The sequence below is a fragment of the Halomonas sp. KM-1 genome (genome assembly GCF_000246875.1).
In the GTDB taxonomy this organism is placed as follows: Bacteria; Pseudomonadota; Gammaproteobacteria; order Pseudomonadales; family Halomonadaceae; genus Halomonas; species Halomonas aerodenitrificans.
The window spans coordinates 1-51,842 of sequence record NZ_BAEU01000048.1; the positions used below are offsets into that span (position 1 = coordinate 1).

The window sequence follows — 51,842 nt, forward strand, 5'->3', positions numbered from 1 at the left end:
ATGGCGCGCTCTTCCGGGGTCAGGCCCTCGTCGCGACCGAGGGTGAGCACCGAGTCGCGGGTTACGCCCTCGAGAATGGTGTCGGTCAGGCGCGGGGTGACCAGGCGGCCGTCCTTGTAGACGAAGAACAGGTTCATGCCGCCCAGCTCCTCGATCCACTTGTTCTCGGCGGCGTCGAGGAAGGCGACCTGGCTGCAGCCGTACTTCTCGGCTTCCTTCTGGGCCGCCAGCGAGGCCGCGTAGTTGCCGCCGCACTTGGCGAAGCCGGTGCCCCCGGGGGCGGCGCGCTTGTAGTGCGAGGAGAGCCAGATCGACACCGGGGCGATGCCGCCCTTGAAGTAGGCGCCGGCGGGGGAGGCGATCACGTAGTAGTCGACTTCCTTGGCCGGGCGTACGCCGAGGAATTTCTCGCTGGCGATCATGAACGGGCGCAGGTAGAGGCTCGATTCGTCGCCCGCATTCTTGGGCGTGGGCACCCAGCCCTGGTCGAGCTGCATCAGTGCACGCAGCGACTCGACGAAGGTTTCGTCGTCGAGTTCCGGCAGCGCCAGGCGGCGCGCGCTGCGGCGAAAGCGCTCGGCGTTCTTCTCCGGGCGGAACGACCATACCGAGCCGTCCGGGTGGCGGTAGGCCTTGATGCCCTCGAAGATCTCCTGGCCGTAGTGCAGTACGGCGGCCGCCGGGTCGAGTGTCAGCGGACCGTAGGGGCGCACTTCGTGACCGTGCCAGCCGGCATCGGCAGTCCAGCGAACATGGGCCATGTGGTCGCTGAAGTGCAGGCCGAAACCGGGGTTGGCGAGAATGTCGTCGCGAATGTTGGCTGCCGTGGGCGTGGCGGTGGGCAGCATGTCGAAAGTGGCGTTGGGCACGGCAAATGGGTCTCCGCTATGCCGGGATTCCGGCGATTTATTGAGCTTTTCGGCGCTCCGGCGGTATGCGTCCGGAGCGCCTGATGCGACAGATGTAACGGTTGACGCCCGGGATGGCAACCTTGACGGCGTCAGCTCTCGTTCTCGACCTGGCGCGCCTCTTCCTCACGGTCGAGCAGGTACTGGGTCAGCAGCCCCACCGGGCGGCCGCTGGCACCTTTCTGCTTGCCCGAGGTCCAGGCGGTGCCGGCAATGTCCAGGTGCGCCCAGGGGAACTTGTCGGCGAAGCGCGAGAGGAAGCAGGCCGCGGTGATGGTACCGGCCGGGCGACCGCCGATGTTGGCCATGTCGGCGAAGTTGGAGTCGAGCTGCTCCTTGTACTCGTCCCACAACGGCAGGTGCCAGGCGCGGTCCCAGGCCGCTTCGCCAGCGTCGAGCAGGTCCAGTGCCAGGTCGTCGTCGTTGGAGAGCAGGCCGGTGGCGTGGTGGCCCAGGGCGATGATCGCTGCGCCGGTGAGGGTGGCGATGTCGACCACACTGGCAGGCTCGAAGCGCTCGGCGTAGGTCAGGGCGTCGCACAGCACCAGGCGCCCCTCGGCGTCGGTGTTGAGCACTTCCACGGTGAGCCCTTTTAGCGTCTTGATGATGTCGCCGGGCTTGGTGGCGCGGCCGTCAGGCATGTTCTCGGCGGCGGCGACGATGAACACCAGGTTGAGCTTGGGGCGGATGCCGAGTACCGCCTTGGCGGTGCCGAACACGCTGGCCGCACCGCACATGTCGAACTTCATCTCGTCCATGGCCTCGCCGGGCTTGAGCGAGATGCCGCCGGTATCGAAGGTGATGCCCTTGCCGACCAGTACGTGAGGGGCCTCGTCGGCGCTGTCGGCGCCCTGGTACTTCATCACGATCAGCCGCGAGGGCTGTTCGCTGCCGCGGCCCACCGATAGCAGGCTGTGGGCGCCGAGTTCCTCCAGTGCCGCCTCGTCGAGGATCTCGATCGCGAGGGTGCCGCCCGATTCACGGCCGAGCTGCTCGGCCTGGTCGGCCAGGTAGCTCGGCGTGCAGACGTTGCCCGGCAGGTTGCCCAGGGTGCGGGTGTAGGCCACGCCCTGGCCCACGGCATTGCCGATGCGCGCGCCTTCGCGGGCTTCGCCGGCGGCCTCGCTGTCGCTGAGCAGCAGGGCGACCTTGTCGAGCCGCGGGCGCGGGGCCTTCTCCGATTTGAACTCGTCGAAGCGGTAGACCGCACGCTGCGCCGCTTCGGCGGTCATGCGCGCCTTCCAGGCAATGCTACGCTCAGGCACGGGGACGTCGGTGAAGGCTACGGCGACGTCTTCCACCGGCAGGCCGGCAACGGCGGTGAAGGCGGCATCCAGTGCCTTGATGAAGGCCCGCTCCTGGCACTTGCCGCGCTCGCCCAGCCCCACCAGCATCAGGCGGTCGGCGCTGAGGCCAGGGGCGAAGGGGAGCAGTTGCATGTTGCCCAGCTTGGCATCGAAGTCGCCGCGCTCGATCAACTGGCCGATCAGCCGCTCGCTGGCGTCGTCGAGCTTGGCGGCGGCAGGCAGCAGATCGCCATCCTTGAAAACCGGGACCACGAGGCAGGCCGATTCGGCCTTGGCGGGATTGGCCGTCTGAACTGGGAATTCCATGGTGACTCCACAAGACAAGCGATGGGGGATTCTGGATAATGCCGGCACGGCTCCGGGGCCTGCCGAATCACCCCAGTGTACTCAAGGCATGGCGCCATTGCATGGAAGACCGCTGCATGATCATTTTTCGATACCTGACCCGCGAGATCCTGCTCACCATGGCCGCCGTTGCCGGCGTGCTGTTGCTGGTCATCATGGGCAGCCGGTTCATCCGCTACTTCACCGATGCGGCGGAGGGCGACATTCCTGCCACCATCCTTGGCAACTTGATGCTGTTCCACCTGCCCGGCTTTCTCGAGCTGATTCTACCGCTGGCCTTCTTTCTCGGCATTCTGTTGGCCTATGGGCAGCTCTATCTCAACAGCGAGATCACCGTGCTGGTGGCCTGCGGTACCAGCCCCATTCGACTGTTCCAGATCAGCCTGGTGCCGGCCTCCCTGGTGGCGGTATTGGTCGGGCTGTGCAGCCTGTGGCTGACCCCTGCCGGGGCGCTGCACAACGCCGTGATGCTGGAGGAGCAGCGCAGCCGGCTCGACTTCACGGCGTTGGCACCGGGGCGCTTTCAGGACTTCGGCGGCGGCCGCACGGCCTATACCGAGTCGTTCAGCGATGACGGCAGCCGCATGCTAGAGGTGTTCATCAGCGAGCGGCAGCGCCGCCGCGACGGCTCGCCGGAAACCGCGGTGACCCGCGCCGGCAGCGGCTACCAGACCGTCGACCCCGACACCGGCAGCCGCTTCCTGGTGCTGGCCGACGGCGAGCGCTACAGCGTCGACCCGGGGCGCTTCGAGGCCGAGCGGCTGGAGTTCGAGACCTATGCCGTACGCCTCTCGCTCGGCGGTGAGCGACGCGAGCTGGAGTCGTCGGAGTACGCCACCACGGCTGAGCTGCTAGGCGACGACTCCAGCCGCGCGCAGGCCCAGTTGCAGTGGCGCCTGTCGTTGCCGCTGATGGTTTTCATCCTGACGCTGATGGCGATGCCGCTCTCAAAGGTCAACCCGCGTCAGGGACGCTTCGCCAAGCTGCTGCCGGCGATTTTTCTGCACGTCTGTTATCTCAGCCTACTGCTGGCGGCGCTGGATGCCATCGGCCGCGGCACTCTGCCGGCGGTGATCGGCATGTGGCCGATTCATCTCGTGTTCCTGGCGCTCGGCCTGGGCCTGATGATGCACCACCAGCGCAGGGGGATGCGTTGATGCTGACGGATCGTCTCGATCGCTATATCGCCCGCAACGTGCTGGGGGCGATCATCGTCGTCCAGGTCGTGCTGCTTGGCCTCGACCTGGTGATCTCCTACATCAACGACCTGGACGACGTAGAGGGCAACTACGGTGCCTTCCAGGTGCTGCTCTATCTGTTGATGCGGGTGCCATGGCGCTTCTATCAATACGCCCCAGTGGCGGTGTTGATCGGCGCGCTGATCGGCCTTGGCAGCATGGCGTCGAGCAACGAGCTGACGGTGATGCGGGCCGCAGGACGCTCTCTGGCGCGCATCCTGTGGGGGGTGATGAAGCCCATCATCCTGGTGGTGGTCGTGGTACTGCTGACCGCCGAGTATGTCAGCCCGCGTACCGAGCAGTTCGCCAGCGCCTGGCGCCTGGAGCAGATGCAGGGCGAAGGAGCGGTGCTGGTCCAGCGCGGCGGCTGGCAGCGTGAGGGCGACAGCGTCTACCGCTTCGGTGCCATACGCGCCGACGACACCGTGCTCGACCTGACCCGCTATCGCTTCGAGGGGCGCGAACTGCGCGAGGCTATCGTGGCCGAGCGTGCGGTATGGCGCGACGGCAGCTGGCAGCTCGAGGAGGTGGGCATCACGCGCTTCTTCGACGACCGTACCGAGGCGGAGCATCACGCCCAGCATCCCTGGCAGACCAACCTCACGCCGGCACAACTCAATCGGCTGCTGCTGCCGATCAACAGCCAGGCGCCCAGCGAGCTGTGGGCCTACTCACGCTTCCTGCGGGATCAGGGCCTGCAGGCGACCCAGCCGCTGCTCTACTTCTGGCAGAAGATGCTGATGCCGCTGATGATGGGCTCGCTGGTGCTGGTGGCGGCCTCGTTCGTGTTCGGCCCGCTGCGCACCGTGGCGGCCGGTACGCGGGTGTTCTATGGGGTCATCGTCGGCTTGACGTTCAAGTACCTGCAGGACCTGCTGGCACCGGCCTCGACGGTGTTCGGCTTTTCCCCGGTATGGGCGGTGCTAACCCCGATTCTGGTCAGTGCCGGGCTAGGGCTGTACCTGCTGCGCCGTACCGGCTGAGGGGCGCTGGCCGCGACTGCCTGGGCGACCGAGCCCACGTACACGTTAGGAAGAGACCGCAATGCAACGACGTTTCGATCAGCTCGACGATGTGTGGCCGGCCGGCCTCGGACGGCGCCTGGGCGCCATGCTCTACGACGCCTTTCTGGTGGCAGCGATCTGGATCGCCATCGCCGTGCTGCACGTGGCATTCGTGCGCTACGTGCTGGGCCTGGGCCCGGAGGATGTCGGAGCGGGAGAGCCCCAGCGTCTGACGCTGCAACTGCTGCTGCTGATCGGCGCCTTCGTCTTCTTCGCCTTCTCCTGGACGCGCGGCGGCATGACGCTCGGCATGCAGGCCTGGCGCCTGCGCGTGCAGACCCCCGATGGCCGCTCGATCACATTGGTGCAAAGCCTGGTGCGCTACGTGGTGGCCTGGCTCTCCCTGGCGGCTCTCGGCCTGGGCTATCTCTGGGTGCTGTTCGACCACCAGCGACGCAGCTGGCCGGATATCGTCTCCGGCACCCAAGTGGTGGTGCTGCCCAAGGCGACGCGGCGGTGATGTGACGCCGATCAAAAAATGTCCGATTTGCTCTTGCGATAGTCTATGCGAATCATTTACATTAATCCTCGTGAGCACAGCGAGGTGATGTCGATGTACGTATGTCTCTGCAAGGGCGTATCAGACCGCAAGATCCGTGAGACCGTGGCGGACGGCGCGCGCAGCTGGCGCGAGGTTCAGCGCGAAACGGGCTGCGGTACCCAGTGCGGCAAGTGCGCCTGTGTGGGCAAGACCATTACCCGCGATGCCATCACCGCTGAAGTCATGGCTTCCGCCAACGACCTGGCTTACGCCGTATAGCTCTCTTCTTCCCCGCAGGCAGCCGTCCTGCGGGTGACGCCAATCTTTCTCATTCTTGTTGTCATTGATCCAACCTGCTGCTCCGGTTGGATTTTTTGCATGTTTGGTCGGATACTGCCTATCATGAGGATCAGGATGATAGGGCACGAGCAAGATCCGAGACCGAGAAGAGTAAAGAGAAGGGAGAGAGGCAATGAAAGGCGACGCCAAGGTCATCGAGTACCTCAACAAGGCTCTCGGCAACGAGCTGGTGGCGATCAACCAGTACTTCCTGCATGCCAAGATGTACAAGGACTGGGGCCTCAAGGCGCTGGCCAAGTGGGAGTACGACGAGTCCATCGACGAAATGAAGCATGCCGACAAGCTGATCGAGCGCATCCTGTTCCTCGAAGGGGTACCCAACCTGCAGGACCTCGGTAAGCTGCACATCGGCGAGAACGTGCGCGAGATGCTCGAGAGCGATCTAAAGATCGAGCATGAAGGACGTAACGACTACATCGAGGCCATCGCTTACTGCGAGCAGGTCAAGGACTACGTTTCCCGCGATCTGTTCCGTCACATCCTGGCCGATGAAGAAGAGCACATCGACCATATCGAGACCGAGCTCAGTCTGATCGACAAGGTCGGCATCGAGAACTACCTGCTGAAGCAGATGCAGGAAGCCGGCGACGAGTAACGACGGCTCCGCAAGGCTCCCACGGCACCGACACGTATCGGTGCCGTTTTTCTTTGTGTGCACGCTGATGCGCCGTTCCCACCCCTGCGTTTACGTTGCGTTGCCCCAGGCATCATCTGTCACTCGCTGATGAACTAAGCTGGTGCAAGCGGCCCGATTTGGCGCTGATCGTGCACATCCCAGGTGCCAAGCGCAGTGCGCCATGCCCCGTCATGGCTCACTGGCCCCCAAGCCTAAGGGAACTGCACCCTTTTGGCAGGCCGATTGCATAGAACAAACACAACCAGAACGCATCGCGAGGGTGGCATTCATGAGTCGTCAACTTACCGCTGGCCTGCTGGCCGGAGCGCTGAGCCTTTCCCTGCTTGGCGCCGCCGTGGCCCAGGCGGATGAAACCCGCATTCGCTTTCAGCTCGACTGGCGCTTCGAGGGGCCTTCGGCACCCTTTTTGATGGCCGTGGAGCGCGGCTATTTCGCCGAAGAGGGGCTCAACGTGCAGATCGACTCCGGCAGTGGCTCTGCCGGCGCCATCAACCGGGTCGCCTCGGGGGCCTACGAGATGGGCTTCGGTGATCTCAATGCCTTGGTGGAGTTTCTCGCCGAGAACCCCGATGGTCCCGGGATCCAGGGGGTCTATGTCGTGTATGACGGCAGCCCGGCCTCGGTCTTTGCGCGCAAGGATCGCGACATCGAGTCGCCTGCGGACCTCGCCGGCAAGTCCATCGCCGCGCCCGCCTTCGATACCGGCTACCGGGCCTGGGGCATCTTCGCCGCCGCCAACGACCTCGAGGCCGGCGCCGTCGAGTGGCAGAACGTCGATCCCGCCCTGCGCGAGACGCTGCTGGTGCGCGGTGACGTGGATGCCATCACCGGCTTCTACTTCACCAGCCTGCTCAACCTGGAAGGCCGCGGCATGGACGAGGAGCAGCTCACCATCATGCCGTTCCCGGACTACGGCGTGCCGCTCTACGGCAATGCCATCATCGCCAGCGAAGCGTTCTCCGAAGCCAACCCTGAAGCGGTGGAGGGCTTCCTGCGCGCCTTCAACCGCGCTTTGGCAGAGACCCTGGCCGACCCCGAAGGAGCGATCGAGTATGTGCGCAACCGTGATGCGCTGATCGACGTCGAGATGGAGACCCGCCGGCTCAAGCTGGCCATCGCCAGCGTCATCGACACCGATGAGGCGCGCGCCAACGGAGCCGGTGGTGTGGATGAGCAGCGTCTGCGCGAAGCGATCCAACTGGTGGCGGACGCCTACGACCTGCCCTCGGTGCCCGAGCCCGAACGGGTGTTCACTTCAAGCTTCCTGCCGCCCCAGGAGGAGCGCATGATCTTCCCCGAGCGCGCGGAGTGACGGCTTTGGCAGACTCCACGTCCTTCGTCGACTTCGACCGGGTCAGCCTGGCCTACGATGACTCCGGCAATGCCATCGAGGACATCTCGCTCTCCATCCGGGAGGGTGAGTTCGTCGCCTTCGTCGGCCCCTCCGGCTGCGGCAAGTCTACCTTCATGAAGCTGTGCACCGGGCTGCATGCGCCCACCGCCGGCAGCGTGCAGGTGGACGGCACCGCGGTAGGCGGGCCGCTGAAGATCTGCGGCATGGCGTTCCAGAGCGCCAACCTGCTGCCCTGGCGCACCACCCTGGACAACGTGCTGCTGCCTCTGGAGATCGTCAAACCCTACCGCTCGCAGTTTCGCAAGCGACGCGCGGAGTTCATTGGCTGGGCCCGCGATCTGCTGCGCACGGTAGGGCTCGAGGGCTACGAGGACCAATACCCGTGGCAGCTCTCCGGGGGCATGCAGCAGCGCGCCTCGATCTGCCGCGCGCTGATTCACCGTCCGCGCTTGCTGATGCTCGACGAGCCTTTCGGCGCGCTGGATGCCTTCACCCGCGAGGAGCTGTGGTGCGTGCTGCGCGATCTGTGGGAGGCCCAGCGCTTCACCGTGGTGCTGGTGACCCACGACCTGCGCGAAGCGGCGTTCCTGGCCGATACCGTCTACGTCATGAGTCGCCGGCCGGGTCGTATCATCGAGCGTCGCGAGATCGACCTGCCGCGGCCGCGCGAGTTGGCGGTGACCTACGAGAAGCCTTTCATCGATCTGGTGCAGGAGTTGCGCAACCTGATCGGTGACATCCGCAGCGCCTGAGGAGCGAGCATGACCAAGAATGAAAAGCTGATCGAGCGGCTGGCGCCCTGGGTCGCGGTGCTGGCGCTGGTAGCGATCTGGGAAATCAGCGTGCGCCTGCTGCAGGTGCCGGAGTTCATCTTCCCCAGTGCCTCGGCCACCGCGCAAGCCTTGGTGACCTTTGCCGGCCCCATCGGCATGCACTCCTGGCAGACCCTTTGGACCACCATGGCGGGCTTCGCCCTGGGCGTGGCGGTGGGGCTGGCGCTGGGTTTCATCATCGGCTCCTCGCGCTTCCTCTACCACGCCTGCTACCCGCTGCTGGTTGGCTTCAACGCCATCCCCAAGGTGGCCTTCGTGCCGATCCTGGTGGTGTGGTTCGGCATCGGCTCGGTGCCGGCTATCCTGACTGCCTTCCTGATCTGCTTCTTTCCCATCGTGGTCAACGTGGCCACCGGCCTGGCCACGCTGGAGCCGGAAATGGAGGACGTGCTGCGGGTGCTCGGCGCCCGGCGCATCGACGTGCTGCTCAAGGTGGGGCTGCCGCGCTCGCTGCCCTACTTCTTCGCCTCGCTGAAGATCGCCATCACCCTGGCCTTCGTCGGTACCGTGGTCTCCGAGACGGTGGCCTCGAACCAGGGCATCGGCTACCTGATGATGAGCGCCGGCTCGCAGATGCGCATGGCGCTGGTGTTCGCCGGGCTGATCGTGATCAGCGCCATGGCCATGGTGATGTACGAGCTGTTTGCGATTCTGGAGAAGCGGATGACCGGATGGGCGCACCGCGGCCAGCGGTGAGGGGCCTTGCGCGAGCAGGCATCGTCACGCAAGAGGACGGCGGCTCGCCCCATGGCGGCAGGTTGAAGAACATGTCTCTGTCACTTTGCTGTAAGCCAACGGCAGTACTTTCGATGAGACTCATTCATCGGAGGTTTTCACATGCCGAAGCACCCCCTGCCAACCGCACTCACCGCCTCTGTGTTATTCGCCTTGCTGGCAATGCCTTCGCTTGCCAGCGAGAAGCTGGTGCTCTATACCAGCCAGCCCAACAGCGACGCCCAGCAGACCGTCGATGCCTTCCGTGCCGCCCATCCCGATGTCGAAGTGGAGTGGGTGCGCGACGGTACCACGCAGTTGATGACCCGGTTGCGCTCCGAACTCTCCGCCGGGGTCAGCAACCCCGACGTGCTGCTGATCGCCGACAGCATGACCATGGAGTCGCTCAAGCGGGAGGGGCACCTGCAGGCCTATCTGAGCCCCGAGCGCGAGGTCTACGCGGACGAGCTGTACGATCCCGAGGGCTACTACTACGGCACCAAGCTGATTACCACCGGCATCGTCTACAACACCGGGGCCGAGCGTCAGCCGCAGAGCTGGCAAGAGCTCACCCAGCCCGAATACGCCGGCCAGGTGACCATGCCGAGCCCGCTCTACTCCGGTGCCGCGCTGATCCACATGGCGTCGATCGAGGCCCATCCCGAACTGGGCGAGGGTTACTTTGATGCGCTGCAGGCCAACCGCACCGAGGCCCAGGGCGGCAACGGCGGCGTATTCAACGCGGTGGCGGCGGGCAGCAAGCCCTATGGCATCGTGGTCGATTTCCTGCCGATTCGCGAGGCCGCCAAGGGCTCGCCGGTGGCGTTCGTGTTCCCCGAGGAGGGGGTCAGTGCCGTGACCGAGCCGGTCGCCATCATGCAGAGCGCCAGGAACCTGGAAGCGGCGCAGAAGTTCGTCGACTTCGTGCTCTCGCGAGAGGGTCAGGAGCTGGTGAGCGAGCAGGGCTACCTGCCCGCGCATCCCGAGGTTACACCGCCCGAGGGCTTCCCCGCCCGTGACGACATCGTCTTGATGCCGCTGGATACCCAGAATGCCCTGGCCAGGGAAGCCGAGCTCAAGCAGCGCTTCGGCGACCTGTTCGGCAGCTGATCATGGCACCGAGTCTGATGGCAGGCAGCCAGCAACGCTGGCTGCTTACTCTGTTGACCGTCACGATCGTGCTGCTCAGCCTGGTGCCCAGCCTGCGCCTGTTGCTCGAAGCGTTGGGTGACCTGGCTCAGGGCAGCGAGGCGCCGCTGTGGCGCGTGCTGCAGGCAGAGAGTACCTGGCGGGCGCTGTGGCGCAGCCTCTATACCTCGGGGCTTGGCATGTTGATCGCTCTGGCGCTGGGCAGCCTGTTCGCCTTCGTGATCACCCTGACCGATATCCGCGGCAAGGCGTGGCTGGTGTTCTGTTTCATGCTGCCGATGATGATTCCGCCCCAGGTCACCGCTCTGAGCTGGCTGCAGCTGTTCGGCCCGGCGAGCCCGTTGCTGAAGAGTATCGGCATGGCACCGCCGCTGGGCAGTCCACAGCCGCTCTATTCCGCCGAGGGTATTGCCCTGCTGCTGGGGATCCAGAGCGCACCGCTGGTGTTCCTGGCATTACGTACCTCACTGCTTTCCCTGCCCCGTGAACTGGTCGAGGCCGCCCGTATCAGCGGAGCCCGCCAGGCTCAGGTGTGGGGCCATGTCATCCTGCCGGTGACCCGTGGTGGCCTGATCGCCGGCGGTGCCATGGCATTCATTTCCAGCCTGGGCAATTTCGGCATCCCGGCCATGCTGGGCATCCCCGCTGGTTACTACGTGCTGCCGACTCTGATCTACCAGCGCATGGCCAGCTTCGGCACCGGTGTGCTGGCCGAAATGGCCTCGCTGTCGCTGCTGATCGGCGTGCTGGCGCTGGCTGGCGTAGCGCTGCAGCAGGCGTGGATGAAGCGCAGCCGCTTCGGCCTGGTGGGCCACTCGGGACGCGCTCACGATTTCTCTCTGGGGCGCTGGCGCGGCGCGGTGACCGCGCTGCTCATCGCTGTGCTGCTGGCGATCCTCATCGCGCCTCTGGCGGCGCTGGTGGTGAGCTCGCTGGTGCCCGCCGTGGGCGTGCCGCTCACCTGGGAGAGCGCCACCCTGAACGCCTATCACGAGGTGATCGGCCGCCAGGGGGCGACCTGGCGCGCGGTGCGTAACAGCCTGTGGCTGGCGGGCGGCGCCGCACTGGTGCTGATGCTTTGCAGCCTGCCGCTGGCCTATCGTCTGCAGCGTCTCCCGCAGCGCTGGCAGAGTCTGGCCCTCGGCGCCATCGAGCTGCCCTATGCGCTGCCCGGCGTGGTGCTGGCGGTGGCCTGCATCCTGCTCTTCGTGCGTCCCATCCCTCTGGTGAACGTAGCGCTCTACGGCACCCTGGGGCTGATCTTCGTGGCCTATCTGATGCGTTTTCTGGTGGTGTGCCTCAAGCCCGTGGCGGCCGGTCTGGCCCAGCTCGACCCTGCGCTGGAGGAAGCCGCCCAACTGGCGGGAGCCGGCCCCTGGCGTCGCCTGGGCGGCATCGTGCTGCCGCTGGTGGCACCGGCGCTATTCGCCGGTGGGCTGTTGGTGTTCCTGCTGGCGGTGAACGAGCTGACGGTCTCGGCGCTGCTGTGGAGCGCCGGTAACGAGACGCTGGGCGTGCTGATCTTCAATCTGGCCGAGGGCGGCGAGAGCGTGCTGGCCGCCGCCGTATCGGTGCTGGTAGTGGCGATGATTGCCGCACTGATGCTCTGTCTCAGCTGGCTGGCACCGCATCTGCCCAAGGGGGTCGTGCCATGGCAGGGTTGATGATTGATCGGGTCTCCAAGTGCTTCGGTGAACAGCAGGCCGTCGATTCGCTCTCGCTGGACATCGAGCCGGGAGAGTTCGTGGCTTTGCTCGGCCCCAGCGGCTGCGGCAAGACTACCATGCTGCGTATGCTGGCCGGCTTCGAGGCGCTCAGCGAGGGCGAGATACGCCTGGGAGAGCGTACCCTGGCCAGCCGCGAGCTTCATGTGCCGCCGGAGCAACGCAACATGGCCATGGTGTTCCAGTCCTACGCCTTGTGGCCGCACATGAGCGTGGCCGACAACGTCGGCTACCCGCTCAAGCTGCGGCGCCTGGAGGGCGACGCTTACCGGCGCCGGGTGGCTCAGGCGCTGAGCCTGGTGGATCTGGCGTCACATGCTGGCCGTTCGCCACAGGAGTTGAGCGGTGGGCAGCGGCAGCGCGTGGCACTGGCACGCTGCCTGGTCACCGACCCGGATGTGGTGCTGCTCGACGAGCCCTTGGCCAACCTGGATCGCCACCTCCGTGCGGCCATGGAACAGAGCTTTCGTGAGTTTCATCGCCGCACTCGCGCCACCATGATCTACGTGACCCACGATCAGAGCGAGGCGATGTCGCTGGCGGATCGCATTGCGGTGATGCGTGGCGGCCGGCTGGAGCAGTGGGCCACGCCGGAGGCGCTCTACCGCCGGCCGCGCAGTGCCTGGGTAGCCAGCTTCATTGGCCAGGGGAGCCTGCTCCAGGTGGCGGCAGGACGGCCGGGGCAGCGGCTCGACGAGCACACTTTGATGCATGGGCTCGCGGCGGTCGCCAGCGAGCGCGTCCAGCCGGTGTTGGTGCGGCCCGAGCATGTCACGGTGTTGCCTGACGCTTCGGCCCAGCGGGGCCTGAGGGCGAGGGTGGAAAGCGTGACCTTTCGCGGCGAGCGCCATGAGTTGCACCTGCGCCTGGCAAGCGGTGAGTCGCTGGTGGCCTATCATCACGCCGCTCTGGTCGAAGGAGAGAGCGTGGAGCTGACCCTGCACCAGGGTTGGTGCCTGGAGCCCGAAGCATGAGCGTGCGCATTGAGGTGCTAAGCGGGCTCGGGGAGAAGGCGCCAGCTGCCATCCTGGTGGAGGCCGCAGGCAAGCGGCTGCTGCTAGACGCCGGCGGCGCCCTGCATCCGGGCCAGTCGAGCGAATGGGCGAAGGGGCTCGATGTCGATGCGGTGCTGATCACTCACGACCATGTCGATCACATCGGCGGCGTCGCGGCGCTACCTGCCGAGCTGCCGCTCTACTGCACGCCGCCGGTGGCGGCTGCACTGCCGCATGGGCGTGACTGGCGCCCCCTGCCCGAGCGTGGCCAATGTCGGGTGACGGGCATCCCGGTGACCACCGGCCAGGCGGGGCATTCGCTGGGTGGGGTCTGGTTGCATCTTGGTATCGCGGATGGTGTGTTCTACAGCGGCGATGCCTGCCTCGAGTCGCTGCTCTTTCCCTTTGACGAGCCGCCACCGGCGCGAGTGGCGTTGCTTGATGCTTCCTATGGGGTCTACGACACGCCTCAGGTGCAGTGTCGCGAGGCGATCCTGCAACGTCTGACCGAGCCGCGGGTGCTGCCGGTTCCGGTCTCGGGCCGGGCGCTGGAAATGGCGCTGTGGCTCGATGCCCAGGCCGCGAGGCTAGGCATGACCTGGAACCTGGACGACGCCTGTCGCGAGGCACTTGAGGCGCTAGTACGCCTGTCGCCTGAGCTGCGCCGGGAAGGGCACGACGCAGCCATACGGCGGTTGCTCGACGCTTCCCGCACGGCTTCGCCCATGCTATGGCTGGTGGCGGACCGCGACGACGATCCGGTGGACTGGCCGGGGCACCGCCTCCTGCATACCGGCTATCTCACGCCACGGCGGCAGCGCCAGCGGGTGGACGGCGAGACCGACTGGCAGCGCTGGAACGTTCACCTGCGGTTGTCGCATCTACGTAGTTTGATGGGCCGGCTCGGGGCCAGAGAGGTAACGCCTCTATTTACCTCGGTGGTCGATGAAATGATCGAGAGTCTTGTCCCGTCGTCATCGACGGCACTCTGATGGCCTTTGAGGGTGAGCGATCCTCGGCCCGATTTTAGAACGCCTTCTCCAGGTCGAAGCGCGGCACCGGTTCGCCGCGCACTTCGACGGTCTCGGTGAACATGGCGAGCGGTCGCACCCATAGGCCGTAGTCGCCGTACAGCGCACGGTAGACCACCAGTGGCTCCTCGGTTTCGCTGTGATGAGCGACGCCGAGCACCTCGTAGCGGTTGCCCTTGTAGTGGCAGTAGATGCCGGGAACGGGGAGGGGGTGAGTCATCGCGCAGGGCTCCAGTTCAGAGTCGTTGTCGTTATTGTCTGCTGCTTGCGGCAGCGCGCTTTGCCAGGCGGGCTAGCACCCGTGAGGCGGCCACGAAGCCGAAACTGCCGGTGAGGAAGGTGGCTGCACCCACGCCGGAGGCGCAGTCGAGGCGGGTCGATTCTCCGGCGCTGGGCTTCTGCAGGCAGACCTCGCCATCGGCGCCGGGGTAGACCAGCTGTTCGTCAGAATAGACGCACTCTACCGAGAAGCGCCGCTTGGGGTTGCGCGAGAAGCCGTAATCCCGGCGCAGCCGGGCGCGCACCTTGGCCAGCAGCGGGTCGTGCTCGGTGCGCGCGAGATCCGCCACCTTGATCCGCGTGGGGTCGCTCTGCCCGCCGGCGGCGCCGGCCACGACGATGGGCAGCTTGCGCCGCTTGCACCAGGCGATCAGCGCGGCCTTGGCCACCACGCTGTCGATGGCATCGACCACGTAGTCGGCGTCTTCGGGAATGCGCTGTGCCAGGTTGCCCGGCGTGACGAAGGCCGTGTCGGCGACGACCTGAATGCTGGGCTGGATCGCCCGGCAGCGCTCGGCCAGCACATCGACCTTGGGCCGGCCGATGTTGCCATCCAGGGCGGGAAGTTGGCGGTTGACGTTGGACACGCAGACGTCGTCGAGATCGATCAGGGTGAGGCGGCCGATTCCCGAGCGCGCCAGTGCTTCTACCGTCCAACTGCCGACACCACCCACGCCGACCACGACGACGTGGGCCTGACGAAAGTAGTCGAGCGCACGGGCGCCGTAGAGTCGCCGAATTCCACCGAAGCGGAAATCGTAGTCGTCCTGGGCCGGGGCGGCTTCCTGCGGTGGCAATGGGGCGGTCATGTCGGCGTCTTGAAACTCCGGTTGGTGGCGGTGGTGTCAGGCTAGGGAGAGCGGCGCTTCGGAGCAACCTGCCTGGTCGGTAGGCAGGTGGCCAGCCCAGCCGAAATGCTGGAACAGGGCCGTCATGGGGGCGTCCAGGCTACAGCTCAAGGTCAGGCAGCGCCCCGTGACGGGATGTTCAAAGCTCAAGCCGACGGCCGCCAGCAGCAGCCGCGGGCAGCCCAGGCGCTCGGCGAAGAAGCGGTTGTGGTTGCCCTTGCCGTGCTTGGCGTCGCCGATGATTGGGTAGCCGCGCCGTGACAGGTGGCGCCGGATCTGGTGGCGGCGGCCGGTCAGCGGGCGCACCTCCATCAGGGAGTAGCGGCTGCTGGGATAGCGGTCCACCTGCACCGGCAGCTCGACGCTGTCCAGCCGCTTCACTTCGGTGAGGGCTTCGAGCGCCGGCATCTCCGCCTTGGGCCGGCTGCCATCCTCCTCGCGCAGGGCGTAATCGAGCCACTCTTGTGCGGGGCCGACGCCGCGCACCACCGCCAGATAGCGCTTGGCGGCCCGGCGTTCGGTGAAGATCTCGCCCAGGCGTGCAGCGATGTCCGAATTCAGAGCGAACACCATGACACCCGAGGTGGGGCGATCCAGTCGATGTACCGGATAGACGCGCTGGCCGAGCTGATCGCGCAGGCGTTGCAGCAGGAACTCGCGCTCGCCGCCCGCCAGCTTGGAGCGGTGCACCAGCAGGCCCGCCGGCTTGTGCACCGCGACCAGGTGCTCGTCCCGGTAGAGAAGGCTCAGAGGGTTCGTCATGACGGCCCGGTTCGGCAACGAAAGGCCGCTATTGTCGCCTTGGCCAATGCCCTTGTCACCCCGAGTTGCGGCTGGCTGCCTCGCTCACTCGCTGTCCTGACAGTTGCCGCGCAGCTCGATGGCGTGGGCGATGCGCTCGATGCCTTGGCGATACGCCGCCCGGCGATAGGAGATCTCCTCCTGTTCGGCGCGCTCGAAGACCAGTTCGCTCTGGCGTTCGAGGTGCTCGGCCAGCCGCCGATTGATCTCCTCCTCCGGCCAGCGCTCGCCGCTACGATTCTGCACCCACTCGTAGTAGCTGACGATGACGCCGCCAGTGTTGGCCAGCACGTCGGGCAGTACCGGCACGCCGCGCTCCTCGAGCCGTTCGTCGGCACGGCTACTGACCGGCCCGTTGGCGATCTCGAGCAGCGCGCCGGCCTTGACCTGATCGACGTTGTCTTCATGCACCTGATTCTCCAGTGCCGCCAGCGCCAGGACGTCTACCTCCAGGGTGAGCAGCTCGTCGCGATCGAGCTTCTCAACGTCCTCGGCAATGCACACAGAATCGTCGCAGTAAACCATCTCGTGCAGCCGCATATTACGCTGCTTCTGCTCCATGATGGCGTCAGGATCGAGGCCTTCCTCGCTGTAGATAGCGCCCTTTGAGTCGGACACCGCAACGATGCGATAGCCCTGATCGTGGGCTAGCCGGGCAAAGTGATAGGCAGCATTACCGAAGCCCTGGATAGCCACTGTTATCTCCTCTGGCTTGCGCTTCTCGCGCGCTGCCCACAGGTCGAGCACGTGCAGGGCGCCGCGTCCGGTGGCGGCCACACGACCCAGCGACCCGCCCAGCTCGGGAGGCTTGCCGGTAATCGCGGAGGGTACCTTGCCACGGGCCAGGTGGTCGAACTCGTCGGCCATCCAGCCCATCACCGTGGCGTTGGTGTTTACGTCCGGTGCGGGAATGTCGCGGTCGGGTCCCATGATGTCGGCGATGGCGCGAACGTAGCCCCGGGCCAGTCGTTCCAGCTCCAGCTTCGACAGCTGCTTGGGGTCCACCTTCACGCCGCCCTTGCCGCCGCCGTAGGGCAGGTCGACCACGGCGCACTTCACCGCCATCCAGAAGCTGAGGGTGGTCACTTCCTCCTGATTGACGTCGGGATGAAAGCGAATGCCGCCCTTGGCCGGCCCCAGCGTCGTGTTGTACTGCACCCGCCAGCCGGGAAAGACCTTGAGGCGGCCATCGTCCATGCGCACCGGCACGCTGACCTGCAGCGAGAGGCTGGGCTGCATCAGTCGCTCCCTGGCATCGCCCTGGATGTCGATGGCTTGGCACACTTCCTCGAGGCGCGAGCGTGCGTCGTCGAACAGGTTGGCATGATCCGTTTGCCCAGACATCGGTTTCCTCCTGATGATGTGGCCTGTCGTTGCTTGATTCAGCGTAGCAGCATCGGGTGATATGTGAGCCAAAGGCGCAAGAACATAAAGCTTCAAACGGTTACATGCCGAAGCACTATCTTGAGCAGGAGACTTGGACAAGGAGGTCGTTGTGAGTCGATTGGCCCGAAGCGCACTGCTTTGGTGTGGTGGCTATCTGTTGTTGGCTCTGTTGCCCCTCGGCATCGCCGTTATCCGCCAGCCTGACGAAACGCGGGAGTTCGGTGCCGAACTCGGTGCCCTGCTGGGGCTGCTGGCGCTTGGCGTTCTTGCCTGTCAGGCGGTGATCTCGGGGCGGCATCGCTGGTTCGCCGAATCGGTCGGTCACGACAACATTCTGCAGTTCCATCGCCAGACCGGCATCTTCGCGCTGCTGCTGGTGCTGGCTCATCCGCTGGTGATGATCGCCACCCGCCCCGGCTGGATCGAGTATCTCGATCCCCGCGAGGATACCCTGCGCGCGATTACCCTCATACTGCTGGTGCTGGCCACGCTGATGCTGGTGGCAAGCTCGCTGTGGCGTACGCGCTTCGGGCTCTCCTACGAGTGGTGGCGGGCTCTGCACGGCGGGCTGTCGCTTTTCGTCGTCGCCGGTGGCCTGGGCCATGCGGTCATGGTGCAGCACTACACGGAAGGCATCTTCACGACGCTGCTGCTGGGCGCGGTGGTGGGGCTTGCGCTGCTGCTGGTGGTCGAATCGCGCCTGCTGAGGCCGTGGCGTCTACGCAAGTGTCCCTGGAGGGTGGTGGACAACCAACAGGAGCGTGGCGATGCGGCAACCCTGACCCTTGAAGCCGAAGGTGATCATCGTCTCGACTTCGCACCCGGACAGTTTTTCTGGATCACCCTGGGCGAGACACCGTTCTCGCTGCAGCAGCATCCATTCTCGGTGGCCTCGTCCAGTGAAGATGGCAAGCGCTTCGCGTTCACGGCCAAGCGCCTGGGTGACTTCACCAATACCCTCCCTGCGGTGCCGTCAGGCACACGCGCCTTCGTCGAAGGGCCCTACGGCGCCTTCATACCCGAACCGGACAATGCCTCCGGTGCGGTACTCATCGCCGGCGGTATCGGCGTCACGCCGATCATGAGCATCCTGCGCTCGCTGCGTGACCAGGGCGATACCCGGCCGCTGTGGCTGCTCTATGCCAACAAGACTTGGGAGGACGCCACCTTTCGCGATGAGCTGGCCGAGCTGGAGCAGACCCTCGATCTCGACGTGATCCACGTCATCAGCGACCCCGAGCCGGAATGGAAGGGGGAGAGCGGCAAGATCGACGAAGCGCTGGTGAAGCGTCGGCTCCCGCCGGACGACGGCCGCCGCGAATATTTCATCTGCGGCCCCGAGCCGCTGATGAATGCCGCCGAGAAAGCCCTGCTTGCCCAGGGGGCGGCGACCACGCGGATCTATTCCGATCGTTTCGACATCGTTTAGGAGAGGAGCATGCTGCACGTCATCGCCAAGTGGGCCGGCAGCGTGGCCAGCGGACTGTTGTTGCTGATCGTGGTGCTGCTGGCGCTATGGTTGGCAGGCCGGATCTGATGGGCTGAGCTGATGAGATGTGCCTGGCGCCCGGCGATGGGGGCTGGTCATGAGGCGTTGCACTCGGGCATGATCGAATTTTCGCCCTGACCGTGAGGCTCCCATGTCCCCCGAGAGCGCCTTGCTCTACTTCCTCGCCATCTTCGTCTTCGCCATTACCCCCGGCCCCGGAATCTTCGCCATCCTGGCCCGCGGCATGTCCTCCGGGGCGCGTGCCTGCTGGCCACTGGCGCTGGGCATGACGGTCAGCGACCTGCTGTACCTCATGCTGGCCTTTCACGGGCTGGCGGTGCTGGCCGAGCACTGGGGCGAGGCGTTCACCATGATTCGCTATGTCGGTGCCGCCTATCTCTTCTACCTGGCCTGGAAACTGTGGACCTCGCCCGTCGGTGAGGCCGACCTGTCGGCAGGTTCCCGGCGCGTCGACCTCGTGAAGGGGTTTCTGCAGGGCTTTCTCATCTCCGCTTCCAACCCTAAGGTGATCCTGTTCTACATCGCCTTCTTGCCGACCTTCGTCGACCTGGTGGCGCTGGCCTCCGGCGACATGCTGTTGACTGTGTCGCTGACGTTCGTCGGGCTCATGCTGGGACTGATGCTGGTCGCCGTGGGGGCCGCCAGCGCGCGCCGGTGGCTGCAGAGCGAGCGTGCCATGAAGGGGGCTAACCGCTCCGCGGGGGCGCTGATGGTGGCGGCAGGCGCTTTCCTGGTGGCCAAGGGCTAAGCGTCTCGAGGGCTGCGTCGCGGCGTACCGACGACCTCAGGCCAACCAGTCGCTGCGTTCGAGACGGTAGATACAGCAGAGGTCGTTGCCCAGGCGGCGCTGTTCGACGAAGCGAAAGCCCAGCCGCTCGTAGAAGCGATGGGCCCGACGATTGTCGGCGAGCGGATCGATCAGCACGGCGGAAACCCGGGGGTCGGCGAAGCAGTGCGCCAGGGCCAACTGCATCATGGTGGTGCCGTAGCCCTTGCCCAGCTCCTCGGGCTCGCCAATCCAGATATCGATGGCACGCAAGCCGTCGCCCACCTCGCCCCAGTAGCCGCTCTCGTCACGGGCGGGATCGAGTATCTGGATGAAGCCGATGGCGCGTCCTTCGCGCTCGGCGATGAACTGTTGGCAGCCTTCGGCCGGATGGGCCAGCTCGGTCTGCCACTCCCATTTGTCGTTGGGGTTGGCCGCAACGACATGGGGCTCGGTGTCCCAGCGCTCGAGCAAGGGACGATCCTCGGGTGTCGCGGGGCGCAGTCGCAGCCGCCGCTTGGCATTCACTTCCGTGTTGATTGGGTCAGTTTCCACCAGCGTCTCATTCCATCGAAAGAGCCTAGCCAAAGCATAGCAGCTGTCACACTCCGGTAAGCGTTTTGGCGTCGTCCACGAGTATGCTAGTGGGTTGAAGAAAGGCTGACCTTGTCGGCAAGAGAAGGGAGTTCACGAAGGGCTCGGCGAATCATGTCCTTGCGCTCCACCAGTTGGCTAGCCCTGTCTCGCATCGCATCACGCGTTTCTTCTGTGAGAGGTCGCTCTTGCCTCGCATTGACGAAAGAATCGAGCCAATCGAGCTGTGTGCAGAGATCCTGAAACTCACCCAGTCGCTCCTGGCGCTCTTCGAGCTGCTCGAGCAGATATTGGTAGGCATCCGGGGCCAACTCGGCAAGATAGCGGATGCGTTTTACCTGCTTGCGCAGTCGATGTATTGCAGCATCCGGAGTGGCGTCGTCGAGAGAGGTCAGCAGCGCATCATGGCGAGCCAATCGTTCGTGCAAGGCTCGATCGATCTGGGGCGTGCGTAGCCGTGCCAGCGCCTTGGTAAATTGCGGGGATGCGATGAGCTCCTGCCACGCCTGCATGTCTTGTGCGTAGCGTCGCCGTTGCAGATTTTCCCTGACTTTCCGGCGCACCTCCCGGGCTTGAGCCTGTAGCCAGACAACCATGGGTTCCAGCGATTCGCGGACTTCTCCAGCGGGCTGTCGGATCAGGTTCTCCAACATCACGTCCAGATCGCGCAATTCGCTGGTGACCCGTGCATGCCGACGCAGCCCTTTCAGTGCCCGGCGGAGCCCCGCTGTATCGAGCATGCTCAGCAGCGCCTCGCCTATCGCTCTGCTACGGCGTAGGTTGACTCTATATTGATGCAGGAACTCAGGGTCGTGCCCGGCGCTGACACCGGCCTCCAGGGATCGAATCATGCGGTACTGATACATTAGCCGCTGCTGGATGCGCGTGGGGGCCTTTAGCCTGCCGAGCTGTGGCGGCGCAGGCGCTTTACGCTGAAACAGGGTGTGGCTCACTTCTACAGGCGAGAGCGTGGAGCGGGTCTCTCCGGTGTGGTGGCCCAGGTCCCGCCAGGTATCGGTGGGCAGGGTGAGGTATATCAGCCCGCCGGTTGGCAGCCGTTTGGGAGCCTTGAGGCTCAAACGTTGGGCAAGTGCCAGCAGGGCAGGGTTGTGGCCTATCAAGGCGAGACGGTCATTACCCTCATCGAGGGCCTGTAGCCATTGGAGCAGCGCTTTCTCCTCGAAGGTGTAAAGCGCTTCATGGCCTTGGGCCCGCTTTGCCAGACCAAGTTCGGGTAGGGTGGTATCCAGGGCTTGCAACGTCTGCTGAGCGCGGAGGGCCGAACTGACGTGTAGCTCGCCGTCGAGGGCACCAAGGCGTTGCAGTGCCGGCGCCATGGCCACCGCCTGGCATTGGCCACGGGGGCTCAGCGGGCGCTGACGATCCTCGATATCGTCAGGCCGCATAGCCCGGGCATGTCGAATCAGAAAGAGATGCTTCATGGACGGATAGTCCCTGCTCTCAGCAGGTTGAGCGATCATTGTTTTTTGAAGTGTATCCTGCCGTGCCATCTGTCATCACGACAGTTCCATGACAATTGCCGTCCCTACTGTGACACATCACGTTACTCGCGCTTTTCGGGCCGGGGTGATTGTGACGAGCGCCGCCGCTCGCGCTCACGGCGGCGGTGGTGGGCCAGGGCATTGCCATTTGCCAGTTGGACCAGGAAATCGATCTCCTCGTCACTGAGCGGTTCGCGCTGGCGCCGTGGCATAGGGCTTCTCCTGTCGAAGCGCTAGGTCTCTCCGACGCTAACGACGGATGGTGACAGAGTGGTGACGATCCGAGCCGGGCGAACACGAAGCTGGTCAGCCTGCTTGCCGCAAGGCGTCTAGCAGCTCATCGTGCCGCTCGGCACGGGCTACCAGCAGGCTGTGCCATTCGGCAGGGTTGGTGTTGCCCTCGAGGTCAGTCACGACAAGACCCGCCTCCCGGGCGAAGACGATGCCGGCGGCCACGTCCCACAGGTCGAGCCTGGCGCCTTGAGACCAGAAGGCATCGAAGCGGCCAAGGCCGGTGTAGGCGATCTCCAGTGCTGCCGAGCCGGGGGTCCGAATCCCGGCCACGGCCGGCATCATTGCCGTGAGCTGGCGCAGGCTGGTAGGGCAGTCGCCCTTGGCATGATAGGGCAGGCAGGTGGCGAGGAGCATTTCCGGCATGGGGCGGGCCGGAGAGGCGACGACACGGCGGCTGCCCAGGTAAGCGCCTTGCCCATGAACCGCCCACAGCATCTCGTCGAGCAGCGGTTGGTAGACCACCCCGTGGGTCAGTTGGTCGCCCTGGCGCACGGCGATGGATACCGAGAAGTGGGGCACTCGGTGCAGGAAGTTGTTGGTGCCGTCCAGCGGGTCGATGACCACCACGACGTTACTGTCTTGAGCCGGTGTTGCGCCCGTTTCCTCACCTAGGAAACCGACCTCAGGATGAACGTTTCGCACGCTGTCGATGATGGCGTGTTCTGCCGCCCGGTCGTAGTCGGTCACGAAGTCCGAGGCGCCCTTGCACTGGAAGTCGATCGTGCCGGCGGCGCGGTAGCCCTCGCGCAGGATCTCGCCCGCTGCCTGAGCGGCTTGCTTGAGCGTATCGATCAGAGTGGGTGAAGTAACGTTTGTCATGCCGAGCCTCTTGGATCATGGCCAAAACCACTATGTTACTGCCTGCAGATGTCGGGAAATTGACACCTGCCGGTGTCTCACATGACTGGCGTCTGCTCCTTTTCATTGGCTTCGGGGGGTAATACCTCTGTCGCAGACGATACCGTCTGTTGGGTACTGGAGGCCGTCAGCGTGGTGAGTGGCACCGCTCTGGCGTTACCGCTCCCTGCTATTTGCATCCCTGCTATTCGAGCATAAAGCCCGGCCAGTTCGGCGGCCTTGGCGTCCTCGTGCCAGCCTGCCGCATGGGTCATGGCACGCTGCGCCAGTTCGCCGCGCAGCGCGTCATCGTCGAGCAGTCGGTTCACCTTGGCGGCGAAGTCGTCGAGATCCTCGTCGGCAATCAGGCAACCCGCACCGTCCACCAGCACGTCGCGGGTGCCCATCATGGCGGTGGAGACGACTGGGGTACCCAGCGCCATGGCCTCCAGCAGCACCAACCCCTGGGTTTCGGTGCGTGAGGCGAAGATGAAGGCATCGGCCGCACGGTAGGCGGTCTGCAGCGGGCCGTTGCGCCCCAGGTAGCCAAGAAAGTGCACGGCGTACTCCATGCCGATCTGCCGAGCCCGGCGTGCCAAGGCCGCTCGGGCCGGTCCTTCGCCAGTAATGATCAGGCGCGTATCGGGATGCTCGGCCAGCACCCGGGGCAGCAGGTCGATCAGAAAGGCGATGTTTTTCTCGAAGGCGAGGCGTCCGACGAACAACAGCAGCCGGGCGTTTTTCGGCAGATGGTAGCGGTCGCGGAAGTCATCGTCCTCGACGGGATGACGGAAGCGCTCCAGCGCCAACCCGGTGGGGATGACCGCCACGGGCGTTTTGACGCCATAGCGCAGGAGTGTGTCGTGCATGGCATGCGACGGTGCCACCAGCGCTGCCAGCCGGCGGCACTGCCACACCGAGAGGCGCCGAGCGAGGAAGCGCAGCCAACGGCTGGGTACGCCGCGAACATAGAGGGGGAGATACTCCTCGAACAGCGTGTGGTAGGTGGCCAGGGCCGGAATGCCCAGCCGCCTTGCCAGCGCCACGCCGGCATAGTGGGCGACGAAGGGTGTGTGAATGTGTACCAGATCGAAGTGCTCTGCGGCGAGCCGCGGCGCCAGCTTCATCACCTCGCGATAGTGCATCATGCGATCTTCGGGGGAGCCAGGAACGCCGCGCGAGGAGATCCTCAGTACGTCCGGTTCATCCACTTGCCCCACGGGATAGCCGGGGCAGACCAGGGTGACGGAATGGCCGAGCCTTTGTAGCGCATCGCGGAAGCTGGCAATCGAGGTGGCGACACCGTTGATGCGGGGAAAGTAGACGTCGGAAAGCATCAATATGTTCATGGTTCGGCTCTGCATGGCAGGATGCCTCACCATCCTGCGTCGTCCGAGTGACGCCATGGTGACAGTGTGATTCTCTTCCTGTCACGGTGAGAGCGGGCGCTTTTGCTCTCCCGCTCGGCTACCCCTTGGGGTATCGGCGTGTTATCCCCTTGTCACTTCGATGAGCCAAACTGGCACACTTCATTTTCATGTATCCACAAGGCTGCGAAGTGTCATGAGGGAAATGGAACAGTACGTCTATCAAAGTCTGAATGAAGCACGGGCGGCACTGGATGCCTTGCTAGATGATGGAGAGACCCTACGCACACTTGCAGCAGCTGGGCGGCAGCTCAGTAATACGTTTCGTCATGGTGGACGTGTATTCAGTTGCGGCAACGGCGGATCCATGTGCGATGCCATGCACTTCTCCGAAGAGCTGTCGGGCCGTTACCGGTTGCATCGCAAGGGGTTGCCAGCGGCTTCCATCAGTGACCCGAGTCACCTGAGTTGTGTCGGTAATGATTATGGCTATGATCGGGTGTTCGCTCGCTACTTGGAGGCTCATGGCCGTGAGGGCGATTGCCTGTTGGCCATCAGCACCAGCGGTACGAGTACCAATGTGCTCGCCGCGGCGGATTACGCAAGCCGCCATGGGATCCATATCATCGCGTTGACCGGTCGCCCCGGCTCTACGCTTAGCGAGCTGTCGGACACTGAGATTTGTACTCCAGCAGGGCAATATGCCGATCGAGTTCAGGAGTTGCATATCAAGGTCATTCACATTCTGATCGAGCTGGTGGAGCGGGAGCTGTTTCCTGAAAACTACTGACTGCTCGCCTGTTCACTTCTATGGCCATTTATCGGGTCCATCGAGATGGGCACAGCCGCTCTTGGTAACGCAACCGGTGTCATGCCCTTGTCACTGGACTGACGCAGGCTATGGGGCGTCTTGAAACCCAGGCTTGTGGAGGATGCCATGCACCTTGCCCTGTTCGACCTTGACGATACCCTGCTGGATGGCGACTGCAGCGCGCTCTGGAATGGCTGGATGGTAGAGCGTGGCTGGGTTGATGCCCCGGGCGAGTTTCTGGCCCATGCACAGGCCATGGATGCGGCCTACCATACTGGCCGGCTGCGTCTGGAGAAGTATCTGTCTTTGACCTTGGCTCCCTTGGCCGGGCGCCATGTGAATGAGGTTGACGCCGAGGTGGCGGACTTCGTCGCGGCGCGCATCCTGCCGCGGCTGTTTGCTCAAGGGCGGGCGCGCATCGCCGAGCACTGCGCTCGGGGTGAGACGCCGATGATCATTTCCGCTTCGTCGCGGCATCTCGTGGCACCGATTGCTGCCGAGCTGGGTATCGAGGCGGTGATCGCCGTGGAGCCGGCGCTGGAGAGTGGGTACTTCACCGGTGGCACTACCGGGATACTCTCCTACCGGGATGGCAAGATCGCTCGCCTCGAGCAGTGGCTGGCGGAAAAGGGCGCTGTCAGCCATCTGACGTTCTATTCCGATTCTCAGAACGACTTGCCGCTACTTGGCCGGGTGGACCGCCCGGTGGCGGTGAACCCCGATGCGGTACTTGCCGAAGTGGCTCGGGTAGAGGGCTGGGAGCGGCTGGACTGGCGACCGTGTGCGGCGCTGGTCGGCTGACTCTGCGTCTCGCTCAGGCTCGAACATTCCGCAGAGCCAACCAATGTTGCACTCTTGATCTCGTACTCCCTGGGCACGTTCTCTATAGTCGATCATTGTTGCCTGCTGGCTGACAGGGAGTGTTACATGAGTGATGCCTACTATCTGCGCCTCACCGATCATCTGCGTGAGCTGCTCAGCAACCCGGAGGCCTTCGAGGCGGGCCGCCTGCCCGCCGAGCGGACCCTGGCGGAACGCTTTCGAACCACTCGGGTTACTTTGCGCCAGGCTTTGGCTCACCAGCCGTCTCCCCCTACACCGTACGTTTGCCGCTCTTGCGGTTGAAGGGATGCAGCGCTTCGCGGCGTACGTAAAAGCGCAGGGTCTCGCCTTCCGCCACCGGAGGCTGGCCGGCGGTGCGAATCACGCTGGGCTGGTCGCTGCCGGCCAGGCGTACGTAGAGGTGGCTCTCGGCGCCGGCGGCCTCGAACAGCTCCAAGGTGGAGTCCACCACCAGGTGTGGGCCACTCGGGGCTTGCATGTGTAGGTCGTCGGGGCGAATGCCGACGATATCGGTACTCTTGGGCAGGTCCCCGAGTAAGCCATTGCCCCTCTCTCGCAGGTAGTCTAGCGGAATCAGGTTCATGGCCGGTGAGCCGATGAAGGTCGCCACGAAGATCGAGGCTGGGCGCGCATAGATCTCCATGGGGGTGCCGACCTGCTCGATGCGCCCGCCGTTGAGCACCACCAGGCGGTCGCCCAGGGTCATGGCTTCGAGCTGATCGTGGGTGACATAAAGGCTGGTGGTCTTCAGACGACGCTGGAGCTGCTTGATCTCCACGCGCATCTGCACCCGCAGCTTGGCATCGAGGTTGGAGAGCGGCTCGTCGAACAGAAAGGCGGCAGGCTCGCGCACCAAAGCCCGGCCCATGGCCACCCGCTGACGCTGGCCGCCCGAGAGCTGGCGCGGCTTGCGCGGCAGGAAGTCCTCGATTTCCAGCATGCGTGCCGCTTCCTGTACTCGTCGTTCGATCTCGCTGCGCTTGAAACCGCGATTCTTGAGGCCATAGGCCAGGTTGTCGAACACCGTCATATGGGGGTAGAGCGCGTAGTTCTGGAACACCATGGCGATGTCACGCTGAGCGGGCTCCAGGTCGTTGACTACACTGTCGCCGATCTCCAGGCGTCCCTCGCTGATCGTCTCCAGCCCCGCCACCATGCGCAGCAGGGTCGACTTGCCGCAGCCCGATGGGCCTACAAGGACCACGAATTCACCATCCGCCACTTCCAGGTCGATGCCCTTTACCGCCTGGACGCCGCCAGCATAGGTCTTCTTCAGGCCTTCCAATTTGATGCGTGCCATCTCACTTCTCCGTCTCGGTCAGGCCTTTCACGAACAGTCGCTGCATGAACAGGATCACCAGCACCGGGGGCAGCGCGGCCATGACCACCGCGGCCATCACCAGGTGCCATTGTGGGTCGCCGTCGGCAGCGGTGGTCATGCGCTGCAGGCCCATGACGATGGTGTAGTAGTCGGGGTCGGTGGTGATCAGAAGGGGCCAGAGGTACTGGTTCCAGCCGTAGATGAACATGATCACGAACAGCGCGGCGATGTTGGTCACCGACAGCGGCAGCAGGATGTCCTTGAAGAACTTCAGCGGCCCGGCGCCATCGACGCGGGCGGCTTCCAGCAGCTCTTCCGGCACCGTCATGAAGAACTGGCGGAACAGGAAAGTGGCGGTCGCCGAGGCGATCAACGGGATGGAGAGGCCGGCGAAGCTGTTGAGCATCCCGAGATCCGCCACCACGCGGAAGGTCGGGATGATGCGTACCTCCACCGGCAGCATCAGCGTGATGAAGATGATCCAGAAGAAGAACAGCCGGAACGGAAAGCGAAAATAGACGATGGCAAAAGCCGACAGCAGCGAGATGGACAGCTTGCCAAAGGTGATGGCCAGCGCCATCACCAGGCTGTTCCACAGCATCTGGCCTGCCGGGGGCGCCCCGGCGCGAGAGAGTCCGGTCTCCCACATGGCACGGTAATTGTCGAGGGCATGACTGCCCGGCACCAACGGCAGGGTGCCGCGCAGGAACTCGCCAGGCCCCTGGGTGGAGGCGACGATGGCAATGTAGACCGGGAACAGTACCAGGGCCACGCCAAGGATCAGAATGGAGTGGGCGAAAAGATTCCCCCAGGGTCGATGTTCGACCATGACGTTGTGTGCCTCTTGGGATCAGTAGTTGACGCGCCGCTCGATGAAGCGGAACTGGATGACGGTCAGCGCGATGACGATGGCCATCAGGATCACCGACTGTGCAGCTGAACTGCCGATGTTCATGCCCACGAAACCATCGGCGTAGACCTTGTAGACCAAGATGTTGGTCGCCTGGGCCGGACCCCCTTGGGTGGTGGCGTGAATGACGCCGAAAGTGTCGAACATGGCATAGACCACGTTGACCACCAGCAGGAAGAACGTAGTGGGCGTCAGCAATGGGAATACGATAGTCCAGAAGCGCTTGACCGGTCCGGCTCCGTCGATGGCGGCGGCTTCGATCAGTGATTGCGGGATCGACTGCAGTCCAGCCAGGAAGAACAGGAAGTTGTAGGCGATCTGCTTCCATGCTGCAGCAATGATCACCAGCAGCATCGCATCCGTTCCAGAGGTGCGGTGGTTCCAGCGGTAGCCCAGCATGTCGAGTACGTAGGGCACGATGCCGATGGATGGGTTGAAAATGAACCACCACAGCACGCCAGCAATGGCAGGGGCGATGGCATAGGGCCATACCAGCAACGTGGTATAAGCGTCGCGAGAGCGAAGCAGTCGGTTGACGGTTGCCGCCAGCAGCAGTGCCGCGCTCATCGAAAGCAGAGTCGTGCCGATGGCGAACACGGCGGTAACCGACAGGGAATTGAGGTAGTAGGCGTCGTCGAAGAGTCGGGAAAAGTTGGCAAGACCCACGAAACTGGAGCTCAGGCCAAAGGCGTCCTCACGCAGCAGCGACTGATAGAGCGCCTGACTCGCCGGCCAGATGAAAAAGACCAATGTGACGATGACCTGAGGGGCCAGTAGCGCGTAGGGCAGCCAGCGCCCGGGGAACGTCATGCGTTTGGTTTGCATGGTATTGCTCGGCAAGGCGAAGGAAAAAGGCGCCCCCACCACTGGGGCGGAGGCGCCATGGCTGTTTCTTATTGATTGGCCTGTTCGAAGTCGCGAAGGAGAGCGTTGCCGCGGCGAGCCGCATCGGCACTGGCCTGTTCCCCGCTCTTGCTGCTTGTCATTACCGCTTCCATCTCCTCGGAGATGATGTCGCGGATCTGCACGAAGTTGCCGAAGCGCAGCCCCTTGGAATTTTCGGTGGGCTCGTTGAGGGTCATTTGTTCGATGGAGATTTCGGTGCCCGGGTTTTCGGTATAGAAACCCTGTGACTCGCTCAACTCCCAGGCGGCATGAGTGATCGGCAGGTAGCCGGTTTTCTGATGCCAGTCGGCTTGCACTTCAGGCTGGGAGAGGTAATCGAAGAAGGCTGCTACGGCTGCGTACTCTTCTTCGCTGTGACCTTGAAGCGTCCACAGGGTGGCGCCACCGATGATCGAGTTCTGCGGGGCACCATCGACATCTTCGTAGTAGGGCAGCATGCCGTAGCCGATCGAGAAATCGGCGTTGGCCAGCACGCCGGCACGGGCTGCCGAGGAGCCGAAGAACATGGCGCATTCACCGGAATAGAACATCGGTGCTGCGTCGTTGCCCGGCCCCGGTCCACCCCAGCGGAATACGCCCTCGTCCTGCCACGCCTTCAGGTTGTCCCAGTGGCGGGCGACCAAGTCATTGTCGAAGACGAATTCGGTTTCAAGACCACCGAAGCCGTTCTCCAACGTTCCCAGCGGAGAGTCATGCATGGCGGAAAAATTCTCCAGCATGACCCAACTTGGCCAGGAGGTCGTGAAACCGCAGTTGGCGGCATCCTGTTCGCGCAACTGGCGCGAATAAGCTTCGATCTCTTCCCAAGTCTGCGGTGCGCCCTCGAGACCCGCCGCCTCGAAGGCGTCGCGGTTGTAATAGAGAATCGGAGTGGAAGAGTTGAAGGGGAAGGAGAGCATGTTGCCGCGGGTATCGGTGTAATAACCCACCACCGCCGGCAGGAAGGCCTCCCGATCGAAGGTGCGGCCATGGTCTTCCATCAACTGGTAGATAGGATAGACCGCGCCTTCCGCTGCCATCATGGTGCCGGTACCCACCTCGAATACCTGCAGGATATGCGGATGCTGGCCCGCGCGGAAGGCAGCAATGGCGCCAGTCATGGTCTCGGTGTAGTTGCCACGATAGCTGGGACGAACTCGATAGTCGTCCTGAGAGGCATTGAACTCTTCTGTAACGGCTTCGAGCATCTCTCCCAGCTCGCCGCCCATGGCGTGCCACCATTGAACTTCGGTAGCGGCATGAACGGAAAAGGACAGTGACGCTACGAGTGCACCTGACATGAAAGCGGTAGAGCGAGGCGACATGAGACTCTCCTTGGGTGATGTCGCCGATAACGCTAGGCTCGTAGCGTGTCAATCAGGTTTCACGAATATGAATAAGCATTGCATAGCGCTGTCATGGTGCTGTCATCTAAACGTTGCAATCTCGCCCTGACACCATTTCAGGGCTGACCATGACGACCTCCGACATCGAGGAGAGCGAGCTCAGAGCGATCATAGAAGGCGAGCGGCTCACGCCATGCTTCCAACCCATCGTCGATGTCGCCAGGCAGTGCGTGCATGGCTACGAGGCGCTGATTCGTGGCCCCGAAGGCTCCAGGCTGCACTCTCCGTTGGCCCTGTTCGAGATGGCCATTCAGTCGGGCCTGCTGGTAGAGCTCGATCTGCTGTGCCGCCGCCTGGCGATTGCCGCCTTCGTGCGGCTAGGCTTGCCCGGTAGGCTGTTCCTCAACGTGATGCCGTTGACCATCGTCGAGCGGGACTTCAGCGAGGGGTTGACCCTGGGCTATCTGCGCGACCATGGGCTGGCTCCCAATCGTGTCGTCATCGAACTCACCGAACATCTGCCGATCACCGATTACGTGCTGATGCGCCAAGCGGTGGAGCACTATCGCGACATGGGTTTTCAGGTTGCGCTGGACGACCTAGGGGCCGGCCATTCGAGTCTGCGCCACTGGGCCGAGCTGCGCCCCGACTTCGTCAAGCTCGACCGCCACTTCATCTCCGGCATCGATCAGGACCCCGACAAGCGGCAGTTCCTGCGCTCGATTCTCGATGTATCGCGCAGCCTCGGCTGCCAGCTGATAGCGGAAGGCGTGGAAACCGCCGAGGAGTACCGCTCGCTGTGGGAGCTGGATCGCAGCCTGTCGCTGCTGCAAGGCTACTACTTTGCCCGTCCCAGCCAGACCCCGTCGCGAGATATCGGCCGCTCACTGCCGGTCGGAGCCTCGGCCCGTCACGGACTGGTACGCAGCGCTCACACCATCATGAAGTCGCTGGCACCGATCGAACCGCAGATGCCTGTACTGGAGTTGAGCGGACGGTTTCGTGGCGAGCCGGGCCTGCGCTGTGTGGCGGTGGTGGAAAACGACAGGCCGGTCGGTGTGGTGCGGCGCAGCGAGTTTCTTACCCTGTTCACCAACCCCTACAGTCATGCCCTGTTCGCCAAGCGTCTGGTGCGGGACATGTGCGATTCACGCTTCGCCGTGGCCGTCGATGAAACGCCGCTGACCCTGCTCAGCCAGCAGCTCACCGACAGTGCGGATGTGCCCCAGGAGGATTTCGTCATCGTCGACGGCGAGGGCCGCTATCGCGGCATGGGTAATATCGTTGACCTGTTGCGCGAGATCACTGCCATTCAGGTGCGTCAGGCGCGCCATGCCAATCCGCTCACCGGTCTACCCGGGAACCTGATGATCAACGAGACGCTGAGCGAATGGCTGGAGCATGGCAAGGTCTTCACTGCCGTCTACTGCGATCTCGACAACTTCAAGGCCTATAACGACGCCTACGGCTATGCGCGGGGCGACCGGGTGATTCTGGCGCTGGCTCAGCTGCTCGATGAGCAGGTCGGCAAGACGGGGTTCATCGGTCACATCGGCGGTGATGACTTCATGCTGCTACTGGACGATGCCGGTTGGGAGGCGCGCTGTCACCGTATTCTGACAGCATTCGGCGCCATGGCGCCGGACTTCTACGATGCGGAGGATCGCCGAGCCGGCGGGGTACGGGTCGAGAGTCGGCAGGGCCGCGTGACGTTCTATCCCTTCGTCAGTCTGTCGCTGGCGGCAAGGCCGGTAAGTGATGGTCGCGGCTGTGACGTCCTGGCAATATCCGAAGATCTTTCGGAACTCAAGCAACAAGCCAAGCGACAAGCTGGCAACAGTCTGTTCATCGAGCGGCGCTGCCGGCACTGACGGCGGGCGTGTACCGGCCTCGCGGAGCGAGCGAGGCCGGTCGGCCGGCTGTTGCGTTATTCGGCGCTGAGCGAGAGCGTGAAGCTTCCGCTCTCGCTGTTGCCGTAGGCCCGGGCAGTGGCGCGGTAGGTGCCCGCCTCCAGGTGAGTGGCGATGCGCGAGTTCATCCCATCGCCACCGTCATCGTCGCTCAGAAAGAGCCCTTCGCCCTCGAGTTCGAGATAGGCGTCGAAATCGTCGGAATGCAGATCCAGACGATAGTCGCCGGCCTCCTCGATCACGATCTCATAGACGTTGCGTGCACCCGGCTCCAGCCACGCCTGCAGCGCGCGTCCGCTCTCCAGTTGCCCTTCACTGGCGAGTTCGTCGAGGGCGATGGCGGCCGCACGCAGCTCGAACAGGCCGCTGCCCTGGCCGCTGTGGCTGCGAGCCAGCACGGTGTACTCGCCGGCTTCCAGCGAGCGGATCAGCCGCGCGTTCAGCCCTTCGCCACCATCGTCATCGCTGGCAAAGACGCCATCGCCATGCAGCTCCAGAAAAGCATCGAAGTCGGCCGAGAGCATATCCAGCGTCACCATCGCCGGCGCCTCGAGAGTGAGCTGATACTCCAGGCCATTGCCGCTGAACCAGCCGAACAGCGGCTCGTCGATTGCCAGCTCACCGCTGTTGCGCAGCGTCTCATCGCTGGCCAGCTCATGGGGAGCCAGCTCCAGAGTATAGAGGCCGCTGTCCTGGCCGTAGGCGCTGCGCGCGGTGAGACGATACTCCCCGGGTTCGAGGAAATCGGCGATGCGGGCGTCCAGGTTTCCGGCGCTGTCGTCGTCCTCACGGCGATAGCCATTGGGGCCTTCGAGCACCAGGTAGGCGTCTACGTCGCTGGAGCGCATCTCGAACTGATAGAGGCCGCTCTCCTCGATGGTCACGCTAAAGGTGTCGCCACCGTCCTGCAGCCAGCCGTCGGCGCTGGAGGGCATGGCCAGCGTATCGCTGGTCGTCAGCTCCATCTCCCGGGTGGTGAGGGTGAAGGGGCCGTAGCTGTGCATGTCCTGACCGCTGACTACCACCACGTAGTCGCCGCCCTCGTCGATCCGGCGACGCAGAGAGGTTGCCGCCGAGACGTCGTAATACATGGGGCTCGCGCTGGTGGCGAGCAGCTGCAGCTCGGGATCGTAGAGCGAAAGCGTGCCGTGCAGAGGGCCGCCGAGCTCGATCTCGATCAGGGTTCCCTCTTCGACCGGTAGATGGAAACGCTCGAAGCGGCTGCCATCCTTGCCGTTGAGCTCGCTGGACGAGGTGAGTTCGCTGCGCAGTCGTTCGCCAAGTTGCAAGGCCGGTGTTGAGACGGTGTCGTCCGCTACGGCCTGATCGACAGTCGGGACGGGAGCGGTCGAGTTGCTCGGTACTTGCCAGCCAACGATCAAACCGATGGCGGCGCCGCCTAGGGCGGCAAGGGTAGTGGTGGAGGCGCGATTGGCCATGAAAGCGTCCTTGTTCGATGGCAAGCATCGGTAAGAGGGCCCGCGAGGGGTTACATTGCGTAACCATTATATGCCGGGTCTGCGTTGAGGGATATGTGCTGAATCGGCGCTTGCACTTCGCCAGGCGGCGACCACACTGGTGGCGTCATCACAACACGCAACGAAGGGGAGTCGGGATGTCTTCCACGGTTCTGATTACCGGTGCCAATCGCGGCATCGGCCTGGCGCTGGCGCGCCATTACAAGAAGGCGGGCTGGCGCGTGTACGGTGTCTGCCGCAGCACCTCGCAGGAGCTCGACGAGCTGGCCGATCAGGTCATCGATGGGGTCGACGTGACCCGCACCGAGGACGTCGCACGGCTGGCCGAGGCGCTGGCGGGGCAGCGTCTGGACTTGCTGATCAACAACGCCGGCCTGCTGCGCGATGAGTCGCTGGGCTCGCTCGATTTCGACACCATTCGCGAACAGATGGAGGTCAACGCCTACGCTCCGCTGCGGGTGACCGAGGCGCTGCTCGACAATCTCGGGGCGGGCAGCAAGGTAGCCAACATCACCAGTCGCATGGGGTCGATCGCCGATAACGACTCCGGCGGCCGCTACGGCTACCGGGCTTCCAAGGCGGCGCTCAACGCCTTCGGCAAGTCGTTGGCCATGGATCTCAAGCCCCGCGGCATTGCGGTGGCCCAGCTGCATCCGGGGTACGTGCAGACCCGCATGGTCAATTTCGGCGGGCTGATAACCCCCGAGGAAGCGGCAGCCGGTATCGCCGCGCGCATCGAGGCGTTGACCCTGGAGAACAGCGGGGGGTTCTGGCACAGCAACGGCGAGGCGCTGCCCTGGTAGTCGGGCGTCGAGCGGTTGGCACGACGAAGGCAGTCTTCGTCAATAACGTTGGCTAAAGTCGAAAATTTGTGTGTAGGCTAACGGTTTTGCCTGTCATCACCGGAGCCTGCCATGCCTGCCTTATCTTCCGCCGCTACATCGCCACCCGGCCCCAGGGAAGGTTGGTGGGTATTGGCGGCGACGACCTGGGTGCAGGTGTTATGCAGTGGCGGCATGCTGCTGGTGCCTACCTTGGCACCCCAGATCGCGGCGGCCTTTGGGGTAGCCACTAATCTGGTCGGCCTTCAGGTCAGCCTGCTGTATGGCGTGGCGATGCTGGCCTCGCTGCAGTCGGCGGTGGTGGCGCGGCGCCTGGGCGGCTGCCGGGCCAGCCAACTGGCGATGGCGCTGGTGATGGCGGGCTGCCTGATGGCGCTGCTCGGCACGCCGTTAGCGCTGCTGGCCACGACGCTGCTGCTGGGCCTGGCCTATGGCCTGACCAGTCCCGCGGCGGCGGAGCTGTTGACCCGCTTTACCCCCGCCGAGCGGCGAAATCTGGTCTACTCCATCAAGCAGACCGGCGTGCCCTTGGGCGGTGTGCTGGCCGGCCTGATGGCACCGCCGCTGGCAGCCATCTGGAACTGGCAGGCGGCCTTCCTGGCGGTCGGCACCGCCTGCCTTTTCACCTTGCTGCTGCTTCAGCTGCGACGCGCTTTCTGGGATGCGACGCGGGATGCCAGCGTGCGCATGCAGGGCGGCGGAAGCCTGACCGTGCTTCACCGCTCCCGGGCCATGCTATGGCTGGGTGCCGCCGGCTTCTGCCTGTCGGCGGCACAGCTTTCGCTGCTCAGCTTTGCGGTGGCTTACATGGTGGAGGAGCTGTTGCTGACTCTGGTGGCAGCAGGTGCCGTCATATCGATGGTGCACGTGGCGGGGGTAACCGGGCGCCTGCTCTGGGGCGCCCTGGCGGATCGCTTGAGGGCCAGTCTGCCGGTGCTTTTCGGCCTGGCAGCCGGCATCACCCTGGTGTTCCTGCTGCTGGCGCTACTGAGCGGCTCGCTTCCCATCTGGCTGACCATCGCTCTTATGGTGGTCGCCGGCGCCACGGCCGTGGGCTGGAACGGCGTCTACCTGGCCGAGGTGGCGCGGCGCTGCGAGCCGGGGGAAGTAGGCGAGGCTACCGCCGCCGTGCTAGTGCTGACCTATATGGGGGTGCTGGTGGGGCCGGCACTGTTCAGCCTGATCGTGTGGCAGAGCGATAGCTACGCCGTCGGGTTCCTGCTGCCGACGGCGACAGGCGCGCTGGCGGTGTTCTGCCTGCTGCGCTGTGCGCGCAGCAGCAGGGCGGTGGACGTCGATGGCTGAAGGGCGTTACCGCCCGATCCACTCCACCAGGCTGGTCTCGCCCAGCGCATGGCGCTCATGGCGAATACGGCAGCTAGCGGCATAGGGTAGGTCGAAGGCCAGGATGCGCGAGAGCGGCTGCTCGAGTACCTGGCGCAGTACGGCATTGGTCACGAACAGATGGCATACCACCAGCAAGTGGCTGCCAGTTGGCGTTTCCAGCAGCCCCTGCCAGGCCGCGCCCACTCGCTTGTCGAAAGCCTCGACGCTTTCTCCACCAGGTGGCGACGTCTGGCTGGGGTCGGCCCACAGGGCGGCCTGGCGATCCGTCTCCTTTTCAAGGGCACGCACTTCGGCGTGGGTCTTGCCCTCCCAGTCTCCAAGGTCCATCTCGGCGAGTGCTGGCTCTATCGTCACCGGCAGGTCGTATTGCTCACCCAGCCATAGGGAGAACTCACGACAGCGGGAGAGCGGCGAGGTAACGATGGCGTCCCACGGCGGATTTCCATCGATCAGCAGGTCGTTGATGGCAGTCTGCATCTGCTGCCAGCCCCGTTCGCTCAAGGGATGGTCGGTGGTGCCGCGCAGCATGCGGCCGCCCACCGGCTCACCGTGACGAATTAGGTCGAGAGTGATCACCTCGGCATTGGTAAAGCGCATGGTCGGTTTCCTGTCGCGGCGGTCAGATGATGGCGTGGCGCACCCGGGCGGAGATCCACTCCGAGGCGAGTACGGTGACGAAGATCATCACGAAGATGACGCTGACCTGATTCCAGGCCAGGCTGTTGATGGCGGCGTTGAGCTGTAGCCCGATGCCGCCGGCGCCCACCAGGCCCAGCACCGTGGATTCCCGGATGTTGATGTCCCAACGATAGACGCTGATGCCGGCAAAGGCAGGCATGACCTGAGGCAGCACGCCGTAGCTCATCACCTGCATGCGTCCGGCGCCGGTGGCGCTGATCGCCTCGACCGGGGTGGGGTGGATCTCCTCGATGGCCTCGTAAAGCAGCTTGCCGATGAAACCGATGGAGCGCAGGGCGATGGCGATGATGCCGGCCAGCACCCCAGGACCGAGAATGGTCACCAGCAGCATGGCCCAGATCAGCGAGTTGATGGAGCGCGACGAGACGATGATCAGCAAGGCGGCGCTGCGCACCAGCGGGTGCGGTGAGGTGTTACGGGCCGCCAGGAAGGCCACCGGGAAGGCCATGGCGATGCCCAGCAGCGTACCCAGAGTGGCGATGTTTAGGGTATCCCACATCGGCTTCCACAGCCGGTGGGCGTAGCTCCACTGTGGCGGCAGCATGCGGCTGATGAGATCGCTGCCCTGGCGGCCGGCGTCCTCGACGAAGACCCACATGGTATTGTCGGAGATCACCTTCCAGCACAGCAAGAATAGGCAGGCGCCGGCCAGCCAGCCAAGATAGCCCAGCCACTGGGCGCGGGTGGTGCGCAGGTGCCAGATGGGCGTGCCCTGCGGAGTCGTCGAGACGGGCATGTGTCAATCCTTTCAGACAAAGACAATGGGCGGCGCGCACACCGCCATCGCATCATTGGGTCCAGCGGCGGATGTAGCTCGAGCTGTACTCACACAACAGCACGATGGCGATGATGATCAAGAGTATTGCCGCCGAGGTGTCGTACTCGTAGCGGCTGATCGAGGTATTGAGGGTGGCGCCGATGCCGCCCGCCCCGACGATGCCGATCACCGCCGATTCGCGAAAGTTGATGTCCAGGCGGTACATCGAGAGCCCGATCAGGCGCGGCATCACCTGGGGTTGTACGGCGTGGTTCATGGTCTGCCACCAGTTGGCCCCGGTGGCGCGAACCGCCTCGACCTGACGCCAGTCCAGATCCTCGATATCCTCGGCCAGCAGCTTGGCCATGAAACCGATGGTGGCGAAGGCCAGCGTGATCATGCCGGCCAGGGGGCCGAAGCCGAACATCACCACGAACAGAATGGCGATGATGATCTCCTGGAAGGTACGCGACACGGTGATGATGCCGCGGCACAGGTAGTAGATGGGCCAGGGTGCGATGTTGCGCGCAGCGCCAAGTCCCACCGGGATCGATAGGGCCACGCCGATCACCGTCGAGGTGACGGTCATGGTCAGGCTTTCGAGAATGCCATTGATGATGTCGCCGCGGCGGCTGACGAAATCAGGCTGGGTGAAAGCGGCCAGGAAGTTCAGCCCGCGACCGGCGCCCTCGGCGACCCGAGTCCAGTTGACCTCCACCGAGGCCAGTGCCAGTACCAGATAGACGGCAAGGCCCACGACCAATCCCCAACGCAACTTGGGGTTCTCGATCAGCGGCAGCCGTCGCCACTGGCCTGCCTGGGCCTTTGCCTGGCGGCTCATGAGGCGCCACCACTGGCCAGCGTGAGTCGGGAAGCCGGTACCTCACGCGGCGGTGTGCTCTCGCCGATGTCGTCCTGAACTCGGGTATCCCACTCCTCCTCGCCATAGATGGTCGTGAGGGTCTCCGCGTCCAGCTCATTGGGCTTACCGTCGAAGACGATCTCGCCGGCACGCAGGCCAACGATGCGATCGGCGAACTGCTGGGCGAGAGCCACATCGTGAATGTTGATGATGGCGGCCAGATTGCGCTCGGCACACAGCTCGCGGATCAGGCGCATGATCTGACGCGAGGTCTTGGGGTCGAGGCTCGCAGTGGGCTCGTCCACCAGCAGCAGGCGCGGGCTCTGGATCAGGGCCCGGGCGATACCCACCCGCTGGCGCTGGCCACCGGAGAGTGCGTCGGCACGCTTGTCCATGGCGTGCGGCAGGCCGACCCGGTCGAGCAGGCGGAAGGCTTCGGCAATGTCTTCCTGTGGGTAGCGACGCGTGAAGCTGCGCCAGAAGCCGACGTAGCCGAGCCGTCCCGAGAGTACGTTCTCCATCACCGTGAGGCGATCCACCAGAGCGTACTCCTGGAAGATCATGGCCATGGAGCGGCGTGCCCGGCGCAGCGCCGCGCCGGAGAGTCGGGTCAGCTCGGTGTCCTCCAGGCGGATGCTGCCGCTGGTGGGTTCCACCAGACGATTGACGCAGCGAATCAGCGTGCTCTTGCCGGCTCCGGAGGGGCCGATCAGCGCCATGACCTGGCCGCGTGGCAGGGTCAGGTCGATGTCGGTCAGAGCGCGGTCCCCTGTGGGGTAGCGCTTGGTGACCTGGGATAGAGTCAGCATGGTGCAGCTCCCTTCTTTCATGCACGGAGCAGCCGGGGCGTTTCCCCGGCCGCTCTTGTGGTGTCAGGCTGCGGTGCGCAGCCGCTCCCGCATCAGTCGCAGTCGTAGGTGACGCCATTGGCGTCGGCGATGGTGCGGATCACCGACCAGTGCTCTTCATAGGTGATGGGAATGAACTGAGCTTCCCCGGAGTTGGCGAACTCGGCTTCCAGCGGCGTGCCGGACCAGTCGTAGCTGAAGAAGGCCTCCTGGATCTGCTCCTGGAGTTCCGGCTTCAGGTTGTGGGCAATGCCGTAGGCGGTGGTGGGGAAGGTCTCGGAGGTGTAGATGACCTCGTAGTCGCCTTCGTTGATCACACCGCGGGCCAGCATGCGGTGGGCGACCGAGTTGGCAATGGCGGCGGCGTCGTAGTCACGGTTGATCACGCCGAGGATGGAGTTGTCATGCGAGCCGGAGAAGGCGGTTTCGAAGTCTTCGTCGGCCTCCATGCCGTACTCGCTGCGCAGCAGTGCCGAGGGGGCGCGGAAACCAGAGTTTGAGGTGGGCGAGGTGAACGCCAACTGACGACCGGCCAGGTCCTGCATGCTTTCGATGCCGCTGTCCGGGTGGGTGATGATCTCCATCTCGTAGCCGTAGCTACCGTCCTCGGCGGCCATGATGGCGAAGGGACGGAAGCCGCCGCAGTTCACCGCCACCGGCACGCCGCCGGTGTTAAAGCCGGCCACGTGTAGACGGCCGGCACGCAGTGCCTCCTGCTGGGCGGCGTTGGACTGCACCGGGAAGAACTGCACCCGCTTGCCGGTCGCTTCGCCCAGGTGGTCGAGGAAGTCGGCCCAGACGTCGGCATAGACGGCCGGGTCTTCCACCGGGGTGTAGGCGAACACCAGCGTGCTGGGATCGACCCAGCGGGACTCATCGCTGGGGATATCGGCGACCATGTCGCCATCGGCATCGGTGTAGCGCGAGGAGAGGTCGGCGCTGGCCTGAAACGCCATGGTGGTCAGGACGCCGGCAACGGCGGTACGCAGCAGCAGAGGGGAGAAACGTTGGGACAGCATTGTCGATCACCTGTTTTGCGGAAAGGTAGCGAACTGTTACGGCTGCCATCCTGCTGTCTTGGCATTACGACTTGCGGTCCATCGCGTTACGGTTGGGTGACGTCCTCATGAATGCGACTCAACCCGCCAGATAGAGACTCGTCAGGCCGAAGGCATAGCCAATGGCAGCGCCGGCGGCGACATCGCTGAAGTAGTGCAGGCCCAGGCCGACCCGCGAGAGGGCGATCAGTGCCGCCAGCGGTACCAGCAATGGCAGCAGCCAGGGCGCATGGGCCGCCGTCATCACGCAGAACATCACCGCGTGCATGGTGTGCCCGCTGGGAAAGCTGTAGCGGTCGCGGGCCGGTTCGCCGCACTGGATCAGGTTGACGAAGGTGATGAAGGGGCGCTCCCGGCAGAGGCGCGTCTTGATCAGGCGATAGATCAGGATGGCGACGAGCCCTGTCACGGCGTACTGCAGGAAGAAGGCGAGCCCCGCCTCGGGCTGGAGCCACGGCTGGGCGGCGATCAATGCCACCCACAGTGGCCAGTCGCCCAGGCGGCTGGCCAGGCGCAGGGTGGCCAGCCAAGGCGTGTACAGGCTGAGGTTGGCGAAGCGCTGGCACAGCCGCCACTCCAACAGGTCGAGGCGATCAAATACGGCAGGGGCGCGTGGTCTCATGGTCTATCTCCCGGGCCTGTTGTAAGACGGACAAGAACTTGTCGGCAATGGCGGGCCAGCGGCAGGTCTGGCTGCGCAATTGCGCAGCACGGCCCATCTGAGCGTAGCGGGCGGGTTGCTGGCACAGCGCCACGGCGGCATCGCGAAACGCCTCGGCGTCGCCGGCGGTCACCGTCACGCCATTAACGCCGCTGTCGATCAGCTCGGCGGCGGCAGCGTGGCGATAGGCCACCACTGCCAGGCCGCTGGCCATGGCTTCCGGCACCACGTTGCCCCAGGTCTCGGAGAGCGAGGGGAACAGGAATATATCGGCGCTGGCGTAGTGACGGGCCAGGTCTTCGGGTGAGATGAAGCCGGTGAAATGCACCTCCGGCAACGCCTTCTCCAGGGAGCGCCGTGCCGGGCCGTCGCCGACGATCACCTGCGCCATGTCGGGGCGGGCGCTGCGCATGACGTGGAGCGTTTCGCGCAGCAGCGTGAGATTCTTCTCGGCCGCAAGGCGGCCGACGTGCAGCGCCACCGGGCTGTGCTCATCGACCCCCCAGCTGCGGCGCAGCTCGGCGCAGCGTAGCCCGGGTGAGAAGCGCTCCTGGTCGATGCCGCGCCCCATCACTTCCAGACGCTCGAAGCCATGGCCGGCCAAGTCATTAGCCTGCTGTCGGGTGGGTACCAGGTTGGCCTGGCAGCCGTTGTGAAAGTGGCGCAGCCCACGCATCAGCAGCGGGGCGAGCCAGGGTACGCCGTAATCGCCGCAGTAATGATCGAAATTCGTATGCCAGCCGGCCACCAGCGGGATACCCAGGCGTTTGGCCGCATGCCGTGCCGACCAGCCCAGCGGCCCTTGCGTGGCCAGGTACACCACGTCGGGGCGCTGAACCTGCCACAGGCGCTGGATGCGGCGGCCGGCCGGCATGCCGATGCGCACGGCACGGTAGCCAGGAATCGCCATGCCTGGCACTCGCAGCTCGGCCTGCATGCCCGGGGTGAGTTCTGAAGCGCTACCGTTTGCCGGCTGCGGGCGGATGAGCTGCAGTGCCATGCCGCGCGCCTGCAGTTCGAGACTCAGCTGCGCCAGGGTGTGGGCGACGCCGTTGATTTCCGGTGCCCAGGTCTCACTGACAAGACATATTCGCATGGCATCCTCGCTGCCGGGGAGCTTGTTTCCGAGGATGCCCGTGTCATGTTACGACTAGGGGGCGCGTACATGATGAAACGGTGACAGTGCATATGGGGTTTGGCCGCGGGTCCCTCTGATTGGTGCGGGAGCGGCAGGAGAGACATCGCCTCACTTCATGTTGATTCCATGTTGTTCGATCACGCGTATTCCTTTTTGCCCAACCCATAATTTTATCCGGGCACAGTCGCCGACAGATGCTTCTCCGAGTCCCAGGATGTCGCGGAGCAGTAGACGAAATACGCCTCCATGAGTCACTAAGGCTATCTCTCCTTGCGCGCCCTCGGTAAATAGTCTTTCGAAAGCAGCCGTCACCCGCTGTCTGAAGTCGCGATAAGATTCTGCGCCCGTGACAGTGCCCACCGGGTCTTTTAGCTTGGCGACTTCTTGTGGGTGATGCTGTAGCGCCTCATGCTTGGTCATGCCTGACAGGATGCCGTAACGATTGCATTCCCTGAACTCCGGGAGGACACCACGTGGCACGTCAAGACAATCGGCAATGATGTCTGCCGTTTCCAACGCGCGGTTGAGGGAGCTCGAGTAGACCATCGACAGTGGTGAATTGTTCAAGTCCCGCGCAACTTGTCGGCTCTGCTCTTTACCGAGATCGGTCAGGTAGTCGTCGTAGGCGCCCCCAAATCTGTTCTCGATGTCTCCTGTCGTTTGGCCGTGACGGATCAGATACACGATTGAACTGCTCAATGGTTGCGGCATGACCATCCACTCCTGATAGCGAATCTTTTCTGTTGCCATGCCTCAGCGACCGGACCTGCCGCTTGCCTCAACCGGCAATCGGCAGACGCTTGCGGCTGAATACGGTCAGCGCCACCAGCAGCGCCGTGGTGGTGAAGATCGCCACGGCACTCATCGCCATGCCGACTCCAGGAGAGCCCTGCTCGAACTGACCGAAGACGAAGGTCGAGACCGTGCGCATGCCGGCGGGGGCCACCATCAGTGATGCGACCAGTTCGCGTGACGCAATGGCGAAGACCAGTAGCATGGAGACGATCAAACTCGGTGCCAGGGCGGGCAGCAGGATGCGTCGGAAGGCGGTAAAGAAACCAGCGCCGCAGACACGCGCGGCGGCTTCCAGACTTTCGCCCATCTGGCGGAAGGCCGCCGAGGCGTAGCGCACCGGATAGGGAAGCAACAGGCAGGCGTAGGCGAGTAGCAGCATGGCACCGGTATTGTAGATCTGAATCGGCCACCAGGCTTGGTTCCAGGCCAGGATCAAGCCCACCGCGACCACGATGCCGGGCATGGTATTGGGCAGTAGCGAGAGCAGGTCGAGTAGGCCCTTGCCGCGCAGTTGTGCGCGTACCACCAGATAGCCGACGAGAGCCCCTAGTATGCCGGTGAGTATGGCGGCACCGATGGCCAGGCCCAGGCTGGTGGAAAGTGCCTGCAGCGCACCGCCGCGGTTGGCCAGCAATGCCTCGAAGTGGCGCAGTGAAACGTTCTCCAGGGTCAGTCCGCCGGAGAGGGTGCCGGTGAAGGCGGTGGCCAGCACGGCAAGGATCGGCACGCCCACCGAGATCAGTCCGACCAGTCCGAAGAGCGCCAGCACCGGCCAGCGCCAGAGTCCGAGCTCGATGCTTTCCGGGGCGGCAGGCTTGCCTGTCTGGCTGACGAAGGAGCGTCGTGTCACCAGCCAGTGCTGCAGGTAGAAGGCGGCCATGGCCAGCATCACCAGAAGCAGCGACAACACTGCCGCCCCTGGGATATCGATGGGCCAGTCGGAGAAGCGCTCATGAATGCCGGTGACCAGAACCTTGTAGCCAGCTTGCGCGCCCAGCGTCGCCGGTGTCCCGAATTCCTCGATGGTCAGGGCGAAAACCAGCAGCAGACTGGCCGCGATGCCAGGGGTGGATAGCGGCAGCGTGATGCGCCAGAAGGCGCGCCAGGGGCCGGCGCCGCTGACCCGGGCCGCGGCGGCATAGCGACCGCCGACACTCATCATGGTGCGCGACACGGCGAAGTAGACCACCGGAAAGACGTTGAGCACCATCACGAAGACGATGCCGGAAAACGAAAACAGAAATGCGCCACCGGAAAGCCCAGTGAGCTGCTCGGCATAGCCCCGAGGCTGCAGCGTCAGCATCCAGGAGAGTGCCGCGATATAGGGTGGGATCATGAAAGGAATCAGGAAGATCAGGTCCCAGGCGGCACCCCCGGGTACCCGGGTCAAAGCTCTCAGTGCACCCAGGGGAATGGCCAGCAGGGCGCAGACGACCACCACGGCTAGTCCCAGGCGCAGGGTATTGCCCAGCAGCCCGAGCAGTGCCGGATCGGAGAGCAAGGGAACGAAAAGGGTGAAGGCACCGTTTAGCTCGCCACGCGACCAGCCGGGAAAGATGGCCTGCAGTACCACGTAGAGGAGCGGCAACCCCACCAGCAGCAACAGGGCCATCGCCGTCAGCAGCATGATGACGCCAGCCCCGTTGACCCGGGGCAGGCGCCAGGCAATACGCTCGGACATCAACTACCCGTGACCTCGCGGAAGCGCTGCAGGATGACGTCGCGCTGAGCATTCATCGCCTCGCTGTCCACGTCGATCAGGGTCAATTCCTCGAGCGTCGGACGCAGCGCCTCGATATCGCTGCGGGCCGGCATGAGATAGCTCTCGGCGACCCGCGCCTGCCCCTGTTCGGAGAGCACGAAGTCGATGAACCGCTCGGCCTCGTTGGGCATGCGGCTAGACGCGAGAATCATCATCGGTCGAGGGGCGATGACCGTGCCGCTGGTCGGAAAGATCACCTCAATGGCCTCACCATCGGCCTGCTGGCCAAGCGAGATGTAGTCTACCGCACCGAACACCACCGACTTGGCACCCTGCAGCACCGGATTGAGGGCGCGGGCATTGGGGCCGGGCACGATCATGCCGTTATCGGAGAGTTCTTCGACAAGCGACCAAGTGGCTTCATCGCCCATGGCAGTGAGCAGGCCTGTGATCAGTTCGAAAGCCGCTCCCGACTGGGCCGGGTCGGGCATGGTGACCTGATCGCGATAGGCTGCATCGGTGAGATCGCTCCAATCGCCTGGTTGAGGGATATCGCTGTCGCGATTCCACACGAGCGCCAGAGCCGAAACGCCCTGGGCGACGTAGTGTTCGGACTTGAGAAAGTCAGGTACCGTCTCGGCATTGGGCGAGAGGTAGGGGTGCAACAGGTTCTGCTCATGCAGCGATTTTGCACTGTCCCAGGAGGCGGAGATCACCACGTCCGCCAGCGGATTGGATTGCTCGGACTCCAGTCGTGCCATGACCTGGCCAGTGGTGCTCTGGAAGACGTTGACCTGGATACCCGTCTCCCTGGTGAAGTCGGCGGCAAGGTCTTCGATCAGCGCACCGGGCCCGGCGGAGTAGACGGTGAGCGCGCTCGCCGAGGCCAGGCTCGGAATGGCGATTAGGCAGACCCCCAAGGCAAGAGGTTTCAAAGGAAACATGGCGGTCATTCTCCTGAGTCATCGATTGAGTGGCGTAGGTCGGGTTTAGCCGGTACTGGAGTGGCCACGCCTGGGCGTGGTATGAGGTCGAGCAGGCTTGCGTTGGCATCCCACGCACGCAAAGCGCTGACATCGATGCCGACCCCTACCAGACAGCCGCGCTCAGGAGCATGAGGTGCATGCAGTTTGAGCGTGCGGCCGTCGGCCAGGGTGAGCTGAAGCGACAGGTGCTCGCCCTGGAATAGTCGACCGGTAATGCGTGCGCGAAGCAGGCCATCGTCGGGGGCGCAGAGGTGAAGGGCCCTGCGCGGCAGCAGCAGGCGAATCTCGCCTTGATGGCCGCAGGCCGCAGCGAGTGGCAGCCGGGTATCGGCGATCGCAAGGCCGTGGGCGTCGAGCCGAGCGTCGAGCAGGGTGCCGGCATCCACGAAATCGGCAATGGCTGGGGTGGCCGGGGTGTGGAAGAGCCTTTCGGGTGAGTCGACCTGCTGTAGGCGGCCCTGCTGCAGCACGGCGACCCGGTCGGCCAGAGCAAAGGCTTCGTGTTGATCATGGGTGACAAAGACGGCGGTCAGGCCGAGCTCCTCGATCAGGCTGCGGATCTCCAGCGCCAAGCTTTCGCGCAGGCCCTTGTCGAGATTGGAGAGCGGTTCGTCCATCAGCAGCAAGCGCGGTTTGGCCACGATGGCCCGGGCCAGCGCGACTCGCTGTTGCTGGCCACCCGAAAGCGCGCCGGGAGTGCGCTCGGCGAAATCGGCAAGTCCCACCAGCGCGAGTGCCCATTCCACCTGGGGGCGGCGGGCGTTGGCCTTCACCCCCTGCATTTCAAGCGGAAACGCCACGTTCTGGTACACGCTCATGTGTGGCCAGAGGGCGTAATCCTGAAAGACCATGCCCAGTCGGCGATCATCGGGACTCAGATGGCGGCCCGGTGCCGCAACGCATTCGCCGTCGAGATGAATCTCGCCTTCATTCGCCTCGGAGAGGCCGGCGATGCAACGTAGTAGTGTGGTCTTGCCGCAGCCGGAAGGGCCGAGCAGGGCAAGCACCTGGCCTCTGTGCAGCATGAGATCTATGCCATCGAGCGCCACGACTTGGCCGAAGCGCTTATGCAGGCGATCGATCCGGAGCGCAGGGGTGGGCATGACGCAGCCTCTCTGAAAAAAGCCCAGATTAACGGGAAACGATGTCAGCGAGATGACAATGACCCTGAGCCCCGTCTTCCAGCGCCTCCGCGACGGGTTGAGGAAATCGCCAGGCTGCACCTGAGAGCAGGCTGCACCTGAGATAAAGGCCGCTCGAGGCGGCCAGCATCCGCTTGTGGGTACTTCCTCAGGATCAGATCACCCGTTTGCGGATCCAGGCGCTGATCTGCTCGACGCCGATCACGACCACGAGGATCGCGAGAATGACGGTCAGGGCTTGGTCGTAGCGGAACAGGTTCATCGAGGCCGAGAGCTCCACACCGATGCCCCCGGCGCCCACCAGTCCAAGCACCACGGCGCTGCGTACCGCTTTCTCCACCGAAAACAGGCTGGTGGCAACGAAGGAGGGAGTGCACTCCGGCAGGATGGCCCCGCATATCACGCCGCTACGCGAGGCGCCGGTGGCGGCCAGTGCCTGGCCCGGGCCAGGGTCGACTTCCTCGATACGCTCGGAGAAGAAGCGCGCACAGAAGCCGATGGTGTCCATGATGATGGCAAGAATACCCGCCAGGGGACCGAGCCCCACGGCCACCACGAATATCAGCGCCCATACCAGATCCGGCACGGTGCGCAGAGTCGCGACGATATTGCGTGAGATGACCCGGACGACAGGGTGCGGGCTGGTGTTGCGCGCACACAGCAGGGCCATTGGTAGGCTAAGGATGACTCCGAACACTACCCCGACGATAGCCATCTGGAAGGTCTCCAGCATGGCGGTGGCAATCACGTCCCAGCGCGAGAAATTCGGCGGCATCGCCTCGCCGAAGAAGGTGCCCAGGTTGGAGACGCCCCGGATCAGCCGCTCCGGATTGATATTGGCGCCTTGCAGGCCGGTCAGGAAGAAGGCAGCCAACCCGATCAGCAGAATAAAGGCAATGGCGGAAGGGCGCTCAAGCCTGGGCGGTGCGCTGTGTCGGGACGAAGGTACGGTCATCCGCTTCGGCCTCCTGCTGGTTGTCGATTTGATAGAGGGCCGTGATGTCGTTATCGCTGACGGCAGTGCTCGGCTGGTCGAAGGCCAGGTGGCCCTGCTTGAGCCCGATCAGTCGGTCGCCGAACTCGCGGGCGAGTTCGATTTGGTGCAGCACGCAGAGCACGGTCATGCCGCGCTCGCGTACCACCGACCACAGCAGTTCCATGACCTCGCGGCCGGCCTTGGGGTCGAGGCTTGCCACCGGCTCGTCGGCAAGCACGATCTCAGCGTCCTGCATCAGCATGCGGGCGATGGCTACGCGTTGTTGCTGTCCACCGGAGAGGGTGTCGGTGCGGCGCGCTGCCAGGTGGGCGAGACTGACTCGCTCCAGGGCTCCCATGGCCGCCATGCGCGACTCACGACTGGCGGTCAGCGCGTGGCTTGCGAGGATGCCGCGGTGACCCATCAGGCCGAACAGCACGTTCTGCAGTACCGAGAGGTTGCCAACCATGTTGAACTTCTGGAATACGCAGCCAATACGCTGACGCAGCGGGCGCAGCTGACGACGGGAGGCCCGGGTGAGGTCTACGCCATCCAGCTCGAGGCGCCCCGTCGTGGGGCGCTCGAGACCGGTCAGACACTTCATCAAAGTCGACTTGCCGCAGCCGTTGTGGCCGAGGATCACCACGCCCTCTCCGGGAGCCACCTCGAACGACAGTCCGTCGATGGCACGAGTGCCGTCCGGGTAGACCTTGGTCAGGTCGCTTACTGTCACTTGCATATGGCTCACACTCAGTCGTTGAGACCCAGCAGGGCGTAGGATTCGCGCACCACGTCGTACTCCGCGTCATTCACGCGAACCATTTCGGCGCCGATGTACTTGTCGCGCTCGCCTGGGGAGAGGATCGCCTGCAACAGGCCCTCCGGGTCAGCCATGAAGGCCTCCCGGATTTCACTGACGCAGTCGGCGGATATATGCGGACCGGCCACTATGGGGTCGCCCGGCATATCCTGGCCACGCTCGATGATGCGATAACTATCCTCACCGTGGCGGGAGGCAAAGGGGGCAAAGTCGCGAACGCCGGTACCCACGGCATCTACTTCGCCGGAAGCCAAGGCCTGCATGCGAGCACCGTCGAGCAGCGAGATCTGCAAGTCGCGGTCAATGTCCAGGCCGGCTTTGTGCAGCATGTAGCTGGGCATGATATGGCCAGTAGTGGAACCATGATCCTTCATGGCCACATGCTTGCCGCGCAGATCCTCCAGCGATTCTATGCCGCTGTCGGAGGCGGCGATGAACACGGAGTAATATTCAGGTCGTACGATGGCGGTGATGGGCTGGACGCCATCGACACGCTCGGCCATCAGCACGTATTCCGAGGGGCCGGCCAGTACGATATCGACTTGCTCGAAGCGCAGGGCGTTGATAGCGGTAGTACGGTTGCCTACAGGGAAAAACTCTACATTGACGCTCAGGCGCGACTCAACTTCCTCGACGAAGTCGCTGAATGCGCGCTGGAGCTCCTCGGTGCCCTCTATACCTGTATCGGCGAAGCGCAGGGTGGCGGGGCAAGATTCTGCTGCTTGAGCCTGAGTGGCGGCGGCCATTAGGCCAAGGGCGGCAAAGGGGAGAACGAGCTTGAACATGAGTCACCTCGAATGGTTGGAATTGGGCATTTATTGGTGGCCCTACCCTGCCAATGCTCGATGACGAAATCGTTTCATTGAGATCACGTTCGTGTTACGTCGGCTGTTGCGAAACTACAGCCGCCACCACCATGGTCGGCTCGCATCCCGAACGAGAATTGGCGAAGCTGTCGAATAACGTCGCTCGGAGTCTGCCATGAAGCATTCCCCCGCCTATCGCCTTGCCGCGACCATTCTGCACGGCTTCGACGAGTACCGTACCCGCTTCAAGGAGATCACCGCCGATGCCAGCCGGCGCTTTCGCGACGCCGCCTGGCGCGAGGCGCAGCAGGCCTCGGCCGAACGCATCAACCTCTACGAGGAGAAGGTCGGCGAGACCCTGGGGCGGCTGAAGCGGGCTCTGGACGAGGACGACCTGACCCACTGCGAGTGCTGGCGTGAGGCGCGCAATCACTATGCCGAAATGATCAGCGAGCGGCTCGACTACGAGCTGGCCGAGACCTACTTCAACTCGCTGTTCTGTTCGATCTTCCATCACCGTCATATCCGCAACGACTGGATGTTCGTCTATAGCTCGCGGGATGCGGCGGCGCATCACTCGGGCCTGGAGCCGTGTCGCCGTCTGCAGGTGAACGGCGACTGGGAGGCGGCGATTCGCTGGGCGCTCGCCGAGGCGCCATTCGAGACCCCCTACGAGGATCTGGAGCGGGACGCGCGCCTGGGAGGCGAGTTCCTGCGCGGGCATCTGCCCCAGGCCCTTCTCGACGCGCCGGACACCGAGGTCGAACTGCTCAAGAGCGTGTTCTATCGCAACAAGGGCGCCTATCTGGTGGGGCGCATTCACGGCAACGGCGCCCAGGTGCCGCTAGTGCTGCCGATCCTGCATGAGCAGGGGGAGGGGCTGCATCTCGATACCGTGCTGATCGAGTCGGACGAGGTCTCGATCATCTTCTCCTTCACCCGCGCCTACTTTCAGGTGAAGGTGCGGGTGCCGGGGGAGTTCGTCGACTACCTGCAGCAGCTGATGCCCGACAAGCCGGCGGGCGAGCTCTATTCCGCCATCGGCTTCTTCAAGCACGGCAAGACCGAGTTCTTCCGTGCCCTGAACCGTCAGGTGGCCAGGCGTGAGGACAAGTTCATCATCGCGCCGGGCGTGCGCGGCATGGTCATGGCGGTATTCGTGCTGCCCTCGTTTCGTACCGTGTTCAAGATCATCAAGGACCGCTTCGACCCCTCCAAGGAGATGAGCCACGACACCGTGCGCGAAAAGTACCGGCTGGTGAAGCGTCACGACCGGGTCGGGCGCATGGCCGACACCCAGGAGTTCTCCAACTTCATCGCACGCAAGGACCACTTTGCCCCGGAGTGCCTCGAGCATCTGCTGGAGGTGGCGCCCTCCACCGTGCAGCTCAGGGGTGACAAGGTGATCATCAAGCACTGCTACACCGAGCGCATGATGACGCCGCTCAATCTCTACCTGGAGCAGTGCAGCGAGGAAGAGACCCACGCGGTGCTCAAGGACTACGGCAACGCCATCAAGCAGATGGCGGCGGCCAACATCTTCCCCGGTGACATGCTGCTGAAGAACTTCGGCGTGACCCGCCACGGCCGGGTGATCTTCTACGACTACGATGAGGTCTGTTACCTCACCGAATGCCACTTCCGTCACATTCCCGAGCCGATGTACCCGGAGCAGGAGCTATCCAGCGAACCTTGGTACTCGGTGGGGCCGAATGATATTTTCCCCGAGGAGTTCGGGCCGTTCCTGTTCGCCGATCTCAAGCTGCGCAAACTTTTCTACCAGCTCCACCCCGAGCTGTTCGATGCCGACTACTGGAAGAGCGTGCAGCAGGCGATCGTCGATGGGCGGGTGATCGACGTCTATCCCTATCGCAACAAGCAGCGCTTCAGCGCCAGCGAGGAGAACGGCCTGGTCTATTGAGCGCCCGAGCGGCGGCGCGTTGATCCAAGGAGAGACATGTCAGACCCAAGGCAGCCCCACCTGGTGGTCTTTACCGGCTCGGGCATCAGTGCCGAGAGCGGCATCCAGACCTTTCGCGCCGGCGATGGCCTGTGGGCCGAGCATCCCATCGAGGAGGTCGCCACGCCCCAGGCCTGGCGGCGAGATCCGGCGCGCGTGCTGAACTTCTACAACCTGCGCCGCGAGCAGGTGCGCCGGGCACGCCCCAACGCCGCGCATAAGGCCCTGGCGGAGCTAGAGCGCCAGGGCTTTCGCGTCAGCATCATCACCCAGAACATCGACGACCTGCACGAGCGCGCCGGCTCGCGCAACGTGCTGCACCTGCACGGCGAGATTCTCAAGGCCCGCTCCACGGTGGATGCGCGCATGCAGTACCCGCTGCCCCGCGGCGGCATCGAACTGGGCGACATCTGCGACAAGGGCAGCCAGCTGCGCCCCGACGTGGTGTGGTTCGGCGAGAGCGTGCCGCACTTCGGCGAGGCCTGCGAGATCGTCGCCGAGGCGGACATGCTGCTGGTGGTGGGCACCTCGCTGGCGGTGATGCCGGCAGCCTCGCTGCTCGAACACACGCCGCTCGACGCGCCCAGCGTGCTGGTGGACCCCGACTCGCGATAT

Annotated in this window: 52 protein-coding genes; 22 read left to right on the forward strand and 30 right to left on the reverse strand. The window is 64.2% G+C overall.

The window, feature by feature from the left end; all coding sequences use genetic code 11:
• A partial coding sequence (locus B8115_RS04495) for a branched-chain amino acid aminotransferase (protein WP_026037881.1) occupies positions 1–848 on the reverse strand: 848 nt, incomplete at its 3' end.
• A 152-nt stretch (positions 849–1,000) separates the two neighbouring features.
• Complete coding sequence (locus B8115_RS04500; protein ID WP_010626562.1) at positions 1,001–2,521, reverse strand: leucyl aminopeptidase; 1,521 nt, start codon at positions 2,519–2,521, stop codon at positions 1,001–1,003.
• A gap of 116 nt (positions 2,522–2,637) precedes the next feature.
• Here B8115_RS04500 and lptF point away from each other — a divergent pair, with 116 nt between their 5' ends.
• The 12 genes from lptF (at position 2,638) to B8115_RS04560 (ending at position 14,101) form a co-directional block, all read left to right on the forward strand.
• A complete protein-coding gene (lptF, locus tag B8115_RS04505) occupies positions 2,638–3,717 on the forward strand; it encodes an LPS export ABC transporter permease LptF (protein ID WP_010626563.1) in 1,080 nt (359 codons plus the stop codon).
• Positions 3,717–4,781: an LPS export ABC transporter permease LptG gene (lptG, locus tag B8115_RS04510; protein ID WP_010626564.1), complete on the forward strand. Its 1,065-nt coding sequence runs from the start codon at positions 3,717–3,719 to the stop codon at positions 4,779–4,781. The genes lptF and lptG overlap by 1 nt, the downstream gene beginning before the upstream one ends.
• 61 nt (positions 4,782–4,842) lie before the next feature.
• Positions 4,843–5,322: an RDD family protein gene (locus B8115_RS04515; RefSeq protein WP_010626565.1), complete on the forward strand. Its 480-nt coding sequence runs from the start codon at positions 4,843–4,845 to the stop codon at positions 5,320–5,322.
• A 93-nt stretch (positions 5,323–5,415) separates the two neighbouring features.
• The gene (locus B8115_RS04520) at positions 5,416–5,622 is read left to right on the forward strand and encodes a (2Fe-2S)-binding protein (RefSeq protein WP_010626566.1); all 207 of its coding nucleotides are present in this window, start codon (positions 5,416–5,418) and stop codon (positions 5,620–5,622) included.
• A gap of 193 nt (positions 5,623–5,815) precedes the next feature.
• The gene (gene bfr / locus B8115_RS04525; RefSeq protein WP_010626567.1) at positions 5,816–6,298 is read left to right on the forward strand and encodes a bacterioferritin; all 483 of its coding nucleotides are present in this window, start codon (positions 5,816–5,818) and stop codon (positions 6,296–6,298) included.
• A gap of 310 nt (positions 6,299–6,608) precedes the next feature.
• On the forward strand, positions 6,609–7,652 hold the full coding sequence (locus tag B8115_RS04530; protein WP_010626568.1) for an ABC transporter substrate-binding protein: 1,044 nt from the start codon (positions 6,609–6,611) through the stop codon (positions 7,650–7,652).
• Positions 7,649–8,446 carry an ABC transporter ATP-binding protein gene (locus tag B8115_RS04535; RefSeq protein ID WP_026037882.1) on the forward strand — a complete coding sequence of 266 codons (798 nt, stop codon included), beginning with the start codon at positions 7,649–7,651 and terminating at the stop codon, positions 8,444–8,446. Before B8115_RS04530 ends, B8115_RS04535 begins: the two co-directional genes overlap by 4 nt.
• 9 nt (positions 8,447–8,455) lie before the next feature.
• Positions 8,456–9,223 (forward strand): ABC transporter permease, encoded by a 768-nt coding sequence (locus tag B8115_RS04540; RefSeq protein ID WP_010626570.1) that lies wholly within the window; start codon positions 8,456–8,458, stop codon positions 9,221–9,223.
• 141 nt (positions 9,224–9,364) lie between these two features.
• The gene (locus B8115_RS04545) at positions 9,365–10,351 is read left to right on the forward strand and encodes an ABC transporter substrate-binding protein (protein ID WP_010626571.1); all 987 of its coding nucleotides are present in this window, start codon (positions 9,365–9,367) and stop codon (positions 10,349–10,351) included.
• A 2-nt stretch (positions 10,352–10,353) separates the two neighbouring features.
• Positions 10,354–12,054, forward strand: coding sequence for an iron ABC transporter permease (locus tag B8115_RS04550; protein ID WP_026037883.1), 1,701 nt, complete (start codon positions 10,354–10,356; stop codon positions 12,052–12,054).
• A complete protein-coding gene (locus B8115_RS04555; RefSeq protein ID WP_010626573.1) occupies positions 12,042–13,088 on the forward strand; it encodes an ABC transporter ATP-binding protein in 1,047 nt (348 codons plus the stop codon). The genes B8115_RS04550 and B8115_RS04555 overlap by 13 nt, the downstream gene beginning before the upstream one ends.
• Positions 13,085–14,101: an MBL fold metallo-hydrolase gene (locus B8115_RS04560; protein ID WP_010626574.1), complete on the forward strand. Its 1,017-nt coding sequence runs from the start codon at positions 13,085–13,087 to the stop codon at positions 14,099–14,101. The genes B8115_RS04555 and B8115_RS04560 overlap by 4 nt, the downstream gene beginning before the upstream one ends.
• 34 nt (positions 14,102–14,135) lie before the next feature.
• Here the strand turns inward: B8115_RS04560 and B8115_RS04565 are convergent, their stop codons facing one another.
• The 4 genes from B8115_RS04565 to B8115_RS04580 all read right to left on the reverse strand — a co-directional run bounded on the left by B8115_RS04565 (position 14,136) and on the right by B8115_RS04580 (position 17,412).
• Positions 14,136–14,360 (reverse strand): DUF1653 domain-containing protein, encoded by a 225-nt coding sequence (locus B8115_RS04565; protein ID WP_010626575.1) that lies wholly within the window; start codon positions 14,358–14,360, stop codon positions 14,136–14,138.
• Between the two features lie 31 nt (positions 14,361–14,391).
• Positions 14,392–15,228 carry a tRNA cyclic N6-threonylcarbamoyladenosine(37) synthase TcdA gene (gene tcdA, locus B8115_RS04570; RefSeq protein WP_010626576.1) on the reverse strand — a complete coding sequence of 279 codons (837 nt, stop codon included), beginning with the start codon at positions 15,226–15,228 and terminating at the stop codon, positions 14,392–14,394.
• Between the two features lie 36 nt (positions 15,229–15,264).
• Positions 15,265–16,029, reverse strand: a complete 765-nt coding sequence (locus tag B8115_RS04575; RefSeq protein WP_010626577.1) for a pseudouridine synthase — start codon at positions 16,027–16,029, stop codon at positions 15,265–15,267.
• 84 nt (positions 16,030–16,113) lie between these two features.
• Positions 16,114–17,412, reverse strand: coding sequence for a Glu/Leu/Phe/Val dehydrogenase (locus B8115_RS04580; protein ID WP_010626578.1), 1,299 nt, complete (start codon positions 17,410–17,412; stop codon positions 16,114–16,116).
• A 151-nt stretch (positions 17,413–17,563) separates the two neighbouring features.
• Between B8115_RS04580 and B8115_RS04585 the strand changes: the two genes are divergently transcribed.
• Together B8115_RS04585 and B8115_RS04590 are read left to right on the forward strand one after the other, a co-directional pair.
• The gene (locus tag B8115_RS04585; protein WP_035590035.1) at positions 17,564–18,883 is read left to right on the forward strand and encodes a ferric reductase-like transmembrane domain-containing protein; all 1,320 of its coding nucleotides are present in this window, start codon (positions 17,564–17,566) and stop codon (positions 18,881–18,883) included.
• 211 nt (positions 18,884–19,094) lie between these two features.
• Positions 19,095–19,712, forward strand: a complete 618-nt coding sequence (locus B8115_RS04590; protein ID WP_010626580.1) for a LysE family translocator — start codon at positions 19,095–19,097, stop codon at positions 19,710–19,712.
• A gap of 36 nt (positions 19,713–19,748) precedes the next feature.
• On the opposite strand, the gene B8115_RS04595 is transcribed toward B8115_RS04590, so the two are convergent.
• The 5 genes from B8115_RS04595 to B8115_RS04610 all read right to left on the reverse strand — a co-directional run bounded on the left by B8115_RS04595 (position 19,749) and on the right by B8115_RS04610 (position 24,306).
• Entirely contained in the window at positions 19,749–20,285 is a 537-nt protein-coding gene (locus tag B8115_RS04595) for a GNAT family N-acetyltransferase (RefSeq protein WP_010626581.1), read from the reverse strand.
• An 86-nt stretch (positions 20,286–20,371) separates the two neighbouring features.
• Positions 20,372–21,766, reverse strand: a complete 1,395-nt coding sequence (locus tag B8115_RS04600) for a CHAD domain-containing protein (protein ID WP_158409635.1) — start codon at positions 21,764–21,766, stop codon at positions 20,372–20,374.
• A gap of 122 nt (positions 21,767–21,888) precedes the next feature.
• Positions 21,889–22,038, reverse strand: coding sequence for a hypothetical protein (locus B8115_RS23555; protein ID WP_158409636.1), 150 nt, complete (start codon positions 22,036–22,038; stop codon positions 21,889–21,891).
• A gap of 94 nt (positions 22,039–22,132) precedes the next feature.
• Entirely contained in the window at positions 22,133–22,939 is an 807-nt protein-coding gene (locus B8115_RS04605) for an inositol monophosphatase family protein (protein WP_010626583.1), read from the reverse strand.
• Between the two features lie 77 nt (positions 22,940–23,016).
• Positions 23,017–24,306: a glycosyltransferase gene (locus tag B8115_RS04610; RefSeq protein WP_051004598.1), complete on the reverse strand. Its 1,290-nt coding sequence runs from the start codon at positions 24,304–24,306 to the stop codon at positions 23,017–23,019.
• Positions 24,307–24,529: 223 nt separating this feature from the next.
• Between B8115_RS04610 and B8115_RS04615 the strand changes: the two genes are divergently transcribed.
• The 3 genes from B8115_RS04615 (at position 24,530) to B8115_RS04625 (ending at position 26,260) form a co-directional block, all read left to right on the forward strand.
• The gene (locus B8115_RS04615) at positions 24,530–25,114 is read left to right on the forward strand and encodes an SIS domain-containing protein (RefSeq protein ID WP_010626585.1); all 585 of its coding nucleotides are present in this window, start codon (positions 24,530–24,532) and stop codon (positions 25,112–25,114) included.
• 147 nt (positions 25,115–25,261) lie between these two features.
• Positions 25,262–25,936: an HAD family phosphatase gene (locus B8115_RS04620; protein ID WP_010626586.1), complete on the forward strand. Its 675-nt coding sequence runs from the start codon at positions 25,262–25,264 to the stop codon at positions 25,934–25,936.
• 126 nt (positions 25,937–26,062) lie between these two features.
• Complete coding sequence (locus B8115_RS04625; protein ID WP_010626587.1) at positions 26,063–26,260, forward strand: GntR family transcriptional regulator; 198 nt, start codon at positions 26,063–26,065, stop codon at positions 26,258–26,260.
• Here the strand turns inward: B8115_RS04625 and B8115_RS04630 are convergent.
• The 4 genes from B8115_RS04630 to ugpB form a co-directional block, all read right to left on the reverse strand.
• Positions 26,229–27,278 (reverse strand): sn-glycerol-3-phosphate import ATP-binding protein UgpC, encoded by a 1,050-nt coding sequence (locus B8115_RS04630; RefSeq protein WP_010626588.1) that lies wholly within the window; start codon positions 27,276–27,278, stop codon positions 26,229–26,231. The genes B8115_RS04625 and B8115_RS04630 overlap by 32 nt on opposite strands.
• Position 27,279: 1 nt before the next feature.
• On the reverse strand, positions 27,280–28,128 hold the full coding sequence (ugpE, locus tag B8115_RS04635) for a sn-glycerol-3-phosphate ABC transporter permease UgpE (protein WP_010626589.1): 849 nt from the start codon (positions 28,126–28,128) through the stop codon (positions 27,280–27,282).
• Positions 28,129–28,149: 21 nt separating this feature from the next.
• Complete coding sequence (gene ugpA, locus B8115_RS04640; RefSeq protein ID WP_010626590.1) at positions 28,150–29,034, reverse strand: sn-glycerol-3-phosphate ABC transporter permease UgpA; 885 nt, start codon at positions 29,032–29,034, stop codon at positions 28,150–28,152.
• 68 nt (positions 29,035–29,102) lie between these two features.
• Positions 29,103–30,419 carry a sn-glycerol-3-phosphate ABC transporter substrate-binding protein UgpB gene (gene ugpB, locus B8115_RS04645; RefSeq protein WP_051004599.1) on the reverse strand — a complete coding sequence of 439 codons (1,317 nt, stop codon included), beginning with the start codon at positions 30,417–30,419 and terminating at the stop codon, positions 29,103–29,105.
• 149 nt (positions 30,420–30,568) lie between these two features.
• Between ugpB and B8115_RS04650 the strand changes: the two genes are divergently transcribed.
• The gene (locus B8115_RS04650) at positions 30,569–32,311 is read left to right on the forward strand and encodes a bifunctional diguanylate cyclase/phosphodiesterase (RefSeq protein WP_010626592.1); all 1,743 of its coding nucleotides are present in this window, start codon (positions 30,569–30,571) and stop codon (positions 32,309–32,311) included.
• A 56-nt stretch (positions 32,312–32,367) separates the two neighbouring features.
• Here B8115_RS04650 and B8115_RS04655 read toward each other — a convergent pair whose 3' ends face one another.
• The gene (locus B8115_RS04655; protein WP_010626593.1) at positions 32,368–33,789 is read right to left on the reverse strand and encodes a hypothetical protein; all 1,422 of its coding nucleotides are present in this window, start codon (positions 33,787–33,789) and stop codon (positions 32,368–32,370) included.
• A 176-nt stretch (positions 33,790–33,965) separates the two neighbouring features.
• Here B8115_RS04655 and B8115_RS04660 point away from each other — a divergent pair, with 176 nt between their 5' ends.
• The gene (locus B8115_RS04660) at positions 33,966–34,631 is read left to right on the forward strand and encodes an SDR family oxidoreductase (protein WP_010626594.1); all 666 of its coding nucleotides are present in this window, start codon (positions 33,966–33,968) and stop codon (positions 34,629–34,631) included.
• Between the two features lie 111 nt (positions 34,632–34,742).
• On the forward strand, positions 34,743–35,975 hold the full coding sequence (locus B8115_RS04665) for an MFS transporter (protein WP_083861773.1): 1,233 nt from the start codon (positions 34,743–34,745) through the stop codon (positions 35,973–35,975).
• Between the two features lie 6 nt (positions 35,976–35,981).
• On the opposite strand, the gene B8115_RS04670 is transcribed toward B8115_RS04665, so the two are convergent.
• From B8115_RS04670 to phnD (B8115_RS04735), 14 genes are all read right to left on the reverse strand, one after another.
• Complete coding sequence (locus B8115_RS04670) at positions 35,982–36,614, reverse strand: histidine phosphatase family protein (RefSeq protein ID WP_010626596.1); 633 nt, start codon at positions 36,612–36,614, stop codon at positions 35,982–35,984.
• Between the two features lie 22 nt (positions 36,615–36,636).
• Complete coding sequence (phnE, locus tag B8115_RS04675) at positions 36,637–37,452, reverse strand: phosphonate ABC transporter, permease protein PhnE (RefSeq protein ID WP_010626597.1); 816 nt, start codon at positions 37,450–37,452, stop codon at positions 36,637–36,639.
• Positions 37,453–37,504: 52 nt separating this feature from the next.
• Positions 37,505–38,314 carry a phosphonate ABC transporter, permease protein PhnE gene (phnE, locus tag B8115_RS04680; RefSeq protein WP_010626598.1) on the reverse strand — a complete coding sequence of 270 codons (810 nt, stop codon included), beginning with the start codon at positions 38,312–38,314 and terminating at the stop codon, positions 37,505–37,507.
• Complete coding sequence (phnC, locus tag B8115_RS04685) at positions 38,311–39,144, reverse strand: phosphonate ABC transporter ATP-binding protein (RefSeq protein WP_010626599.1); 834 nt, start codon at positions 39,142–39,144, stop codon at positions 38,311–38,313. The genes phnE (B8115_RS04680) and phnC (B8115_RS04685) overlap by 4 nt, the downstream gene beginning before the upstream one ends.
• Positions 39,145–39,236: 92 nt before the next feature.
• Positions 39,237–40,202, reverse strand: coding sequence for a phosphate/phosphite/phosphonate ABC transporter substrate-binding protein (gene phnD, locus B8115_RS04690; protein ID WP_010626600.1), 966 nt, complete (start codon positions 40,200–40,202; stop codon positions 39,237–39,239).
• 118 nt (positions 40,203–40,320) lie between these two features.
• Positions 40,321–40,863, reverse strand: coding sequence for a phosphatase PAP2 family protein (locus tag B8115_RS04695; protein WP_010626601.1), 543 nt, complete (start codon positions 40,861–40,863; stop codon positions 40,321–40,323).
• Entirely contained in the window at positions 40,835–41,998 is a 1,164-nt protein-coding gene (locus B8115_RS04700) for a glycosyltransferase family 1 protein (RefSeq protein WP_010626602.1), read from the reverse strand. The genes B8115_RS04695 and B8115_RS04700 overlap by 29 nt, the downstream gene beginning before the upstream one ends.
• Before the next feature lie 150 nt (positions 41,999–42,148).
• Positions 42,149–42,790, reverse strand: a complete 642-nt coding sequence (locus B8115_RS04705; protein WP_083861774.1) for a histidine phosphatase family protein — start codon at positions 42,788–42,790, stop codon at positions 42,149–42,151.
• Positions 42,791–42,818: 28 nt separating this feature from the next.
• Positions 42,819–44,516 (reverse strand): iron ABC transporter permease, encoded by a 1,698-nt coding sequence (locus B8115_RS04710; RefSeq protein ID WP_010626604.1) that lies wholly within the window; start codon positions 44,514–44,516, stop codon positions 42,819–42,821.
• Entirely contained in the window at positions 44,516–45,481 is a 966-nt protein-coding gene (locus B8115_RS04715) for an ABC transporter substrate-binding protein (protein ID WP_141638516.1), read from the reverse strand. Before B8115_RS04715 ends, B8115_RS04710 begins: the two co-directional genes overlap by 1 nt.
• 5 nt (positions 45,482–45,486) lie before the next feature.
• Positions 45,487–46,626 carry an ABC transporter ATP-binding protein gene (locus B8115_RS04720; protein WP_010626606.1) on the reverse strand — a complete coding sequence of 380 codons (1,140 nt, stop codon included), beginning with the start codon at positions 46,624–46,626 and terminating at the stop codon, positions 45,487–45,489.
• Positions 46,627–46,819: 193 nt separating this feature from the next.
• The gene (gene phnE / locus B8115_RS04725) at positions 46,820–47,620 is read right to left on the reverse strand and encodes a phosphonate ABC transporter, permease protein PhnE (RefSeq protein WP_010626607.1); all 801 of its coding nucleotides are present in this window, start codon (positions 47,618–47,620) and stop codon (positions 46,820–46,822) included.
• On the reverse strand, positions 47,577–48,380 hold the full coding sequence (phnC, locus tag B8115_RS04730) for a phosphonate ABC transporter ATP-binding protein (protein ID WP_010626608.1): 804 nt from the start codon (positions 48,378–48,380) through the stop codon (positions 47,577–47,579). Before phnC (B8115_RS04730) ends, phnE (B8115_RS04725) begins: the two co-directional genes overlap by 44 nt.
• Positions 48,381–48,391: 11 nt before the next feature.
• A complete protein-coding gene (gene phnD, locus B8115_RS04735; protein ID WP_010626609.1) occupies positions 48,392–49,246 on the reverse strand; it encodes a phosphate/phosphite/phosphonate ABC transporter substrate-binding protein in 855 nt (284 codons plus the stop codon).
• A gap of 196 nt (positions 49,247–49,442) precedes the next feature.
• Between phnD (B8115_RS04735) and aceK the strand changes: the two genes are divergently transcribed.
• Together aceK and B8115_RS04745 are read left to right on the forward strand one after the other, a co-directional pair.
• On the forward strand, positions 49,443–51,188 hold the full coding sequence (aceK, locus tag B8115_RS04740; RefSeq protein ID WP_010626610.1) for a bifunctional isocitrate dehydrogenase kinase/phosphatase: 1,746 nt from the start codon (positions 49,443–49,445) through the stop codon (positions 51,186–51,188).
• 36 nt (positions 51,189–51,224) lie between these two features.
• Positions 51,225–51,842 (forward strand): Sir2 family NAD-dependent protein deacetylase (locus B8115_RS04745; RefSeq protein ID WP_010626611.1); only part of this gene is annotated, 618 nt, incomplete at its 3' end.

Coding starts and splice junctions, on each gene's coding strand:
- tcdA (WP_010626576.1), bottom strand. CDS start 15,228: ATGACCGCCCCATTGCCACCGCAGGAAGCCGCCCCGGCCCAGGACGAC.
- B8115_RS04590 (WP_010626580.1), top strand. CDS start 19,095: ATGTCCCCCGAGAGCGCCTTGCTCTACTTCCTCGCCATCTTCGTCTTC.
- B8115_RS04610 (WP_051004598.1), bottom strand. CDS start 24,306: ATGAACATATTGATGCTTTCCGACGTCTACTTTCCCCGCATCAACGGT.
- B8115_RS04575 (WP_010626577.1), bottom strand. CDS start 16,029: ATGACGAACCCTCTGAGCCTTCTCTACCGGGACGAGCACCTGGTCGCG.
- B8115_RS04620 (WP_010626586.1), top strand. CDS start 25,262: ATGCACCTTGCCCTGTTCGACCTTGACGATACCCTGCTGGATGGCGAC.
- B8115_RS04720 (WP_010626606.1), bottom strand. CDS start 46,626: ATGCCCACCCCTGCGCTCCGGATCGATCGCCTGCATAAGCGCTTCGGC.
- B8115_RS04555 (WP_010626573.1), top strand. CDS start 12,042: ATGGCAGGGTTGATGATTGATCGGGTCTCCAAGTGCTTCGGTGAACAG.
- B8115_RS04700 (WP_010626602.1), bottom strand. CDS start 41,998: ATGCGAATATGTCTTGTCAGTGAGACCTGGGCACCGGAAATCAACGGC.
- B8115_RS04625 (WP_010626587.1), top strand. CDS start 26,063: ATGAGTGATGCCTACTATCTGCGCCTCACCGATCATCTGCGTGAGCTG.
- B8115_RS04605 (WP_010626583.1), bottom strand. CDS start 22,939: ATGACAAACGTTACTTCACCCACTCTGATCGATACGCTCAAGCAAGCC.
- B8115_RS04540 (WP_010626570.1), top strand. CDS start 8,456: ATGACCAAGAATGAAAAGCTGATCGAGCGGCTGGCGCCCTGGGTCGCG.
- B8115_RS04560 (WP_010626574.1), top strand. CDS start 13,085: ATGAGCGTGCGCATTGAGGTGCTAAGCGGGCTCGGGGAGAAGGCGCCA.
- B8115_RS04705 (WP_083861774.1), bottom strand. CDS start 42,790: ATGGCAACAGAAAAGATTCGCTATCAGGAGTGGATGGTCATGCCGCAA.
- B8115_RS04580 (WP_010626578.1), bottom strand. CDS start 17,412: ATGTCTGGGCAAACGGATCATGCCAACCTGTTCGACGACGCACGCTCG.
- phnE (WP_010626598.1), bottom strand. CDS start 38,314: ATGAGCCGCCAGGCAAAGGCCCAGGCAGGCCAGTGGCGACGGCTGCCG.
- phnC (WP_010626599.1), bottom strand. CDS start 39,144: ATGCTGACTCTATCCCAGGTCACCAAGCGCTACCCCACAGGGGACCGC.
- B8115_RS04545 (WP_010626571.1), top strand. CDS start 9,365: ATGCCGAAGCACCCCCTGCCAACCGCACTCACCGCCTCTGTGTTATTC.
- B8115_RS04660 (WP_010626594.1), top strand. CDS start 33,966: ATGTCTTCCACGGTTCTGATTACCGGTGCCAATCGCGGCATCGGCCTG.
- B8115_RS04515 (WP_010626565.1), top strand. CDS start 4,843: ATGCAACGACGTTTCGATCAGCTCGACGATGTGTGGCCGGCCGGCCTC.
- ugpE (WP_010626589.1), bottom strand. CDS start 28,128: ATGGTCGAACATCGACCCTGGGGGAATCTTTTCGCCCACTCCATTCTG.
- B8115_RS04530 (WP_010626568.1), top strand. CDS start 6,609: ATGAGTCGTCAACTTACCGCTGGCCTGCTGGCCGGAGCGCTGAGCCTT.
- B8115_RS04655 (WP_010626593.1), bottom strand. CDS start 33,789: ATGGCCAATCGCGCCTCCACCACTACCCTTGCCGCCCTAGGCGGCGCC.
- phnD (WP_010626600.1), bottom strand. CDS start 40,202: ATGCTGTCCCAACGTTTCTCCCCTCTGCTGCTGCGTACCGCCGTTGCC.
- B8115_RS23555 (WP_158409636.1), bottom strand. CDS start 22,038: ATGCCACGGCGCCAGCGCGAACCGCTCAGTGACGAGGAGATCGATTTC.
- B8115_RS04520 (WP_010626566.1), top strand. CDS start 5,416: ATGTACGTATGTCTCTGCAAGGGCGTATCAGACCGCAAGATCCGTGAG.
- phnE (WP_010626607.1), bottom strand. CDS start 47,620: ATGACCGTACCTTCGTCCCGACACAGCGCACCGCCCAGGCTTGAGCGC.
- phnE (WP_010626597.1), bottom strand. CDS start 37,452: ATGCCCGTCTCGACGACTCCGCAGGGCACGCCCATCTGGCACCTGCGC.
- B8115_RS04600 (WP_158409635.1), bottom strand. CDS start 21,766: ATGAAGCATCTCTTTCTGATTCGACATGCCCGGGCTATGCGGCCTGAC.
- ugpA (WP_010626590.1), bottom strand. CDS start 29,034: ATGCAAACCAAACGCATGACGTTCCCCGGGCGCTGGCTGCCCTACGCG.
- lptF (WP_010626563.1), top strand. CDS start 2,638: ATGATCATTTTTCGATACCTGACCCGCGAGATCCTGCTCACCATGGCC.
- phnD (WP_010626609.1), bottom strand. CDS start 49,246: ATGTTCAAGCTCGTTCTCCCCTTTGCCGCCCTTGGCCTAATGGCCGCC.
- B8115_RS04665 (WP_083861773.1), top strand. CDS start 34,743: ATGCCTGCCTTATCTTCCGCCGCTACATCGCCACCCGGCCCCAGGGAA.
- lptG (WP_010626564.1), top strand. CDS start 3,717: ATGCTGACGGATCGTCTCGATCGCTATATCGCCCGCAACGTGCTGGGG.
- bfr (WP_010626567.1), top strand. CDS start 5,816: ATGAAAGGCGACGCCAAGGTCATCGAGTACCTCAACAAGGCTCTCGGC.
- aceK (WP_010626610.1), top strand. CDS start 49,443: ATGAAGCATTCCCCCGCCTATCGCCTTGCCGCGACCATTCTGCACGGC.
- B8115_RS04695 (WP_010626601.1), bottom strand. CDS start 40,863: ATGAGACCACGCGCCCCTGCCGTATTTGATCGCCTCGACCTGTTGGAG.
- B8115_RS04550 (WP_026037883.1), top strand. CDS start 10,354: ATGGCACCGAGTCTGATGGCAGGCAGCCAGCAACGCTGGCTGCTTACT.
- B8115_RS04630 (WP_010626588.1), bottom strand. CDS start 27,278: ATGGCACGCATCAAATTGGAAGGCCTGAAGAAGACCTATGCTGGCGGC.
- B8115_RS04615 (WP_010626585.1), top strand. CDS start 24,530: ATGGAACAGTACGTCTATCAAAGTCTGAATGAAGCACGGGCGGCACTG.
- B8115_RS04710 (WP_010626604.1), bottom strand. CDS start 44,516: ATGTCCGAGCGTATTGCCTGGCGCCTGCCCCGGGTCAACGGGGCTGGC.
- B8115_RS04565 (WP_010626575.1), bottom strand. CDS start 14,360: ATGACTCACCCCCTCCCCGTTCCCGGCATCTACTGCCACTACAAGGGC.
- ugpB (WP_051004599.1), bottom strand. CDS start 30,419: ATGTCGCCTCGCTCTACCGCTTTCATGTCAGGTGCACTCGTAGCGTCA.
- B8115_RS04715 (WP_141638516.1), bottom strand. CDS start 45,481: ATGTTTCCTTTGAAACCTCTTGCCTTGGGGGTCTGCCTAATCGCCATT.
- phnC (WP_010626608.1), bottom strand. CDS start 48,380: ATGCAAGTGACAGTAAGCGACCTGACCAAGGTCTACCCGGACGGCACT.
- B8115_RS04500 (WP_010626562.1), bottom strand. CDS start 2,521: ATGGAATTCCCAGTTCAGACGGCCAATCCCGCCAAGGCCGAATCGGCC.
- B8115_RS04670 (WP_010626596.1), bottom strand. CDS start 36,614: ATGCGCTTTACCAATGCCGAGGTGATCACTCTCGACCTAATTCGTCAC.
- B8115_RS04650 (WP_010626592.1), top strand. CDS start 30,569: ATGACGACCTCCGACATCGAGGAGAGCGAGCTCAGAGCGATCATAGAA.